Source organism: Pseudonocardia bannensis (assembly GCF_012911875.1).
Taxonomy (GTDB): domain Bacteria; phylum Actinomycetota; class Actinomycetes; order Mycobacteriales; family Pseudonocardiaceae; genus Pseudonocardia; species Pseudonocardia bannensis.
The window spans coordinates 1-41,575 of record NZ_JAAXKZ010000046.1 but is presented as its reverse complement, the minus strand read 5'-3'; the positions used below and the strand labels follow the sequence as shown (position 1 = coordinate 41,575).

The window sequence follows — 41,575 nt, the reverse complement described above, 5'->3', positions numbered from 1 at the left end:
ACCCGGGGCCCCTCCCCTGACCCCCGCGAGTCGCGGTATCGCCGCGGGTGAGTCGGGGTATCTCCGCGGGCGAGCCGTCGGGGGCGGTTGCCGCTCTGCGGGTGTGGCTCGACCCCCTCAGGCGGCCGGCTCGCATCCCTCGGCCCGGGCGTAGCAGGCCAGCTCCGGCTCGGCGGCCACCCGCGGGTAGGTGGCCAGGGTCATCGCCAGCAGCGTGCTGGACCGGGCCGAATCCGCCGGGAACGTCAGCGGGTTCACCCCCGGCATGAGGGGTTGCGTGCACACGGCGGGATCGATGCGGTCCGGGTCCGCCGGACCGTCATGGGTCAGCGCGTCGAGCACCAGCGCCCAGGCCACCGCGTCGTACGTGCCCGTGGCGATGTGGTCGGCGGTACTGCCCGGGCAGACCTGCTGCAGGGCGACATTGGTGACCTCGTCGTCGGCGGCGCCGTCCGCGGCGAGCACCGACCCTGCCGGCTGCGGGGTGACCACCGCGTCGAGGTCCGTGTAGACGACGGTGTAGTCGACGCCGCCGAAGGTCTGCCGCCCGGAGTTCAACGCGGCGAGGAACTTCGAGCCCGTCCGCTGCTGCCAGATCGCCGGGGCGCACAGCGGGGTGCAGGCGGCCGACCCGGTCAGCGTGCCGTTGTTGCTGGGCGCGAGCCCGATGAGGTCGGAGACCAGCTCACGGGTGTCCGGCCAGAAACGCAGCGCCCAGCGCGTGACCATCCCGCCCTGGCTGTGCCCGACCACCGCGACGTCGCGGCCGGCCCGCTCGGCCATCGTGCGTAGCGCGTACACGACGTACTCGCCGCGAACCGCGATGTCGGCCATGTTGCGGCCGGGGGCGGTCGAGGTGCAGTACGGGATGCCGGCCGCGGTGAGCGCGGGCTGATAGTTCCAGTCGAAGTTCTCCGGCGGGTCCACCGTCGTCCCGGAGAGCAGCAGCACCGGGTCGACCGCCGCCTCGTCGATGCCGGGTGAGCAGTCGAGGCTGGCGGCGAGCACATCGGAGGGCACGGTCAACTCCGGTCCCGGGCGATCCACCGGGGCATGACGCACGGTGGTCGCAGGGGTCCCTGGTGCGGCGACGGCCGGGGTGGCGATCATCGCCGTCATGGCGAGCGCCAGCCCCGCGAGCGGGACGAGGGTGAGCCGGTAGTGCATGGGTCCTCCGAGATGATCCCGCGCGCGGCAGTGCGCGCGGACGACATCGCACCGTAGCGAGGAGGACACGCAGCGTGGCGGCGACCCGCCGGTCACGACGGCGCCGCCGGTGCCCTCGCGGGATGAACCGCGCCGGCGTGACCAGGACACCGGTGCGTCGTCTGCACTCGCTGGGACGAATCGCCGCTCCTCGCCTCGATCCGTTGGCACCAAGAGGTTTTCGCCCGCTACGAATCTGGTCTGCGGGGTTGCGTTCGGCCGGGCTGAGGCCGATCCTTGTCCGGATGTCGTCCCGGGTCGATCCCGCTCTGCGGCTGGAGTCGGGGAGCCGAACTGGACTCGCGGAATCTTCCGGAGCAAGGGAGCAACTGTCCTCGCTACGCGCCCTCGTCGTCGTGGGCATGATGATGTTTCGTGGAGCCGGGCTGGAGGAGATCCTGCGGATCGCCACGTTCTCCGTCCCGTCGCTGTCGTCCGCCCGCGCCGAGGCGGTCCACCTCGTCGAGAACGACGAACTGCAGTTCTCGCTGATCGGGACGCCCCGGCCGCCGAGCCCGGAGCTGACGGCGTTGGGTGCCCGCGAGGGCGCGGTCCCGGTCCCCGGTGCCGAGTGGGGCTGGGCGTTGCCGCTGTCGGGCCTGGGCCGGTTCCGGGGTTACCTGGTGCTCGGTGCGGACGCCGAACCGGGAGAGGAGGAACTCTTCCTGCTGCGGGTGCTCGCCGAGCAGGCCGGGTCCGCGCTGACCACCGCGATGCTCGTGGAGGAGCAGCGGGAACAGGCCGACGAGCTGCGCCGGATGGGTGACCGGCTGGCCGGCGTCAACGCCCGGTTGAACGAGACCGTCGAGGACTTCGAACGCCGGACCGCTGTGCACGAGACGCTCAACCGGGTGCCCGCGACCGGCGACCGGGCCGAAGGGATCGTGCGCGCCGTGCACGATCTGACAAGATTGCCGGTCGTGGCCGAGGACCGTTTCGGCAACGTGCTGGCCTGGGCCGGCCCCGGCCGTCCGAAGGCCACGCGCAAGGTTCCGGCCCGGCAGCGCGCCGACGTCCTCGGGCGGGCCCAACGCGACGGGTGCCCGGTCCGCGACCGGGACCGGCTGACCGCGCTGGCCCAGCCGCGCGACGAGGTGCTCGGGGTGCTCAGCCTCGTCGACCCGGGGCGGACCGCGGGGCCCCACGAGGTTCTCGCCCTGGAGCAGGGAGCCACGATGCTGGCGATGGAGCTGGCCCACCGGCACGGGCTGGCCGAGGTCGAGCTGCGGCTGCGCCGCGACCTGGTGGAGGATCTCATCACCGGCACCGACGAGGACGGCGCCGTCACCCGGGCCCGAACGCTGGGCGTCGACCTGCACCGGCCGCACCGGGTGATCGTGGCCCGGGGCCGTGGCGGGGTGAGTGACGAGGCGGTCGCCCAGGCCGTCGGACAGGCCGCCCGCGGCCTCGACGCGGGGTCGTTGCTGACCCGACGGTCCGGGTCGGTGATCCTGCTGGCCAACCGCCCGGCCGGCTGGGGCGAGGAGCCCCGGTGGGCCGAGATCCACGCCGCGGTCAGCCGGCACCTGCGCTCGACCGCGGTGGCGATGGGGGTCGGCGGGGAGTGCGAGCGCCCTGCCGACTACCCGCGTTCCTGGCAGCAGGCCGAGCGCGCGGTGGCCATCCGGGAGCGCTCCCGCAATCCCGGAGGCATCACCGCCTACGAGGACCTCGGCCTCTACCGCGTCCTCAGCGACAGCGACGGGGACGCCGAGGTCGACCGGTTCGTCCGGGAATGGCTGGGAGCCCTGCTCGACTACGACGCCCAGCACCACTCGGAGATGGTGCGGACGTTGTCGACCTACCTGGATTGCGGCGGCAACTACGACGAGACGGCGGCCGGGATGTCCATCCACCGCAGCACGCTGCGGTACCGGCTCCAGCGAATCCGCGAGGTGAGCGGTTTCGATCTCGGCGATGTCGATCACCGGCTCAACCTGCACGTCGCCACGCGCGCCTGGAACCTGATCGCGGCCCCGCACTAGGCCCCGGAGGGCGAAGGCCGGCCGAGGCCTTCGAAGTCCGTCCTGACGGATCGACCACGCCGACCGTGCTTGGCGCCGCCGTGACCAGGACGGGTCCCGGCCCGCGATCGCACCATGCGGCGATGACCGAGTGGATCGATCGGGCGGCATGCCGCCGGTTCGACGCTGAATTGTTCTTCCCGGTGGGTTCCGGCACCCCTGCCGCGGGCCAGACGGCGCGGGCGCAGGCCGTGTGCGAGTGCTGTCCGGTGACCCAGGAATGCCTCGGCTGGGCGATGCGCAACGGCGAGGTCGAAGGCGTCTGGGGTGGCCTCGACGCTGCTGAGCGGCGGGCTCTGCGCAGTGGTCGGCCTGGGGGGACGAACTCCGTCGACGAGGTTCCATCCCCGGGACCGATACCCCGTTGCGGCGGCGCTGCGACGGTTGCCTGACTGCTCGGTCGTGCCCGAGCCGGCCGCCGAGTACCACCGATACTGCTGGAGGCCCGCTGTGACACTCATGCGATTCGATCCCTTCCGTGAGCTCGACCGGCTTGCCGAACAGGCTCTGTCCGTCGGAACCCGGGCCGTCCGCAGCATGCCGATGGAGGCGCTGCGCCGCGGGGACCAGTTCCTGGTCTTCCTCGACCTGCCCGGTGTGTCCCCCGACGACGTCGATGTGACGGTCGAGCGCAACGTCGTGACCATCCGGGCCCGGCGGTACCCGCAACGGCAGGAGGGCGACGAGGTCATCGTCGACGAGCGGCCCTACGGCGAGTTCATGCGACAGCTGTTCCTCGGCGAGAACCTCGACCCCGGTGGACTGTCGGCGGACATGGACAACGGCGTGCTGACCATGACCATCCCGGTCAGCGAGACGAGCAAGCCACGCCGGATCCCACTCGGTGCCCAGGGCACGTCCCCGTCGACCGAGGCAACAGCGTCCGACACGGCAGGCCGGCCGGCGACCGCAGAGTCGTCGGTGCAGGCCTGAACCAGGAGGGTCACCATGACTGATCAGCCGAGCTCCACCGCGGGCCGGCCGGGCACCCCGGCGAGCAGTGCCGCGGACCCCGGCGCCCGCGCGCCCGCAGGGCGCGGGGTGAGACGGGCGATCGCGTCCTTCGCCACCTACGCCGACGCCGAACGGGCCGTCGACCGGCTGGCCGACCTCGACTTCCCGGTCGACCGCGTGGCCATCGTCGGCCGTGACCTGGAGCTGGTCGAACAGGTCACCGGAAAGATGAACCTGCCCCGGGCGCTCTGGCGCGGCGCCATCAGCGGCGCCGTCCCCGGTGCGCTCATCGGCTGGATCTTCGGACTTTTCAACTGGATCAACCCGCTGATCGCGGGCCTGTTGCTGGCGCTCTACGGCCTGGTGTTCGGCGCCATCATCGGCGCGATCATCAACGGGATCATCTACGTCGCGCAGCGCGGCCGGCGGGACTTCGCCTCGGTCACGATGATGCTGCCCCAGCGCTACGAGGTGATGGTCGACGATGAGGTCGCCGACGAGGCGGCCCGACTGCTCGGGGTGGGGGTCTGACATGGCCAGGGCCGCAGGCATCGACCTGGGTACGACGAACTCGGTGATCGCCGCCTGGGAGGGCGGTGAGGCGCAGGTGATCCCGAACGCCGAGGGATCCCGCACCACCCCGTCGGTGGTCGCCTTCACCGAGACCGGGGAGCGGCTGGTAGGTCAATTGGCCCGCCGGCAGGCCATCCTCAACCCGAAGGGCACGATCTACTCGGTCAAGCGCTTCATCGGTCGTAAGTACGACGAGATCGAGGAGGAGGCCAAGCAGGTCACCTTCGACGTGGTGCCCGACGAGCACGGGAACGCGCGGATCAAGGTCCGGGACAAGCTGTACGCCCCGGAGGAGATCAGCGCGCTGATCCTGCGCAAGCTCGCCGACGACGCATCGCGCAGCCTCGGCGAGAAGGTGACCGAGGCCGTCATCACCGTCCCGGCCTACTTCAACGACGCGCAGCGCACCGCCACCCGCGATGCCGGCAAGATCGCGGGCCTCGAGGTCCTGCGGATCATCAACGAGCCGACGGCCGCGGCGCTGGCCTACGGGATGGACAAGCGCGAGCACGAGACGGTCCTGGTGTTCGACCTCGGTGGCGGCACGTTCGACGTGAGCATTCTCGACGTCGGCGACGGCGTCGTGGAGGTGCGGGCCACCGCGGGCGACACCCACCTCGGTGGGGACGACTTCGACCGCCGGATCGTCGACTACCTGGCCGACCAGTTCCAGAAGGAGAACGGGATCGACCTGCGCCAGGACCCGCAGGCGCTGCAACGGCTGTACGAGGCCGCCGAGCGGGCGAAGATCGAGCTCAGTTCAGTCACCCAGACCCAGGTCAGCCTGCCGTTCATCACCGCGGACGCCACCGGGCCCAAGCACCTGACGGCGACGCTGAACCGCTCGACGTTCGAGCAGATCACCGGCGACCTGATCGAGCGCACGATGGGCCCGGTCAAGCAGGCCATGTCGGACGCCAAGATCAGCGCCGACGACATCGACGAGGTCATCCTCGTCGGCGGGTCGACCCGGATCCCGGCCGTGCAGAACCTGGTCCGCCGTCTCACCGGCGGCAAGGATCCGAACATGACGGTGAATCCCGACGAGGTCGTCGCCGTCGGTGCGGGGATCCAGGCCGGGGTACTCAAGGGCGAGGTCTCCGACGTCCTGCTGCTCGACGTCACCCCGCTTTCGCTGGGCGTGGAGACCCAGGGTGGCGTGATGACCCGGATCGTCGAGCGCAACACGACGATCCCGGCCCGGCGCAGCGAGATCTTCTCCACCGCGGCGGACAACCAGCCCGCGGTGGACGTGGTGGTGCTGCAGGGCGAGCGCGAGCGCGCGGCGGACAACCGGGTGCTGGGCCGGTTCCAGCTCACCGACATCCGGCCCGCGCCGCGCGGCGAGCCGCAGGTCGAGGTCACCCTCGACATCGACGCCAACGGCATCCTGAACGTGACCGCACGGGACAAGGACACAGGCGCTGAACAGGGCATCACGATCTCCGAGAGCTCCAACCTGGACACGAGCGAGATCGACCGGATGGTGCAGGAGGCCGAGCGCAACCGAGCCGCCGACCAGGCGCTGCGCCAGGAGGTCGACGCCCGCAACGAGCTCGACCAGATCGCCTACCAGGTACAGCGGCGGCTGGAGGAACTCGGCGACGCCGCGCCCGCCCACGAGCGCGCCCGGGCCGAGATGCTCGTGACCGACGCCCGGCAGGCGGTGGCCGACCAGGCTCCGCTGGACCGGGTGCGCGAGCTGACCTCCGAGCTGCAGCAGGTGGCGGCCGGGTTGCAGGCGGCGGCCACCGCGGGAGCCGGCGGTGCACCCGGCGGCGGCTCGGGCGGTGCGACGGCCGGTGCCACGACCGGCGGGGGCGCTGCCCAGGACGACGACGTGATCGACGCCGAGTTCGACCGCAGCTGAGGTATTTCGATGTCGGAGAAGTCGACGGAGCAGAGCCCAGGAACCACCCCGCGTCACCCGGCCCAGTCGGAGTCTGACCGGCCTGAATCGGTCCGACAGGCGCCGGAGCAGCGGGGTCCTGGGCAGCAGGAGGAGCCGCCCGCCGGGGTGGCCGCCGATCCGGGGGCTGCGGCCGCCCCGGCGGATCGGGCCGGGGAACCGGTCATCCCGGCCGACCGAACCGGCCCCGAACAGAGCGAGATCGCCGAACTCGAGGACCGGTGGCGGCGCGCCGTCGCCGATCTGGACAACTTCCGCAAGCGCTACACCAGGGAGGTGAGTCGCGAGCGTGCTGCGGAGCGGGCGCTGGTGGCCGGCGCGTTCCTCCCGGTGCTCGACACGATCGACCTGGCGCTGGAGCACGCCGGCGCCGACCCCAAGTCCATCATCGAGGGCATCCGGGGCGTCCGTCAGCAGGCGCTCACGATCCTGGAGAACCTCGGCTTCGCCCGCCAGGACGAGGCCGGGGTCCCGTTCGACCCCACCCGGCACGAGGTCGTCGGCGTCGTGGAGCCCGACGACTCGGGCACCCCACCCGGCGCCGTCGCGTCGGTGGTCCGGCCCGGCTACGGCGCGCCTGACCGGCAGCTGCGCCCGGCCGCCGTGACCGTCACCCAGTCGTCGTCGGGGTGAGCGCGGATGGCGCGTGACTACTACGAGGTTCTCGGGGTGTCCCGGGACGCCGATGCGTCGGAGCTGCAGCAGGCCTTCCGCCGGCTGGCGCGCCAGAACCACCCGGACGTCAACAAGGACCCGGCCGCCGAGGAGCGGTTCAAGGAGATCAACGAGGCCTACAGCGTGCTGGAGGATCCGGAGACCCGGCGCAAGTACGACCGTTTCGGCGAGAACTTCCGCCAGGTCCCGGACGACTGGGAGGAGCGGGTCGGCGCGGGCGCGCGGGCCGGCGGCGGGTTCGGTGGCGGTTACGGTGGCTACGGGGGCGGCTTCCGCCGTGGCGGCGGGGTCCGCAGCGGCGGGTACGGCGCCGGGTTCGGCGGGGACCGGGGCTACGAGTCCTACGGTGGCTTCGAGGGTGTCGACCTCGAGGACCTCCTGGGCGGGATGTTCGGCCGCCGTGGCCGGACCGGGCCGGTGGCGGGTGCCGACCAGGAGGCGGAACTCCCGCTGAGCGTCGAGGAGGCCTACCGCGGTGGACGCCGCCAGATCACCCTCGAGGGCACGAGCGGTCCCCGCAACTACACCGTCAACATCCCCCCGGGGGTGACCGAGGGCCGGCGCATCCGGCTCGCCGGCGAGGGCGGCCGCGGGCTGAACGGTGGCGAACCGGGAGACCTGTACCTGATCGTCAAGCTGCAGGGCCACCCGAAGTTCAAGGTCAAGGGCCGCGACATCACCGTCGACCTGCTGCTCGCGCCCTGGGAGGCGGCGCTGGGAGCCACCGTCCCCGTCAGAACACCTGGTGGCGAGACCAAGGTGACGGTCCCGGCGGGTTCGTCGACGGGGCGGCGGCTGCGGCTGCGCGGAGAGGGCATGCCCGACCAGCGCGGCCGTCCGGGAGACCTCTACGCCGAGGTCAAGATCGTGGTGCCGCCGCGGCCGCCCACCGATCGCGAGCGGGAGCTGTGGTCCGAGCTGGCAGCCACCGCCAACTTCGACCCCCGTCGCGGGGACACGACCCGCGGTGAGACCACGAGCACCGAGGACCGGCCCACCGGCGACGGCCGCGGTGGCGGGAAACGCCGGGGCGGCCACCGGGGCGGCGGGCGGCGCACCACGTCGGACGCCGGCGACAGCGACGACACGACATGAAGGGTCCGCACCGATGACGGTCCAATACCTGCCCGTCGCTCAGCAACAGGGTCTGACCCAGGAGGACTTCGCCCGCCGCAGCGGTGTCCATCCCGAGTTGCTCCGGCGCTTCGTGGCGCTCGGCCTCATCCGCGCCACCCGGGACACCAACGGCGATCTGCGGTTCCCCCGCGAACAGCTCACCACCATGGCCCGCATCCAGCGGTTGCGGGCCGGGCTGCCCCTGAACTACGCGGCGCTCGGACTGGTGATCGACCTGCTCGACCGGATCCAAGACCTGGAGACGGTCGCGCGCCGGAGCCGCATCGACGACCGACGGAGTGTGACATGGACCTGAACCGCCTGACCCAGATGTCCCAGCAGGCCCTCCAGGCCGCACAGAACCTGGCGGTCCGGGCCGGCCACACCGAGGTCGACGGCGAGCACCTGCTGCTCGCTCTGCTCGAACAGCCCGAGGGGCTCGTCCCGCGGCTGCTGACGGCGATGGGGACCGACATCGACGGCCTGAGCTCGGCCCTGGAGGCCGAGCTCGCGCGTAAGCCGCGGACCACCCGCCCGGCCGCCCAACCCGGGCAGGTCTCGATCACCCAGCGGCTGGCCCAGGTCCTCGAGGCGGCCGAGCGCGAGGCCAGGCGGCTGAAGGACGAGTACGTCTCCGTCGAGCACCTGCTCGTCGCGCTCGCCGACGAGGGCCAGCGCAGCGCCGCCGGGCGATTGCTGGCCCAGTACGGCGTGACCAGGGACAAGTTCCTCGCCGAGCTGACCAGGGTGCGTGGTAACCAGCGCGTCACCTCGGCCACCCCGGAGGGGACCTACGAGGCGCTGGCCAAGTACGGCCAGGACCTCGTGGAGGCGGCCAGGACCGGGCGGATGGACCCGGTGATCGGCCGTGACACCGAGATCCGCCGGGTGATCCAGATCCTGAGCCGCAAGACCAAGAACAACCCGGTGCTGATCGGTGACCCGGGCGTCGGCAAGACCGCGATCGTGGAGGGCCTGGCCCAGCGCATCGCCCACGGCGACGTGCCGGAGGGGCTGCGCGACCGGACCATCTTCGCCCTGGATATGGGCCTGCTGGTGGCCGGTGCGAAGTACCGCGGCGAGTTCGAGGAGCGCCTGCAGGCGGTGCTCGCCGAGGTCAAGGCCGCCGAGGGGCGCATCCTGTTGTTCGTCGACGAGATGCACAACGTCGTCGGCGCGGGGGCGGCCGAGGGCGCGATGGACGCCGGCAACATGCTCAAGCCGATGCTGGCCCGCGGCGAGCTGCACATGATCGGCGCGACCACGCTGGACGAGTACCGCCGCCACATCGAGAAGGACGCGGCGCTCGAGCGCCGGTTCCAGCCCGTCTACGTCGACGAGCCCAGCGTCGAGGACACCATCTCCATCCTGCGCGGACTGCGGGAGCGCCTGGAGGTGTTCCACGGCGTACGGATCCAGGACAACGCGCTCATCGCCGCGGCCACGCTGAGCCACCGCTACCTGACCGACCGGTTCCTGCCCGACAAGGCCATCGACCTGGTCGACGAGGCGTGCGCCCGGCTGCGCACCGAGATCGACTCGATGCCGGCCGAGCTCGACGAGATCACCCGCAAGGTGATGCGGCTGGAGATCGAGGAGGCCGCGCTGGCCAAGGAGGACGACGCGGCGAGCCTCGCGCGGCTCGACCAGCTCCGCAAGGAGCTCGCCGACCTGCGTGCGCAGGCCGACGCGATGCGCGCCCAGTGGGAGGCCGAACGCCATGCGATCAAGCGGGTCCAGGAGCTGCGCGCCGAGCTCGAGCAGGTCCGCCGCGACATCGAGGAGGCCGAGCGGCGCTACGACCTGAACCGGGCGGCGGAGCTGCGCTACGGCCGGCTCGCCGAGCTGGAGCGCAAGCTCGAGGCCGAGGAACAGCGACTCCTCGCCAAGCAGGGCGAACACCGGCTGCTGCGTGAGGTGGTGACCGCCGAGGAGATCGCGGAGATCGTCTCGGCGTGGACCGGGATCCCGGTGAGCAGGCTGACCGAGGGGGAGCGGGAGAAGCTGCTCCGCCTGGACGAGATCCTGCACGAGCGGGTGATCGGCCAGGACGAGGCGGTCCAGGCGGTGACCGACGCGATCATCCGCGCCCGTTCCGGCGTCAAGGATCCGCGACGGCCCACCGGGTCGTTCATCTTCCTGGGCCCGACCGGCGTCGGGAAGACCGAGCTGGCCAAGGCGCTGGCCGAGGCGCTGTTCGACTCCGAGGACAACATCGTCCGGATCGACATGAGCGAGTACCAGGAGCGGCACACCGTGAGCCGCCTGGTCGGGGCCCCGCCCGGCTACGTCGGCTACGAGGAGGGCGGCCAGCTCACGGAGGCGGTCCGCCGCCGGCCGTACTCGGTGGTGCTCTTCGACGAGATCGAGAAGGCCCACGCCGACGTGTTCAACACGTTGCTGCAGGTCCTCGACGACGGCCGGCTGACCGACGCGCAGGGCCGCACCGTCAACTTCCGCAACACCGTGATCATCATGACGTCCAACATCGGGTCCCAGTACCTGATCGACGGCGTCACCCCCGAGGGCCAGCTGCGGGAGGAGGCCCGGGAGCTGGTGCTGGCCGAGCTGCGGGGACACTTCCGGCCCGAGTTCCTCAACCGGGTGGACGACACGGTGCTGTTCAAGCCGCTCACCCCGGTCGAGATCGAGCGCATCGTCGAGCTGATGCTGGGCGATCTGCGCAAGCGGCTCTCCGAGCGCCAGCTCGTCCTCGAGGTGACCGACGACGCGCGGCGGTTCATCGCCGAACAGGGTTACGACCCGGTGTACGGGGCGCGGCCGCTACGCCGCTTCATCGCGCGCGAGGTGGAGACCCGCATCGCCCGGGCGCTGCTGCGCGACGTGATCCCCGACGGCTCGATCATCCGGATCGAGCTCAAGGGTGACGAGCTCGTGATCAGCCACGCCGAGCAGACCGTGGAGGCCACGGCATGAGCAGCGGCGCGAGCACGCAGGCGACCCAGCGCAGCAGCGTCGTCACCTGCCCGCACTGCGGACGCAAGAACCGGGTGCCGGCCGCAGCCGAGGGCGTCCCGAAGTGCGGCAACTGCCACAACCCGCTGCCGTGGATCGTCGACGCCGGTGACGACGACTTCGCCGAGGTGGTCGAGCGGTCCTCGATCCCCGTCGTGGTCGACCTGTGGGCGACCTGGTGCGGGCCGTGCCGGATGGTCAGCCCCGCGCTGGAGCAGTTGGCCACCGAGCGGGCCGGTCAGATCAAGCTCGTGAAGGTGGACGTCGACACCGCCCCGCGGCTCTCCCAGCGCTTCGAAGTGCGTGCGGTGCCCACCCTCATGGTGGTGCGTGACGGCCAGGTGATCGCCCGGCAGCCCGGTGCCGCGCCGGTCCCGGTGCTGCGCGCCTGGCTCGACGAGGCTCTCGGAACGGGGTCCGGCGGATCCGGCGCCGCGGCGTCCCGGCAGGACTCAGCGGACTCGAGCCAGAGGTCGTCATGACCCTGCGCGAGCGAGCCTGGCAGTGGCCGTTGCGGCTGAGCAGCGGCACCTACGTCCTGGACTCCGGCCTCTCCAAGAGGAACGCCGACGAGGAGACCGCGAAGCACCTGCACGGGTTCGCCGCCGGCACCTACCCCTTCGTCAGCACGATCGAGCCCGGACAGTTCGTGAAACTGGTGTCCGCCGGTGAGATCGCGCTCGGTGGCGCGCTGCTCGCCCCCTTCGTGCCCGCGAAGCTGGCCGGCCTCGGGCTGCTGGGTTTCGGCGCGGGCCTGCTGGGCCTGTACTGGAAGACCCCGGGGATGCGCCGGCCCGGCAGCGTGTTCCCGAGCCAGGAAGGTGTCCCGCTGGCCAAGGACGTGTGGCTGGTCGGGATGGGAGCCGCGCTGGTCCTGGGCGATCGTGGCACGTCCCGCACCCCGGCCGCCCCAGCGGTACCGGACGTGGTGACATGACCTTCGGGATTCCGATCGGTGGCACCGTCGCGGATCCGCACGTCAGCTGGATCCGCGACGTCACGCCCGGAACGCCGGAGGGCTGCCAGGAGTGTCTGCAGATCGGTTCCCCGTGGGTGCACCTGCGGTTGTGCCTGACCTGCGGACACGTGGGCTGTTGCGACTCGTCCCCGATGCGTCACGCCCGCGGGCACGCCGGGGTGGTGGGCCACCCCATCGTGCAGTCGTTCCAGCCGGGCGAGGACTGGCGCTGGTGCTTCGTGGACGAGGCCTTCGTATGACCGCCGGCAGGGGCGGCCGATCGGAGGTCATGACGGCGACACGCGCAGAGGGGCCGGACCTCGAGCAGTTGCTGGCGGCGGTACCCCCGGGGGAGACCCCGGACCTGCACGGCGCGTTCCCGCGGCTGGACGAGGCCCGGATCCAGGAGCTGTCCGCGCTGGGTGAGCGGCGCCCGACCCGTCGCGGGGAGGTGCTCATCGCCGAGGGCGAGCCGGACGAGATGTTCTACGTCGTGCTCTCCGGGCGCGTCGCGGCCGTGGAGGCCCTCGGCACGCCCGAGCAGCGGGTCATCAGGGTGCACGGGCCGGGGAGGTTCCTCGGTGAGCTGGGCCTGCTCACCGGGCAGGTGGCATTCCTGACGTGGCTGGTGGCCGACCCGGGCGAGGTGATCGCGATCCCGGCCGAGCGGCTCAGACAGATCACCCTGTCCGATCCCGCGTTCGGCGACGAGGTCCTGCGCGCCTTCCTGATCCGCCGGTGGCTCGTCCTCGACCAGGGCCTGGGCTTCCGCATCGTCGGCTCCCGCTACTCCCCGGACACCCGCCGGCTGCGCGAGTTCGCCGCTCGCAACCGGCTGCCGCACCGGTTCGTCGACCTGGAGTCCGACACCGCGGCCGATGCGCTGCTGCGCCATCTGGGACTTGGCCCGGAGGAGACGCCGGTGGTGATCTGGCGGGACCGGGTGCTGCACAACCCCAGCAATGCCGAGCTGGCCGGACTGATCGGGCTGCGCAGCGACCGGTCGAGATCGGAGATCTGCGACCTGGTGGTCGTGGGCGGCGGGCCGGCCGGCCTCGCGGCCGCGGTGTACGGGGCCTCGGAGGGCCTGGACACCTCGTTGCTCGACGGGGTGGCCGTCGGCGGCCAGGCCGGGCGGACCTCGCGGATCGAGAACTACCTCGGGTTCCCGGCCGGAATCTCCGGGGGCGAGCTCGCCGAGCGCGCGATCATCCAGGCCGAGAAGTTCGGCGCGCGCGCCACGGTGCCGGCCGAGGTGATCGGGATGGAGGCCGGCGAGGGAGAGCACGTGCTGCGGCTCGCTGACGGCGACAGCGTGGCGGCCCGCGCGGTGATCATCGCGACCGGTGCCCGTTACCGGAGGTTGCCGGTTCCCCGGCTCGAGGAGTACGAGGAGAGCAGCGTCTACTACGCCGCCACACCCATGGAGGCGCAGGTGTGCGCCGGCGATCCGGTGGTCGTCGTCGGCGGCGGGAACTCCGGCGGGCAGGCCGCGCTGTTCCTCGCCGATCATGCGGCGCAGGTCCGCCTGGTGATCCGGGAACGCGAACTGGGCGAGTACATGTCGCGCTACCTGGCCGACCGGATCGAGCGCGACCCCCGCGTCGAGGTGCTGGTGCACACCGAGGTGCGGGAACTGCAGGGCGAGCGCGGTGTCCTGGAGTCGGTCGTCGTGGAGGACCTCGACACGCACGAACGCCGGGTGCTGCCCGCGCACGAGCTGATGGTGTTCATCGGGGCCGACCCGTGCACCGAGTGGCTGCCGGACACCGTCGCGGTGGACTCCGGCGGATACGTCCTGACCGGACCGGCCGCGGTCCAGGACGGGTCGGGGCTCGACGGTGGGCAGGCCCGGCAGCCGCTCCTGCTGGAGACCAGCACGCCGGGCGTGTTCGCGGCCGGTGACGTGCGGAGCGGCTCCACCAAGCGGGTCGCCTCGGCGGTGGGTGAGGGATCGATGGCGGTGCGCCTGGTGCACGAGTACCTGGCGACGGTGCGGTGAGGAGAGGGAGCACGCATGGCGGTCTCGGGCACGGCCCAGTTCGAACGGTTCTTCCGATCGGTGGCGGGCATCGACGTCGACAAGGAGGACCTCAGACGCTTCCACGAGTTCATCGACGAGAAGGTCGACGACATGGCACTGGCCGGTTCGATCACGGCCAAGTGGAACGGCCGGGACGTGGTCCAGCCGCCCGACCTGCCGATCACCAAGGGTGTGCAGGAGCGCATCCGCGAGTTCGACAGGCTCGAGGAGGCCGAGGAGATCCTGCCGTTGCTGCGCCAGATGAGCCGGCGCCCGCCGGACGTGACGTTCGCGGACGAGACCGAGGAACGGCTGGTGCACCTCTACGGCGGACTGTCGGTCGGACTGGCCCGGACCTTCCGTGTGATCGACCCCGAGATGGGCAACCCGTCGACCGAGGACTGGGACCGCGCGTTCCAGCTGTTCCGCCTGCTGACCTGAGGGGTGCCGCCCGTCATGGCTGATCCGCAGTACTTCACCTTCCGCGAGGTCGACCCGGATGTCGCCGAGTCGGTGATCCGGGACGGCGACGTCATCACGTCCCTGGATCTGCTGCACCGGCCCACACCGGACTTCTCCTACGACGCCCACGGCGTGGCGCGCGGGCCGCTGAGCGTCGAGGAGGCCTGGTACACCGACGGCACCCGGCTCGGCCTGCCCGCCGACGACGACGTCGGCTATTCCATCGGCTTCCCGGTCCACGGGATCATGCACTCCGAGCACCGGGGCGTCGAGGCAGACGTCGCGCCCGGCCGGGCCGCCGTCTACCAGCCCGTGGGAGAGATCGACATCACCACCGATCCCGACTACGACCTGTTCGTCGTCCGGATCGACGCCGGTGCCCTCGAGGACGCGCTGGAGGGCCGGCTGGGTCACGACGTGCAGCGGCCCCTGCGCCTCGCGCCGACGATGGACCTCAACACCGCGGCCGGCCGGGTGTGGGCGGGGCTGGTGCGGCTCATCCTGGACGGGGGCGGCCCCGGCGGTGGGCTGGACAACCCGACGATCGCCGAGCCGATGCAGGAGTCGCTGCTCGCGAGCCTGTTGGAGGCCATCGACCACCCGTACCGCGAGGAGCTCGAGGCGCCCGTCCGCTCCTGGGCCCCGGGCCCGGTCCGGCGGACCGTGGACACCATCGAGGCCTTCCCGGAGCGCCCCCTCACCGTCGCCGACCTCGCGCGCGATGCGGGACTCAGCGTTCGGGCGCTGCAGGAGAGCTGGCTGCGGCACCTGGGCGTGCGGCCGGGCCACTACCTCCGGCAGGTCCGGCTGGCACGAGCCCATCTGGATCTGCAGGACCACGCTCCCGGGGAGACCACGGTCGTCACCACCGCCTACCGGTGGGGGTTCGCCGACCCCGTGCGGTTCGTCGGCGCCTACGGCACCCGGTACGGGCTGCCGCCCTCGCAGACACTGCGCGGCCCGGCGTACGCCTGAGGGCTCGCAGGGCGGCTCACAGGCTGGTCGCGTCCGCCCGCACCAGGTGCCGGACCCGCGGTTCGGTGCCCCGGACGATGAACCGGCGGGCCCGCACCTCCAGGTCGCGGTCGGCGGCGGTGCCACGCTCCAGGTGCTGGCGCAGGTGCTCGGACCAGTCAGCCACGGTGAACACCTCCAGGAACGCCTCCGGGTCCTCGAGGTCCTCGAACAGTCCCCACAGCTGCGCGCCGGTGCGCTTGCGCGCCCGCCCCACCGGCAGCATCGCCGCGATGAACGCGGCGGCCTCCTCCTGGGGCACCCGCCACTCCAGTGTCACCAGCACCGGGCCGGCGTCGAGGTGGGCGACGGGCGGATCGGGCAGGTGTCGCACCGCGCTGACGTCCACGGTCTCGGCCTGCAGCCGCAGCCGCCACCGGACGATCGGCACGCTCAGTGCCATCCCGGCCGCGGCCACGACGAGTGCCGTCACGGAAGTGAACTCCTGGGCCACCGCCCCCCACAGCACGCCGCCCAGTGCCTGCCCGCCCATGAAGACGAGCTGGAAGTAGGCCAGCGCGCGGGCGCGGGTCCATCCCGGGAGCACGACCTGGGCGGCCGCGTTGAACGTGGACAGCACCGCGACCCAGGCCAGACCGGTCACGATCAGCGCGCAGCCGACCGCCAGCGCGGACCGGGCCAAGCCGGTGATCAGCATCGACCCCGCGTAGACCAGCGAGCCCACGGCCACCAGCGAGTCGGCGTCGACGTGGGCGCGCACGGTGGGCACCACGATCGCGCCGAGGATCCCCCCGAGGCCCACGCCGCCGAGCAGCAGCCCGTAGTCCCCGGCGTCGAGTCCGAGACGCCCGCGGGCGATCACCGGCAGCAACGCCCACAACGCGCTGGCGAACAGCATGAACACCGCGGAGCGGGCGAGCACGGTCGCGAACAGCGGCTCGCTGCGGACATAGCGCGCGCCGGCCCGGACCGCGCGGCGCAGCTGCTCGTGGCCGAGCGGGCGCGGCTCCGGCGGGCGGCGCCAGAGGGCGATCACCAGCAGCACGCCGACGAAGGACAGCGCGTTGAGCGTGAAGTTGGCCACCGGACCGAACACGGAGATGAGCACGCCGCCCACCGCGGGCCCGAGGGCCTGCCCGATGTTGGCGTTCGCCCCGTTGAGCAGCGCGGCCTGCGGGAGCTCGTCGGATTCGACGAGGTCGGGCTGCACCGCCTGGAGCGTCGGCATCGAGATCGCCTGCCCGATGCCCATCGCCGCGATCAGCCCGAGCAGCAGGCCGGGTGTCATCGTCCCCAGCGCGGTGAACAGCGCCAGGGAGCCGGCGGCCGCCGCCATCAGCAGCTGGCCGCACAGCAGCAGCCGGCGCCGGTCGAACATGTCGCCGAGCGCCCCGGCCGGGACGACCAGCAGGAAGACCGGCAGCGTGGCGGCGGTCTGGATGAGCGCGACCATGAAGTCGCGGCCGTCGAGATCGCCCATCAGCCACTGCGCACCCACGAGCTGGGCCCAGGTCCCGATGTTCGCGACGAACTGGGCGATCCACAGCGCCCGGTACCAGCGGTGCCGCAGCGGCGACCATGCCGCTGGAACGGGGCGGACGGGGCCGGGCGGTTCGGGGGCGACCGCGCCGGTCGAGGTGAGTACCGAACCGGAAGTCATAGGCCGCGTTCAGGTGCCGGCGGTCAGGGCTCGGCGCAAGCGGGTGAGCGTCGCCGTGAGCAGCCTGGACACGTGCATCTGCGAGATCCCGATCTCCCGTGCGATCTGGGTCTGGGTCATCTCCCCGAAGAAGCGCAGCAGCACGATCGTGCGTTCGCGGTCGGGCAGCGCCTCGAGCAGCGGGCCGAGCGCCTGCCGGTTCTCCACCAGGGCCACCCCCGGATCGGGACGGCCGAGCGCGGCACCGAAACGGGTCACACCACCGGCCCCGGGGTCGGTCCCCGCCGGTTCGTCGAGGGAGAAGCAGTGGTAGGCGTGGTGCACCTGCAGGCCGTCGACGACGTCCTGGACGTCGATGCCCAGCCGGGCGGCGATCTCGCTGGGCCGCGGCGAGCGGCTCAGCTCCTGGCCCATCGGACCCACCACACCGTAGATGGCCACCTGCAGGTCCTTGAGCCGTCGCGGCACCCGGATGACCCACGCGCGGTCGCGGAAGTACCGCAGCACCTCGCCGCTGATGGTAGGCACCGCGAACGACAGGAAGTCGGGACCGCGGTCGGGTTCGAACCGGTCGACGGCCTGGATGAGGCCGAGCGTGGCGACCTGCTCGAGATCCTGCAGCGCCTCACCCCGATGTGCGTAGCGGCGCGCCACGTGGCGCGCCACGGGCAGATGCCCGGTGATGAGCTGCTCGCGCAGGGCGGCGCGGCGCGGATCGTCACGGGCCAGCCCGGCCAACTCGGCGAACAGGGGCGCGAGGTGGGCGTATCCGTCGGTGCGCCGACGTGGCCCTGCCGTCCCCGTCCGGGGCGCGCCGGGCCGCTCGGGGACGCAGGGGCCGGATTCGCCGACCGCATCGTCCACCCGGCGGGGGGGAGGCGCGTCCGAGCGCAACTCCGGTGGTGCGCAGAGGCGTTGCTGGGTCATGTGGAGGGTCCCCTCTCCTCGGCGGATGTCCGCCTGGACCGCGATCGTGTCCGCAGGGGGCCCTTCCGCACCTCGGCATCGGGAGGCCAAGACGCGCGGAACTATTGGCCACCGGGGGCCGGGAGACCGTCCGGCCGCTATCGGGCGTCGTCGAAGGTGAGGACGGCCTGGCCGACGTGCCGGCGCCGGGCCGCGAGGTCGGCCAGGAGGGAGGGGCCCTCGGCCAGCGGCAGCACGTCGGTGACCAGGTGCTTTCGCAGAGCGGAGCCGTCGGTACGCAGCAACCCGACGGTCTCGGCCGACAGCCGCTCCCGATCCCAGCGGTGGGCGGTCCCCCGAGGGACCCGGCCGATCTGCGCGCACCGCAGGGCCAGCCCGTTGTGGTGGAACTCCTCACCGAGGCGCAGCGCGGCCCCGGCATCGGTGTAGAAGGCCAGATCGACGACGGTGCCCTGTGGCCGGCACAGGCGCAGCGCGCACGCGAGCGCGGCGGTCCGGCCGCGGCACTGCAGCACCACGTCGGCGCCCCGGTCGCCCGGACCTCGGCGCCACCGGGTCTTGAGCACCACCGCCGGGTCACCGGCGTCGGGGTCCAGACCCTCGAGCCCGAGCCCCTCGGCGGCGGCCCGGCGCGCCGGGTCGGGGTCGAGCACGACGACCTCGTCCGCGCCGTGCCGGCGGGCGAACAACCCGCTGAGCAGCCCGACGACCCCGGCACCCATGACCGCCACCCGGCGCCCGCGCACACCGTCGCCGAGGGTGCGGACGTCGGTGCCGCACTCCTCGGCGGCGGCGTAGAGCAGGCCGTTGGCGCAGATCGGGCCCATGTGTGCGACGTAGATCCCGAGCAGCGGGTCGAGGTCGCGCGGCAGCACGATGATCCGGTCGCGCAGCGGGTCGGCGGCGTAACCGGCGCGATGGCCGTAGGTCATCGCCACGAGCGCTCCCGGCTCCGCTCCGGGGACCACCCCGGAGCGGAGCCGGGCGACCTCCATGTACCCGAGCCGGGTCACCGGGTAGCCCGCTGCGGCCCGGTCGCGCTGGAACAGCCCCAGTTCCGGGTCGAAGCATGCGGACAGGGCGGGGTGCGTGCCGGTGTAGAAGCTCAGCTCGGTGCCGGCGGACAGACCGCTGTACACCGTCTCGACGGCGACCGGGCCAGGTTCCCGCGGCAGGTCCTGCACGGTCGCGGAGCCCGGGCCGTCGATCACGAGCGCGCGGTCCGTGCAGGCCGGTGCCGGTCCGCTCGTCGCGCTCCCGCGCTTCGCGCCGTCGGCGCCGCGCACGGGCGCGGTGCGGGTGATCCGCTCGCGCGCTCGCCCGTCGCCGTCCCCCGCTGCGCCCGGCCGGCCTGCTCGCCGCACCGGTTCCGGCTGCCGCGAAGCCGCCGAACGGGCCAGCGCACACGCGAGCCGATGGCTGCGCAACGCCTCGGAATAGTCGGGGAGGTCGGGTTCGGGGGGCGGCGAGACGCCCAGGACCGCGTCCACGAACGCCCGGTCGGCCGCCTCTCGCGCGATCGCCGGATCGGCGCTGTGCCGGTGGGTCCCGTCCGCGTCGCGGACCTCCAGCCCGTACTCGCCGACCTGCAGCACGAGATCGTCGGTGACGATCTCCAGCCCCGCGCCGTCCTTCCACCCGAGCGCGCACGTCGTGCCCAGGGTGCCGACGGCGCCACCGTCGAACCGCAGGATCGCGGCGGTCGCGGCGTCCACCACCGGGTCCCCGTTCGGGCCGGGCGGGCTGCCGGCGGGCAGCGCGTGCACCTCGGTGACCTCGCCGACCAGCACCCGGGCCAGGTCCAGCACGTGCACGGCCTGCTCCACCACCTGCCCGCCGGACCGTTCCGGGTGCGCCCACCAGGACACCGGCGGCACCCGGTCCACCCACCGCCCGTGCACCAGCCGGACCGTCCGCCCGGCCAGCACCTCGAGCGCCTGCCGGACCGGGCGGCCGAGGCGCCAGTGGTGGCCGACCCGGGCCAGCGTCCCGGCGTCGGCGAGCCGGCCACCGATCCGTTCCGCCGTCGCCTCGTCCCGGGCGGGCGGCTTCTCCACGAACAGCGCGACCCCCGCGTCGGCGAGCTGTTCCTCCGGGGTGCCGTGTGCGAACGGGGGCACGCACACGTACACGGCGTCGAGGTCGTGGCGCAGCAGGGCCTCGACGTCGCGCTCCGGGCGCCCGCCGTAGCCGCGGCAGAACGCGGCCGTCCGGTCCGGGTCGACGTCGGTGGCGGCGACCAGCACGACGTCGTCGAATCCGGAGAGGATCCGGGCGTGCCGATGCGCGACGCTGCCCGTTCCGACGAAGCCGATACGGCACTTGGCCGACCCGTTCGCCGCTGCGCGCACCATCCTTTCCAAGTACCTGGATTGAGACCCGTTGAAACGGGCACGGTCGAGTCATGACGATGACAGTCCTGGTCAACGCCGGACCATGGCTTGCGGTCCCGCCCGCCGGCTACGGCGGCATCGAGAACGTGGTGGCCGCATTGGTCCCGGAACTGCGTCGCCGGGGGATCCGGGTGCTGCTGGCCACCGTCGGGAGCAGCACGCTGCCGGTGGAACAGCGGATATCGGTGTTCCCCGACGGTCAGTTCGCCGAGCTGCAGCGGCCCTACAACCAGGTCATGGGGGTGGCCGCCGCGCACCTGCACCGGGTGGTGCGGGAGGTGCGCCGCGCGGGCGGCGCGATCGACCTCGTACACGATCATCAGGAGGCGTTCGGTCCCACCGTGCTCTCCGCGCTCGGGCCGCCCGCCCCGCCGGTGCTGCACACCCTGCACTGGGACCTGAGCAAGCACCCCGCCCTGTACAGCAACATCGACGGGGGCGGCGGGCTCTGGGTCAACGGGGTCTCGTTCGCCCAGCTGTCCACCGCCCCGCGGGCGCTGCGCGCGCTGAGCGTCGGTCATGTGCACCTGGCCACCCCGCTGGCCGTGCAGGCCCACCGACGCCCGCAGCACGCCAAGCGCGGCCACCTGATCGTGCTGGGCCGGATCACCCGGTACAAGGGCCAGCACGTCGCGGCCCGGCTGGCCCACCGCACCGGCCGCGACCTCGTGCTCGCCGGTCCGGTGGGGCCGTTCCACAGCCCCGGCCGGCTGGCCGCCGCGGAGCGCGGGGAGGCCAACCCGGACGTGCGCTACTGGCGTGAGGAGGTCGCCCCGCTGGTGGACGGCGGGCGCGTGCGGTGGGTGGGAACGGTCTGCGGCGAGGACCGCGACGAGCTCGTCGGCTCGGCCCGTGCGTCGCTGTTCCCGATCGACTGGGAGGAACCCGGCGGCACGGCGGTCGTGGAGTCGCTGGCTCTGGGCACCCCGGTGGTGGGCTTCCGCCGCGGCTGCCTGCCGGAACTGGTCGAGGACGGCCGCACCGGGCTGCTCGTCGACCCCGGGGACGAGGACGCGCTGGCCGACGCGACCGGGCGGGTGGCTGCCCTGGACCCCGGCGTGTGCCGCCAGGAGGCCGCCCGCCGGTTCACCCCGGCCAGGATGGCCGAGCGCTACATCCGGCTCTACGAGCGGGTGCTGGCCCGGCGTGGCCGCCGGGTGGACCTGCTGCGGGCGGTCCCCGGCTGAGCTGCCGGGCCGGCCGACCCGCGGGCGGCGCGATCTCCGTGCGGATCGTGTACAGCTCCGGGAAGAAGCTGACGTCCAGCGCGGCCCGCGGGTACGACGCGCCGGCGGCTCAGCCGGTGGACCGCAGCGGTGTGAGCCGGACCGGGATGCCGCCCACCGGCACCGGCAACGACGTGTTGTCCCAGCGCAGCCGGTAGCCCGGATCGATGGTCCAGCGGCGGGTCCGCAGCATCTCGTGCAGGATCGCGGTGACCTCGAGGGTGCCGAAGTGCAGGCCGATGCACTTGTGCACGCCCCCGCCGAAGGGGATCCAGGCGTCGCGGTCGGACTTGTCCTCGCGGCGGGGCTCGGCGAAGCGTTCGGGGTCGAACCGGTCGGGCTCGGTCCAGCAGCCGGGATCGAAGTGGTTGACGGCCTGTGCGACGAGGATGCGGGTGCCGGCGGGGATGTGGTGCCCGACGATCGTCGTGTCGCGCACGGCGGTGCGCATGACCACCGGCACCGGGGCGTTGAGCCGCAGCGCCTCCTTGATGACCAGTTCCAGGGTGCGCAGCCCGCGCAGCGCGGGGACGTCCGGGGGGGCGTCGCCGAGGGCCAGCGACTCGGCGCGGGCCCGCTCCTGCCACTCCGGGTTGCGGGCCAGGTGGTACGCCGCCGCCGCGGCGGTGGTGGTCGAGGTGTCGTGCGCGGCCATCATCAGGAAGATCATGTGGTTGACGATGTCGGCGTCGCTGAAGCGCTCGCCGTCTCCGGTGACGGCGTGGCAGAGCGCGGAGAACAGGTCCTCCCCGTCACCTGCGCGCTTGGCGGCGATGTTGTCGGAGAACCACTTCTCCAGGACCTTGCGGCCCGTCAGACCCTTCTGCCAGCGTGTCCCGGGGACGGGCCAGCGGACGAACGCGTTGGCGGCGCGCACGCAGTTGACGAAGGCGGTGTTGATCCGGTCGGCCTCCGGTCCGCTCCGCCCGTTCATGAACACCCGGGTCGCGACGTCGAGGGTGAGGCTCTTGAGCGCCGGGTAGATCCGGACCGGGCGGTCGGTCGCCCAGCTCGGCACGATCTCGCGCACGACGGGCAGGGTCTGGTCGACGTAGCGGGCGATCCGGTCGGCGGTGAACGCCTCCTGCATGATCCGCCGGTGGGCCTTGTGCTCGTCGAAGTCGAGCAGCATCAGGCCGCGGTGGAAGAAGCGGTCGACGGTGAACCGCCACGCCTCCTGGGAGAACGCCTTGTCGGCGTTCGCGAGCACCTCGCGGCTCGCCTGCGGGCCCGCCGCGATCGCGAACGGCCCGCCCGGGGTGCCCATCCAGGAGACCGGCCCGTACCGCTCGAACCGGTGGCGGGTGAAGTCGCTGCCGTACCGGATGTAGCGCGGCGTGTGGCCGAGGAACGGCATCCCCCGGTCGCCGGGTACCGGGAGCAGGCCGGACCCGGCGGGCGGCGGCGCGAGGGGCTCGCCGGGTCCGGCCGTGGATCGCAGCAGTGCGTCGTCCACCCGCTGGGGGACGGGGAGCAGGAGCACCGAGGAGAACCGCTCGCGGGCGGTCCGGACCACTCGCTCTGCCGTGGACATGGCGCCTCCAGTGGCGTGTGGACACCGACGAGGTTGACGACCTGACGTTAGACAGAATCGGTCACTGTGTCTAGAGACTTGACGAAGTCGAGAATCTGGTCCACGGTGGGGGAATGGTGGCGCGATCGATGGCGGAGCGGGCCCGTGCCCTGCTGCGCGACGAGGCGCTCGACGCGGCCGAGGAACTGCTGGTCGACCGCGGCTTCCGCGGCTTCCACATGCGCGATCTCGCGCTGCGGCTCGGGATCAGCCGCCAGACGCTCTACAACGAGTTCCCGGGCAAGCAGGGGCTGGCCTCGGCGCTGGTGCTGCGCTTGACCAGCCGGTTCCTCGACGAGATCGAACGGGCCCTCGCCCGCGAGGACGACCTGCACGCCGCGTGGGTCGCCGCGGTCCGTACCGCGATCGACGCGGCCTCCGGCGACCCGCTCCTCAAGGCGCTGCTCACCGGCGACGGGAGCGACGGCGTGCTGCCGCTGCTCACCACGGAGAGCGAGCCGGTCGTCCAGGCCGCCAGCGAGCGCGCCGGCGCCTACCTGTTGCGCCGGTGGTCCCACTTCGACCCGGCCGACGTCGCCGTCGCCGCCGAGGTCGCCACCCGGCTCACGATCAGCCACATCGTGCTGCCGCTGCATCCCGCCGACGTGGTGGCCGAGCAGATCGCCACCGTGGTCGAGCGCTTCCTCATCCACCCCTGACGCGGGCGCTCGCGGGCGACCCCCGCGCCCGTCGCGGACCCGACGGCCCGCGCCCCTGGTGGCCCCGATGACCCGCCTCGTCGCCCGCCGGACCAACCGCAGGCGGGCCCGGAGACCTTGACAGAACGCCCCGAACTGCTGGTATACCGAGATACCAACAGCAGCGGATGTGTCGGACGGTCATCGACGACCGGGCGGGAGCGGCGCGTGACCCCACAGGCGGCCCCGGCGGCCGGCACGATCGACTGCGACGTGCACAACGCCGTCCCCGACATCGCGGAGCTCTTCCCGTTCCTGCCCGATCGCTGGCGCGACTACTGCGTCGAGCACGGCGTCACCAGCCTCGCGCCGGCGTCCTACCCGTCGAAGGTCCCGCTGTCGGCGACCCCGGAGAGCCGCGGTGGCCCCGGGCCCGCCGGATCGGATCCCGATCTGGTCCGTGCGCAGGTCCTCGACCGCGGCGCCGATCTGGCGATCCTCAACTGCCTGTACGCCGTGCAGCCCATCCACAACGAGGACTGGGCGGCCGCGATGGCGAGCGCGCTCAACGACTGGCAGGCACAACGGTGGCTCGCGGCCGACCCGCGGTTCCGGGCGTCGATCGTCGTCGCGCAGCAGTTCCCGCAGCGTGCGGTCGCCGAGATCGAACGGTTCGCCGGGCACCCGGGGTTCGTGCAGGTGTTGCTGCTCGCCGGTTCGCAGGCCCCGCTCGGCACCCGGGCGCACTGGCCGATCCACGCCGCCGCGGCGCGGGCCGGGTTGCCGGTCGGCATCCATCCCGGGGTCGCGGGCGGCAACCCGCCGTCACCGGTGGGCTGGCCGTCCACCTACATCGAGGAGTACGCGGGGGCGACCCTGGCCATGCAGTCCCAGCTCACCAGCCTGGTCTGCGAAGGGGTGTTCGCCCGGTTCCCGGAGCTCACGGTGGTGCTGCTGGAGAGCGGGGTGACCTGGCTGCCGTCGCTGATGTGGCGGCTGGACAAGAACTGGAAGGGCTTGCGCCGGGAGATCCCGTGGGTCGGCGACGCGCCGTCGGCGGTCATCCGCCGGCACGTGCGGCTGGCCACCGCACCCTTCGACGGCCCGCACGACGCCGCCACCGCGCGGCGGTTCCTGCCGCGGTTCCTCGACCAGATCGGGTCGGTCGACATGCTGCTGCACGCCAGCGACCACCCGCACTGGCACCACCGCGACCCGGAGCAGGCGCTGCTGGGGTTCCTGTCCGCCGACGAGCGGCGGAAGGTGCTGCGCGACAACGCCCTGGCCACCTACCCGGCGATCCGAGAGAGGGCGGCGGCATGACCAGGCTCGTCGACTGCGACGTACACAACGCCGTCCCGGACGACGCCGCGCTGCGGCCCTACCTGCCGGCGCGCTGGCTCGACCACATGGACCACGTCGGGTCGCGGACGTTCTCGCCGTACGAGGCCGGCTTCGTCTACCCGAAGGTCAGCCCCGGCGGGGGCGCCCGCACCGACGCCTGGCCGCCCGGTGGCGGGCTGCCCGGCTCAGATCTGGACTTCATGCGCGAGCAGTTGCTCGACCGCTACGACATCGACCTCGCGATCCTCAACTGCCTGTACCGCGCCGCCGAGCAGCGCAACGAGGACTACGGCGCCGCCCTGGCCACAGCGGTCAACCAGTGGCAGGTCGAGCACTGGCTGGACCGCGACCCGCGGTTGCGCGCCTCGATCAGCGTGACGTTCGAGTCGCCGGAGCTGGCCGCCGCGGAGATCCGCCGCGCCGCCGCGAGCCACCGCGGGTTCGTGCAGGTGCTGCTGTTCCCGCGGACCCTGGCGCCGCTGGGCCGGCGCCGGTACTGGCCGATCTACGACGCCGCGCAGGAGTGCGGCCTGCCGGTCGGCATCCACTTCGCCTCGACGACCGGCGCGCCGATCACCTCCGCGGGCTGGCCGTCGTTCTACATCGAGGACCACACCTCGATGTCGGTGGCCTTCCAGGCCCAGGTCACCAGCCTGATCCTGGACGGGGTCCTCGACCGGTTCCCGCGCTTGAAGGTCGTGCTCATCGAGGGCGGCTTCGCCTGGGTCCCGCCGCTGATGTGGCGCCTCGACGGCCTCTACCACCGGCTCGGCGCGGAGGTCCCGGACCTCGCGCGGCTGCCCTCGGAGTACCTGCGCGACCGGGTGCGGATCACCACGCAGCCGATGGAGGAGCCGGAGCGCCCGGGCGATCTGCTCGAGCTCATCGAGGAGGTCGGGCAGCACATCCTGATGTTCTCCACCGACTACCCGCACTGGGACTTCGACCACCCGAAGCGCGCGTTCCAGACCAAGCTGCCGCCGGACGTGCACGATCGGATCATGCGCGGCAACGCGCTCGACTACTACGACCTCGGCGCATGAGCGCCCCGGCGCGACGGCAGGTCGTGGTGGCCGAGGACGGGGAGATCCCACCGGGCGGCAGCAGGATCGTCGAGGTCGAGGGCCGGTCGATCGGGGTGTTCAACCTCGGCGGCGAGTACTTCGCGGTGCGCAACGCCTGCCCGCACGCCGGCGGCCCGCTGTGCGAGGGCGTCCGCTCGGGGTTCGTCCGCTCCGAGGGGCCGGGCCACTACGACTACGTGCGGCGCGGGGAGTTCCTGCGCTGCCCGTGGCACCAGTGGGAGTTCGACATCCGCACCGGGCGGTCGTGGTTCGACCCGGACAGGGTCCGGGTCCGGCGTTACGACACGCGGCTGGTCACCGGCTCCGAGCTGCTCGACGGCGAGGCCGATCTGGTGGACGCGGGTCTGCAGCCGGGTCCCTACACGGCCGAGACGTACCCGGTCCGGTCCACCGGCCGCTACGTCGTCCTCGAGCTGTGAGCGCTGTGCCGAGCATCGACGGCCCCGCGCTCGCCCTCGGCAGGGTGGCCACCCGCTCCGACCTGGTCGCCGAGTCGCTGCGCGCGGCCATCCTGGCCGGCCGGCTCCGCCCGGGCCAGACCCTGGTGGAGCGGCACCTGGCCGCCATGCTGGGCGTGTCGAAGACCCCGGTGCGGGAGGCGCTCATCGCGCTGACGGCGTCGGGCCTGATCGTCATGTCCCGCCACGCCGGGGCCGTGGTCCGGACGCTGTCCGCGCCCGAGGTGCGCACGATCTACGAGCTGCGGCTGCTGCTCGAGCCGTGGGCCGTGGGGCGGGCGGCCCGGCGGCACGGCCCGGCCGCGGCGGCCGAGGCTCGCGCGGCCCTCGACGAGGCGGAGGCCGGGGCCGCGGCCGGGGACCCGGTGGCGGTCAACCTCGCCAACCGCCGGTTCCATCGCGCGCTGTACTCCCGGGCCGACAACGAGCTCGTCACCGCCCAGCTCGACCGGGTACAGGACCTCGTGGCGCTGGCCCTGCAGGTGGCGCAGGTGTGGCGCGGCGGAGCGCGCCCCTTCGGGCAGGCCGAACGCGCGGAGCACGCCGGGATCGTCGCCGCCGTGGCGGCGGGGGAGTCCGAGCGGGCCGAGGCGCTGGCCCGCGCCCACGTCGAGCACGCCGCGGCGGCCCTGGAGCTCCCCCCGGACGGGAGCGGCCCGGACGTCGCGGGTCCGGTTGCCGCGGGCCCGCCGGGTGGGCCCGGCCCGGCGTAGTCGGGCCGGGTGCGCTCATGCGGGTCCTCCCTCGTCGGCCTGCTCGGCCCGGTCCTCCGGGCGCAGCGGCAGCCGCACCTGGAACCGGGTGTCACCCGGGACCGACTCCACCCGCAGGTCCCCGTGGTGGCGGTTGACGACGATCCGCCAGGAGATGTCCAGGCCGAGCCCGGTGCCGTCGCCGACCGGTTTGGTGGTGAAGAACGGCTCGAAGATCCGGTCGCGGATCCCGTCCGGGATCCCGGGCCCGGTGTCGCCGATCTCGACGAGCAGCCGGTCGCCGTCGGCCGCGGTGCGCACGGTCAGGGTCCCGGTGCCGGCCATCGCGGCCACGGCGTTGTCGATCAGGTTCGTCCAGACCTGGTTGAGCTCGGCCGCGTAGACCGGGACGGGAGGCAGCGTGCGGTCGTAGTCCTTGACCACGCGCACCCCGTCACCGATCTTGCGGCCGAGCATGACCAAGGTGCTGTCCAGCAACTCGTGCACGTCGCACGTGCGGTGCGGCGCCCGGTCCATCTGCGAGTACTGCGTGGCCGCGCCGACCAGCGTGGAGATCCGGGTGGTCGAGTCCTCGATCTCGCTCATCAGCATCTCGGTCTCGACGGTGTAGTTGAGCCAGCGCACCGCGCCCTCCAGGACCTCGTCGTCCACGGTCTGCGCGACGCGGTCCAGCCACTCGACGTCCAGCCCGGCCTGCACGAAGGTGGGCGCGAGGTTCCAGCCGCCGGTGATGCGGTGATCGTCGAGCCAGTCGGCGACGGCGTCCTCCCCGTCGCCGGCCTCGATCGGGGACAGCGCCGGCGCCTTCGCGACCCGCTCCACGGCGTCGTTCTGCAGCCGGATGAGCGTCTCCAGCGTGGCCCGGTCGAAGGGCCCGGCCGCGATCAGCCCCAGCTTCTGGCGCATCCCCGCCACCCGCTCGCGCAGCGCCGCGGTCGCCCGCACGGCCGCCGCCGCCGGGTTGTTGAGCTCGTGGGTGAGCCCGGCCGACAGCGAGCCCAGCGCCAGCAGCCGTTCCCGCTGGCCCACGGCCTCATTGATGTTCCGCATGCCGAAGAACAGGCCCTCCAGCAGGTGCAGCGCCATCGGGAACCACTCGCGCATCATGCGGGTGAGCACCTCGGCGTCGAGCACGAAGAACCGCGACGGCGCGGTGACCCGCATCGAGTTGTTGTAGACCTGCGGCGCCCGATCGCCGACGAAGGCCTGCAGGGCACCGGCGTAGACCCCGGGCCGCGAGGTGCGCTCCACCTCGACGTCGTCCTCGCCCGCCCGCCGCGACAGCACGACGGCGCCCTCCATGAGCACGTAGAAGCACGTCGCGGGTGCGCCCTCGCGGTAGACCGGTCCGGGCTCGACGACCTCGACGTGCCCCTCGCGGCACAGCCAGGCCAGCTGGTCGTCGGACAGGTGCTCGAACAGGAACAGCGCGCGGAGCTCGTCCGCGGAGCAGGGGGCGCTCATGGCTTCTCCAGGTAGCGGTGCACGAGGGACACGGCCATCGCCCCGTCCCCGACGGCGGAGGCCACCCGTTTCATCGACGAGGCCCGCGCGTCGCCGGCCACGAACACCCCCGGCAGGCTGGTCTCGAGGTAGTACGGGTCGCGGTCGAGCGGCCAGCCGGGCGGCCGCCTCCCGTCGACGACGAGGTCGGGCCCGGCGAGGACGAATCCGGCCCGGTCGCGGGCCACCCGGCCGTCGAGCCACTCGGTGCGCGGGGCCGCGCCGTTGAACACGAACAGCCACGACGCGTCCACCGTCTCGGTCGTCCCGGCGGCGCTGTCGCGCAGGTCGAGCCGCTCCAGGTGCTCGTCACCGTGCGCGGCGAGCACCTCGGTGCAGGTGCGCACGGCGACGGTCGGGATGCCCGCGAGCTGCTCGATGAGGTAGTGCGACATCGAGGTGGTCAACGACGGCCCGCGGACCAGCAGCGTCACCGACCGCGCGTACCGGGCGAAGTAGGCCGCTGCCTGCCCGGCGGAGTTCGCCCCGCCCACGATGTAGACGTCCTGCCCGGCGCACCCGGCGGCCTGGGTGAGCGCGGAGCCGTAGTAGACCCCGCGCCCGACCAGCGCGTCGACGCCCGGCGCGGTGAGGGCGCGGTAGGACACCCCGGTGGCGAGGACGACGGCGTGCGCCCGGATCTCGCTGCCGTCGGCGAAGTGCACGGCTCGCGCGGACCCGGCCGGCTCCAGGGCGACGACGTCGCGGGTGGTCAGCAGCTCGGCGCCGAACCTCGTCGCCTGCCGGCGGGCCCGGTCGGTCAGCTGGGCGCCGGAGACGCCGTCGGGAAAGCCGAGGTAGTTCTCGATCCGGGAGCTCTGCCCGGCCTGCCCGCCGGTCGCGGTGCGCTCGACCAGCACCGTGCGCAGCCCCTCCGAGGCGCCGTAGACCGCGGCGCCCAGCCCGGCCGGCCCGCCGCCGACGACCACGAGGTCGTAGAAGTCCGTCGCCGGGACGGTGGACAGCCCGACCCGGCCGGCCAGCTCCGCGTCACCTGGCGCGACCAGTGCCTCCCCGGCCGGGGTGATCACCACCGGCAGGTCCCGCCCGTCGGCCCCGGCGGCCGCGAGCAGCCGCTCGCCCTCCGGCTCGTCGGACGGGTACCACCGGTAGGGCACCTGGTTGCGGGCCAGGAAGTCGCGGACCTCGTGCGAGCGTGCCGACCAGCGGTGCCCGACGACGCGGGTCTCGCAGACCGGCCGGTGGTCGGTGGCCCGCCACGCGTCGAGCAGCTCGTCGACGACCGGGTAGAGCTTCTCCTCCGGTGGGTCCCACGGTTTGAGCAGGTAGTGGTCCAGGTCCACGACGTTGATCGCGGTGATCGCGGCCTCGGTGTCCGCGTAGGCCGTGAGCAGCACCCGGCGTGCGGCCGGGTAGAGGTCCATCGCCTGCTCCAGGAATTCCAGACCGTCCATCCCGGGCATCCGGAAATCGGCGAGCAGGACCGCGACGTCGTCGCCGCGAAGCCGCATCGCGCGCAGCGCGTCGAGGGCCTGGGCGCCGGACTCGGCCCGGACGATCCTGTGCTCCTCGCCGTAGCGGCGGCGCAGGTCCCGGGCGACCGCGCGGGAGACGCTGGGATCGTCGTCGACGGTCAGGATCGCGGGCCGGGCCACGACCAGGGACGACGGGGTGTCCGTCATGAGGGGATCCGTTCGGCAGGGACCGGGTCAGGACGGACGAGCACGACGCGCCCGCCGTCGGGGTGCCGCGATCCAGGGCGCGCAACTGCGCGGGGCCGTCCACAGGCCGTGCACGAGGACGACGGCGGGGGTGCTGTCTGTGGCCATCGAGGGCCTCCTCCGGGTTCGCGACAGCCACCCAGTCTGGTGAGCCCGCGCACCCGTGCCTATCCGGCATCCGACGGCAGCCGACCGGCCGGCCGAGGGACCCGCCCGCGGCGACCCGCCGTTCGGGGCGGGCCGGACCAGTGGTGGACCTGGTGTTCGTCGAGGCCCGTGAGGGTGCTCACCAGGACGGCAGCGTCTCCTCGACCGGCACACCGCCGAGGTGGGCGATCATATGGTGTCGCCGCTCTTCGAGGAGGCGGGCCGCGGTCGGGCCGGCGGTGTCCCGGTCGTCCTTGTCACGTGCGCCGGCGTCCGGGGCCTCGGCGGGTCCGGGCCGATCACCCCTGCGCCGGCTCGGCGTCTGGGCGAGGGGGCGATCTGATCGGCCACCAGAGAGCAACCGCGGCACGCGGGCAGGCCGTATATCTGCTCCGCCCGGGCGCAGGTCGATCGTCGCCTGGTCGCCGAACCAGCTGCCCAGACCCTCGGCCGTGGTGAGCGACGCCCACACCTTGGCCGGCAGGTGGGCGATCTCGACGACCCGCTCGATGCGATCGGGGAATCCCATGGCAGCCTCCAACAAGCAGCAGCCGCCCTGAAAGATCAACCAGCGAGCAGCACCGGGGTCCAGAAGACCCCGCCCCAGGTCGGCGAGCTGACGGCCGGGCCCTAGGAGCCCGTTACGGTCGTCGAGCCCAGCCCCCGGCGCAGCGCGTCGATCGTCTCCGCAGCCTGCCGCCGCGACACCGCCGCACCCGTGATGATCGCCGAGCGGTGGAAGGTGCCGGGGAACAGGTGCAGCTCGACCGGCACCCCGGCCCGCAGCAGCCCGGACGCGTAGGCCATCCCCTCGTCGCGCAGCGGGTCGTTCTCGTAGACCGAGACGTAGGCGGGAGGCAGGCCGGAGAGGTCGGCGGCGCGGGCCGGCGCGGCGTACGGCGGGATGTCGCTGTCGCAGCCGGACAGGTAGTGGCTCCAGCTGAGCTCGGCGTCCGGGCGGCTCCACAGGGGGGTGTCGACGAACGTGCGCATCGAGAACGTCTCCAGGCGGTCGTCGACCTCGGGTGCGTCGAGCAGCTGGAAGCAGATCGGGGGGCCGCCCTGGTCGCGGACGAGCAGCGTGAGCCCGGCGGCGAGACCGCCACCCGCGCTCATGCCGTACACCCCGATGCGCGCCGGGTCCACGCCGAGCTCACCGGCCCCGGCGGCGATCCGGTACAGCGCGGCCGCGCAGTCCTGCAGGGCGGCCGGGTACGGATGCTCTGGTGCCAGCCGGTAGCCGACCGCGACCACGACCGCGCCGAGCCGCGCACACAGGTCCACGACCTGCGGCGCGGTCGCTTCGAGGTCGCCCATGACGAACCCGCCGCCGTGCAGAAGCAGCAGCGCGGGTGCCGGTCGTGCCGCGTCCGGCGCCGGTGTGGCCATCAGGACCGGGACGGCGGGGCCGTCCTCGATCCCGGGAACCTCGTCCTCGGTGAGCGCGACCTCGCCGAGCTCGGGCCGGGGCGCCCGGGCGGCGAGCTCACGCATCCTGGCCCGCGCCCCGGCGAGGTCGTGGATGTGCAGGTCGGGCAGGGTGGGCAGCGCCGCTGCCAGCTCGGGATCCAGGCGCACACCGGACCTCCCATCATCGGCGCTCGGGACTGTGCCACCGCAGGGCCGGCCACCGCCACCGTCCGGGACCAGAAGCGGCGCGACCATCGTCTTCGCAGCGGCTGAGTTCAGGCCCGCACGCCACGGCGGCCCACGGCCCCCCGGAGGCCCACACAGCCGACGCAGCCGACGCAATCCACGCAATCGATACAGGCGACGCAGCCCACGCACCGGCGACACCCGACGCATGCCAGGGACCCGATGCACGCTCGGATGCTCGCGCTGATCAGGGTCGCGACGCTGCCGGCCACGGCGACACTGCCGGCGGTCGCCACGCTCCCGGCCACGGCCACGCTGCCGGCGGTCGCCACGCTCCCGGCCACGGCCACGCTGCCGGCCGTCGCCACGCTCCCGGCGACCGCCACGCTGTCCGCGGTCGCCACGCTGCCGGCGACGGCGACGCTGCCGGCGGTCGCCACGCTGCCGGCCACGGCGACGCTGCCGGCCGTCGCCACGCTCCCGGCGACCGCCACGCTGCCCGCGGTCGCCACGCTGCCGGCCACGGTCATCGGGTGCTCAGCACCGGTGCGGTCGACGGTCGAACCGGATCGAGCGTCGTCGCTGCGGGTGGCCGGTCTGCCGCGATCGCCGTGCGACAGGCGCAAGGAGGCGGCGCGGACGACGGGCGACAGCTTCATCGGCACAGGACGAGCCTCCCGGAGAAGGCGGCGTCCTGGCCAGTCCGCCCCGAGGTCCGAGGCCCGGGAGGTCCCGGGACGCAGGTCGGCACGCGGGCGGCTAACCGCCCAGCCGGCCCCGCAGTCCGCTCGCCCGGCTGACCGGCCGCCCCACCGCGATCCGCACCGCCTGTTCGGTGCCGATCACCCGCACCGCGGAACGCGCGCGGGTGACCGCTGTGTACAGCAGCTCCCGGGTCAGCAGCGGCGACTCGGCGGGCGGCAGCACGACGGTGACCCGGGTGAACTGGCTGCCCTGGCTGCGGTGCACGGTCATCGCGTGCACGCTCTGCACCCCGGCGAGCCGGCCCGTCGGGATCAGTTCCGGCGTGCCGCCCCGGGCGAACGCCGCCCGCACCCCGGTCCCGTCGCGGATGACGACGCCGGTATCGCCGTTGTAGAGCGCGAGGTCGTAGTCGTTCGCCGTGACCAGCAGCGCCCGGCCCGGGTACCACTCGGCGTCGTCGGTCTCGCCGGGACCGAGCCCGGCGTCCGCCAGCCAGCGTTCGATCTCGGCGCTCCACCTGCTCACCCCGTACGGCCCGCGGCGGTGCCCGCAGAGCAGGCGGTGCTCGTCCAGCGCCCGCAGCGCCGCCTCGATCTCGCCGGCCCGGGCCGCCTCGCTCAGCGCCCGAGCGGCGGCGACGACGTCGGCCCGCAGCTCCTCCAGCCCGGCCGGGTCCCGGCTGTCCAGGGCGGTCGCGTCGGCGGGCTCGACGAAGACCAGGTCGTCGGCGCCGCCCCGCAGGTACCCGAGCGCGGCATCGGCGTCGCCGCTCTGCACCGCCCGGGCCAGCGCCGCGATGGTGCCGCCGAAGCGCCAGGTCCGGTCCAGGGTGACCACTCCGCGCACGATCGGGGCCTCGCCCGGACCGAGCGCGCGGATCTCGCGCAGCGTCGAGTCGAGGGCGGGTTCGGGGGTGCCCGGGGCCCGGGCGAGGTCGCCGAGGACCGCGCCCGCCTCGACGGACGCGAGCTGGTCGGGGTCGCCCACCAGCACCAGCCGGGCGTCGGGCCGGACGGCCTCCAACAGCCGCGCCATCAGGGTCAGCGAGACCATCGACGTCTCGTCGACCACGATCACGTCGTAGGGCAGCCGGTTGAGCCGGTCGTGCAGGAAGCGGCTCGACGAACCGGGCTTGCGGCCGAGCAGCCGGTGCAGCGTGGACGCGGACAGCGTGCCCAGCCGGGCCCGGTCGGGGGCCGGCAGGTCGGCGGTGTGCTCCCGGACGGCCTCGGCCAGCCGGGCGGCCGCCTTGCCGGTCGGCGCGGCGAGCGCGATCCGCGGGGGCGGCCCCGGCTGGTCGTGCAGCAGCGCGAGCAGCCGGGCGACCGTCGTCGTCTTGCCGGTGCCGGGCCCGCCGGCCAGCACCGTGACCCGCCGCAGCGCGCTGACCGCGGCGGCCAGCCGCTGCCGGTCGGGGCCCTGCTGCCCGGCCGGCTCGCCGAACAGCCGGGCCAGACCCGCGCGCAACCGATCGAGGTCGACCGCGGGGGGCTCGGCCCGGGCCCGGGCCCTCAACTCGATCCGGACCTGCTCCTCCTGGCGCCAGTACCGGTCGAGGTAGAGCAGCCCGTCGGCCATCCGCAGCGGGCGCCCGGCCGGCGCGTCCACCGCACCCACCGCGACCAGCGGGCTGCGTTCGCACGCCGCCCGCCACGCACCGGGTTCGGGCCAGGGCAGCGCGGAGACGTCGAGCAGTTCGTCGCCCTCACCGAGCACCGTGCGGCTGACCGCGGCCAGGTCCACGCACACCGACCCGTGGCGGATGCCGCGCACCACCAGCGCGACGGCGAGCAGCACCGTGTCGTCCCGCTCCCCGCCGAGCCGGCCGAGCCGGACCGCGACGTGCACGTCGGCCGCGGTGAGCACGCCGGCCACGTTGAACGTGTGCAGCAACCCGGACGCCGACCGGGCGAACCGCGGATCGTGGGGGTCGGTCTCGGCGGGGGGCCTCACGGTCGTCACGGCGGTGGTCACGGGGCCCCCTCGTCGAGCAGCCGGGACAGGTCCTCGACGAGCGCCGCGGGCGGCGCCCAGCTGAACACCCCGCACGGCACGCCGTCGACGACCGGGGTGTCCGGACCGCACATGCCGCGCAGGAACAGGTAGAGCACGCCGCCGAGGTGCCGTTGCGGGTCGTAGCCGGGCCGGCGCCAGCGGAGGAAGCGGTGCAGCGCGACCGCGTAGATCAGGGCCTGCAGCGGGTAGTGCGCGGCCGCCATCGCGTCGGCCAGCAGCGCCGGGGCGTAGTGCGCCGCCGTGAGCGGCTCGCGGCCGGCGGGCCCGATCGGGCCCAGCCAGTTGGTCTTGTAGTCGACGACGAGGAAGCGGTCCTTCACCCGCAGTACCGCGTCGATGCTCCCGCTCAGGTAGCCGCGCAGCGGCTGGCGCGCGAGCGCAGGGGTGTCGAGCAGGTCCGGGTAGGACCGCAGCGGGTCGCCGGCGGGCAGGTGGTGGCGCAGCAGCGGGGCCACCGCGCCGAGCGTGAGCCCGCCGATCGGTCGGTCGCCGCCGGCGAGCGGGAACTCGAAGTCCAGCTCGGCCAGCCGGTCCGCGGGCGCGATGTCGCGCAACCGGCGCCCGGCGGCCAGCGGCCCCAGCGGGGTCTGCACCACCGGGACCAGCGCGGCGGCCAGCAGTGCCGGGTCGAGGGCGGCCGGGCGCCGGCCCAGCTCGTCGCGGGCCCGGTCGGCGAGTTCGGAGAGCAGATCGGGCGCGGTGGTGTCGGCGCTCTCGAGGACCGCGTGCACCAGGGTGCCGAACCCGGTCCCGACGGGCAGATCGGCCATCGGGGAGGGCACGTCGGCGCCGACGGCGGTGGGCGGGGGAACCGGGACACCGGACTGGCCCTCGGCCGGTTCGTCGCTGATGCCCTGGTCCTCGGGCTCGCTGCCGACCCCGCCGGCCCCGGCCACGGCCCCGTGCGCCTCGGCGGTCAGCGCGCTGTAGGAGGTTCGCCGCCACGCGGTGTCCAGCACCCGGTCGAAGCGCGCCGCGCGCATCGTCGGCGCCGCCGCGGGCGGGCGGTGCCAGTGCCCGTCGGCGCGGTCGCCGACGGGCTCGACCGCCAGCACCGCCGACTTCAGTTCGCGCAGCCGGGCCAGCATCGAGCCGTCGTCCGGTACCGCGTACGACTCTCCCGGCGTGGTCCCGGGTCCCGGGCGGCCGACCAGCAGCCGGTGCAGCGCGGACGCCTGCGTCGTCGTCGCCGGTGCCCACCACGCGACCACCTGGCTGCGGGCCCGGGTCGTCGCCACGTACACCAGCCGCAGGTCCTCCCCGGCCTCCTCCGCCCGGTGCCGGGCGGCCCGGTCGCGCCAGCCCGGACCCCGGGTGCCGCCGACGTCGAGCACCCGGTTCCCGTGGTCGTCGTGCAGCAGCAGCATGTCCGGTTCGCGGGGGACGAACCGGTCCCAGGCGAACGGCACGTAGACGATCGGGAACTCCAGGCCCTTACTGCGGTGCACGGTGACGATCTGCACGGCGTCGGCGTCGGACTCCAGCCGGCGGCTGCGCTCGGTGCCGGTGTCCCGGGCCGCGTCGGCGATGCGCTGGCGCAGCCACTCGATGAGCGCGGCGGGTCCGAGATGCCCCTGGGTCGCCGCGCCGTGCAGCGCCTGGCCGATGTGGCGCAGGTCGGTCAGCCGGCGCTCGCCGTCGGTGACCGAGAGCAGCCGCTGCGACAGCCGGGTGCGGGTGCTCACCGCCTCGAGCAGGGCGGCGACGCCGCGGGTGCGCAGCAGCGCCGACCACGACCGCAGCGAGGTGCCCAGCTCGTCGACGAGCTGCTCGCCCGTCCCGTCGGCGCACAGCTCGGCGACGGTGTGCCCGATGAAGCAGGTCAGCGCCGCGGCCCGGACCCGGGTGGAGCGCTGCGGCTGCTCCACGGCCTCCAGCAACGTCAGCCACTCGGCGGCGATGGGGGTGGCGAACACGCTGGTCGTGCCGGTGAGCACCGCGGGGACCCCGGCCGCCTCCAGCGCGTCGCGCACCATGGCGCCCTGCGCGTTGGTGCGGACGAGGACCGCGACGTCACCGGGCGCGACGTCGCGACCGTCGAACCGGGCCGGGCTCGCCAGCAGGGCCGCGATGTCGGCGGCGACGTCGGCGGCCACCACCGCGCGGGTCGGTCCGACGACCCCGAGGTTGCGCCCCGTGAGCGCGGGCAGACCGTCCCGGCTCACGATGCGCAGCCGCAGCGGGGTCGTGACCGGGGCGCCGGTGAGCCGCTGCCCGGGATGGGCGGACCCGACGGGCCACACCACGATCCGGTCGTCGCCCAGCGCGGCACCGTTGAACACGGTGTCGAGCGCGGTGAGCAGCCCGGCGTCGCTGCGCCAGTTCTTGGCCAGAGTGGCGCGCGCCGCCGCCTTCTCGGCGGCCTGCAGGTAGCTGACCACGTCGGCGCCGCGGAAGGCGTAGATCGCCTGCTTGGGGTCGCCGATGAGCACGAGGGTGGTGTGGCCGTGGAAGGCGTCGTGCAGGATCTCCCACTGCACCGGATCCGTGTCCTGGAACTCGTCCACCAGCACCACGGCGTAGCGGCCGCGCAGCCGGGCCCGGGCCGCGGGGCCGCGGGCCGGGTCGCGCAGCGCGGCGGCGAGGCGCGTCAGCATGTCGTCGTAGGTGAACAGCCGGCGGGTGCGCTTGCGCCGGTGCACCTCGGCGCGCACCGCCTCGGCGAAGCTGCGGCGCACCCCCGCCGTGCTGCCCGCCGGGGCCTCGACCGGTTCGAGCCGGGCCTGCCCGTCCTCGACGGCCCGCCGGGCGAGGCTCAGCGCGACGTCGCGGCTGAAGTCCGGGTTGCCGGCGCCGGCGGCGGCGTACTTGCGCACGTAGAAGTCGTCGACGACCTCGGTCACCAGGTCGTCGATCGTCTCGACGAACACCGCGTCGGGGTCGGCGTCCCCCACGACGCCGAGCCCGGCCAGCATCTGCTGGCAGAACTGGTGGGTGGTCGCGATGGTGGCCGCGTCGAAGTGCGCGACGGCGTGCGCGAGCCGGCGGCGCCGGCGGTCCACCTCGCGGTCGTCGGCGTCGGCGAGCAGCGCGAGGACCGAGTCGGAGTCCCGGGCCGCGCGGGCCGCGTCCGGGTCGGCGAGCCCGCGCTCGGCGCTGACGAGGCGTTCCCGGACCCGTTCGCGCAGCTCCTGGGTGGCCTCCCGGCCGAAGGTGACCAGCATCAGCTCGGGCAGCGTGGCCCGGCCCTCGGCGACGTAGCGGGCCGCGAGGGCGGCGATGGTGAACGTCTTGCCGGTCCCGGCGCTGGCCTCCAGGACCGTCGTGCCGGTGGGCAGCGGCCCGCAGACGTCGAACGCCGCCGGGGCGAGGGTGTGGGTCGCGTGCCGCCTCACGGGTGGTCCACCTCCTCGGCGGCCAGCAGCGGCCCCCACAACCGCACGGCCAACGCGCCGAACCGGCTGGGCTCGCCCGGCGCGCGCTGCGCGGAGGCAGGGTCCGGCGGCGGGTCGAGCAGCACCGACGCGGGCGCCCCCGCCCCCCATACCAGCTCGTGCACCGGGTCCTCCCGCTCCGGGCCCGGAGGGTCGCACCACGCCGCGACGGCCGCCGCCACGGCCCGGGTCACCGACCCACCGTCGACCCGGGCCCGCGCGTAGGCGCAGCCGGCGAGGGTGGTCAGCGGCAGCGGTTCGCACAGCCCGAGCCGGTGCAGCGCGACGAGATCCGCCAGGACCGCGGCGGCGCGGCCCGGGTCCACCGGGCCGAGCGTGGAGCGGGTGGGCCCGGACCGTCCCCGGCCCAGGGTCACCGCACGCCAGGCCACGTCGGGGTGGGTGGCGGTCAGCGCGAGCAGTTGCACCCAGGCCCGCAGCCGGTGTTTGGGCGCGAGCCGGGAGTACTCGACCCGCACGATCGCGGACCCGTACAGCCCGCCGACCGTGCCCACCACACGGGTGCGCCCGCCCACCGGCCCGGCGGCGACGTCGCGCGCCGCCACCTCGCCCACCCGCAGCGGCCGGCTCGCCGCCACCAGGGGCTCCACCTCCGCGAGGACGTTCTCCAGCACCCGGTGCCCGAGCGCGCCCGGCGGCACCTCGCCGCGCCGCCACTCGGCCTGCCGGCAGCGGTCGAGTTCGTGCCCGGCCAGCCGGTCGCGCAGCAGCCGGCTGCCCACCGCCCAGCTCTGCAGCCCGTCGAGGTGGACGGGCAGCGCATCGGCGGGGTCGCTGTCCTCGGTGTACAGGCTCACCCCGACCCGCTGCCGCAGGAACGCCTTGGCCGGATGCTCCAGGAAACGGATCAGGGCGTCGAGCTCGACGGTCTCGGTCTCGGCCGGCGGGGCCAGCGGAGCGTCCAGGAAGGCCGGCGGACCGCTGCGGGCGCCCGCGGCGGCCACCGCACCGGCGAGGCCGGCCCGGTCGAAGCTGAACGGGCCGTCGCCGCCCAGCGCGCCCGCGGTGAAGTTGCGCGGATCGAAGGGCTGCAACGGGTGGCGCACCACCACCTGCTCATGGGCGGGGCCCCCGTCGGCGGCGCGCACGGTCGCGTCGAGGGTGTCGAGCAGCTCGCCGAGCGGGACGGCCGGCGGGCGGCGGGCGTTGGTGCGCTCGTCGGCGCCGGAGTGCAGCACGACCAGGTGCTCGGTCGCCGCGCAGATCGCGTCCAGGAGCAGCTGACGGTCCTCGCTGCGCGGGTCACGCTCGCCGACCCGGGGATCGCGGGTCAGCACGTCGTCGCCGTCCCCCTCGCCGGCGCGGGGGAAGACGCCGTCGTCGAGGCCGAGCAGGCACACGACCCGGTGCGGCACCGAGCGCATCGGCACCAGCGTCGCGACGGTCAGCGTGCCGGTGCGGAAGTTGGCCCGCGTCGGCCGGCCGCGCAGCCGGTCGGCGAGCAGCCCGCGGACGTCGGCGAGGGCCAGCGGCACCGAGTCGGCGTGCGGGCCCGCGGCGCGGACGACGTCGGCGAGCTCGGCGCGGGCCTGGGCGGCCTGCCACGCGTCGGCGGGCGTGGTCGAGGTCAGCGCGTCCAGCGCGCCGACCAGGGCGGCGCTCCACCCGGCCAGGGTCCGCCGGCCGGTGAGACCGGTCAGCACCGCGCCCAGCCGGTCGACGAGTTCGGCGACCCGGCCGACCAGGTCCACATCGGAGCTGTCGACGTCGTCGAGCGGCAGCGCGGTGCCCAGCCAGTGCTGGTCGTCGGCCGACATCGCGACGCCGAGCAGCATCCGGTCCAGCCCAGCCGACCAGGTGTTCTGCGCGAACCCCTCCAACCGGTAGGGCCTGCGGTGCTCGCCGTCCAGGCCCCAGCGCACCCCCGAGTCCGTGACCAGCTGGCGCAGCCGGTCGAGATCGTCGTCGTCGAGGCGGAACCGGCGGCGCACCGGAGCGGACGCCATCACGTCGAGCACCTGCGACGCGGTCAGCCGGGCGTCGGCGAGCTCGAGCAGCGCGGCCAGGGTGCCGAGCAACGGATTGACCTGGCGCAGCGCCCGGTCGGCCAGGCGGACCTGCAGCCGGTGCCCGGGATGGACGAGGTCGGCGCCGGGCGCCCCGGCGCCCTCGGCCGGCCCGAGCCCGAACGACGCGGAGATCAGCGGCGCGAAGCTCTCGATGTCCGGGCACATGACGAGCACGTCGCGCGGCTCCAGGGTGGGATCGGCGGCGAGCAGCCCGAGGACCACCTCACGCAGCACCTCGACCTGCCGGTCGGCTCCGTGGCACGAGTGCACCTGGATGCTGCGGTCGCCGGCATCGAGCAGCGGGCGCGCGTCGGACATGCCGGGCCGCGGCGGTCCCGCCGGCGCGCGGTCCTCGCACAGGTCGCGTTGCAGCCGGCCGAGCAGCGTGGCGGGCCCCTCCGGTGAGGGGTGGTGGTGGTCGTGGACGTCGGCGGGCAGCCGTAGCTGCAGTTCGCGGACGTCGCGGCCCAGGGAGGCGAGTAGCGGGTGCCGGATCGCGTCTGCCGTCCGGTCGTCCCGGCGCCGCCGCGGCCCGCCGGTACGCGGTGCGACCTGTTCCCACAGCGCCGGGGAGGGGTGCGGCAGCCACAGATGGACGTCGCGGTGCTCGGCCAGCGCGTCGAGGACGGCGAGGTGGTCGGCGGGCAGCCGGGT

The 41,575-nt window shown here is 73.8% G+C and carries 34 protein-coding genes; 21 read left to right on the top strand and 13 right to left on the bottom strand.

Translation table 11 applies throughout. From position 1 onward, the window contains the following. Window positions 1-117: 117 nt before the first annotated feature. Window positions 118-1,167, bottom strand: a complete 1,050-nt coding sequence (locus HF519_RS14365; protein WP_169413437.1) for an esterase/lipase family protein — start codon at window positions 1,165-1,167, stop codon at window positions 118-120. A 284-nt stretch (window positions 1,168-1,451) separates the two neighbouring features. Here HF519_RS14365 and HF519_RS14360 point away from each other — a divergent pair, with 284 nt between their 5' ends. The 15 genes from HF519_RS14360 to HF519_RS14290 all read left to right on the top strand — a co-directional run bounded on the left by HF519_RS14360 (window position 1,452) and on the right by HF519_RS14290 (window position 15,851). After that, the gene (locus tag HF519_RS14360; RefSeq protein ID WP_169413436.1) at window positions 1,452-3,191 is read left to right on the top strand and encodes a PucR family transcriptional regulator; all 1,740 of its coding nucleotides are present in this window, start codon (window positions 1,452-1,454) and stop codon (window positions 3,189-3,191) included. Window positions 3,192-3,313: 122 nt separating this feature from the next. After that, a complete protein-coding gene (locus HF519_RS14355) occupies window positions 3,314-3,622 on the top strand; it encodes a WhiB family transcriptional regulator (protein ID WP_169413435.1) in 309 nt (102 codons plus the stop codon). Window positions 3,623-3,680: 58 nt separating this feature from the next. Next, on the top strand, window positions 3,681-4,163 hold the full coding sequence (locus tag HF519_RS14350) for an Hsp20/alpha crystallin family protein (protein ID WP_169413434.1): 483 nt from the start codon (window positions 3,681-3,683) through the stop codon (window positions 4,161-4,163). Between the two features lie 15 nt (window positions 4,164-4,178). Then, window positions 4,179-4,715, top strand: a complete 537-nt coding sequence (locus HF519_RS14345; protein WP_211170020.1) for a YflT domain-containing protein — start codon at window positions 4,179-4,181, stop codon at window positions 4,713-4,715. Between the two features lies 1 nt (window position 4,716). Further along, a complete protein-coding gene (gene dnaK / locus HF519_RS14340; protein ID WP_169413433.1) occupies window positions 4,717-6,627 on the top strand; it encodes a molecular chaperone DnaK in 1,911 nt (636 codons plus the stop codon). A gap of 147 nt (window positions 6,628-6,774) precedes the next feature. Continuing rightward, a complete protein-coding gene (locus HF519_RS14335; protein WP_312860107.1) occupies window positions 6,775-7,299 on the top strand; it encodes a nucleotide exchange factor GrpE in 525 nt (174 codons plus the stop codon). 6 nt (window positions 7,300-7,305) lie between these two features. Beyond that, complete coding sequence (locus HF519_RS14330) at window positions 7,306-8,436, top strand: DnaJ C-terminal domain-containing protein (protein ID WP_169413431.1); 1,131 nt, start codon at window positions 7,306-7,308, stop codon at window positions 8,434-8,436. 13 nt (window positions 8,437-8,449) lie between these two features. Next, window positions 8,450-8,773: a chaperone modulator CbpM gene (locus tag HF519_RS14325; protein WP_169413430.1), complete on the top strand. Its 324-nt coding sequence runs from the start codon at window positions 8,450-8,452 to the stop codon at window positions 8,771-8,773. Then, on the top strand, window positions 8,764-11,394 hold the full coding sequence (gene clpB / locus HF519_RS14320) for an ATP-dependent chaperone ClpB (protein WP_169413429.1): 2,631 nt from the start codon (window positions 8,764-8,766) through the stop codon (window positions 11,392-11,394). Before HF519_RS14325 ends, clpB begins: the two co-directional genes overlap by 10 nt. Continuing rightward, window positions 11,391-11,915, top strand: coding sequence for a thioredoxin (gene trxA, locus HF519_RS14315; protein WP_169413428.1), 525 nt, complete (start codon window positions 11,391-11,393; stop codon window positions 11,913-11,915). The genes clpB and trxA overlap by 4 nt, the downstream gene beginning before the upstream one ends. After that, entirely contained in the window at window positions 11,912-12,370 is a 459-nt protein-coding gene (locus tag HF519_RS14310; RefSeq protein ID WP_169413427.1) for a hypothetical protein, read from the top strand. The genes trxA and HF519_RS14310 overlap by 4 nt, the downstream gene beginning before the upstream one ends. Continuing rightward, window positions 12,367-12,651 (top strand): UBP-type zinc finger domain-containing protein, encoded by a 285-nt coding sequence (locus tag HF519_RS14305; protein WP_169413426.1) that lies wholly within the window; start codon window positions 12,367-12,369, stop codon window positions 12,649-12,651. Before HF519_RS14310 ends, HF519_RS14305 begins: the two co-directional genes overlap by 4 nt. Before the next feature lie 29 nt (window positions 12,652-12,680). Continuing rightward, window positions 12,681-14,393, top strand: coding sequence for an FAD-dependent oxidoreductase (locus tag HF519_RS14300; protein WP_169413425.1), 1,713 nt, complete (start codon window positions 12,681-12,683; stop codon window positions 14,391-14,393). A gap of 15 nt (window positions 14,394-14,408) precedes the next feature. Next, window positions 14,409-14,855, top strand: a complete 447-nt coding sequence (locus HF519_RS14295) for a DUF1931 family protein (RefSeq protein ID WP_169413424.1) — start codon at window positions 14,409-14,411, stop codon at window positions 14,853-14,855. Window positions 14,856-14,870: 15 nt separating this feature from the next. Continuing rightward, window positions 14,871-15,851 (top strand): AraC family transcriptional regulator, encoded by a 981-nt coding sequence (locus tag HF519_RS14290; RefSeq protein ID WP_169413423.1) that lies wholly within the window; start codon window positions 14,871-14,873, stop codon window positions 15,849-15,851. Window positions 15,852-15,867: 16 nt separating this feature from the next. Here the strand turns inward: HF519_RS14290 and HF519_RS14285 are convergent, their stop codons facing one another. The 3 genes from HF519_RS14285 to HF519_RS14275 form a co-directional block, all read right to left on the bottom strand. Then, window positions 15,868-17,511 carry an MFS transporter gene (locus tag HF519_RS14285; RefSeq protein WP_169413422.1) on the bottom strand — a complete coding sequence of 548 codons (1,644 nt, stop codon included), beginning with the start codon at window positions 17,509-17,511 and terminating at the stop codon, window positions 15,868-15,870. Window positions 17,512-17,520: 9 nt separating this feature from the next. Further along, a complete protein-coding gene (locus HF519_RS14280; RefSeq protein ID WP_169413421.1) occupies window positions 17,521-18,438 on the bottom strand; it encodes a SigB/SigF/SigG family RNA polymerase sigma factor in 918 nt (305 codons plus the stop codon). Window positions 18,439-18,575: 137 nt separating this feature from the next. Next, a complete protein-coding gene (locus HF519_RS14275) occupies window positions 18,576-20,792 on the bottom strand; it encodes a Gfo/Idh/MocA family oxidoreductase (RefSeq protein ID WP_169413420.1) in 2,217 nt (738 codons plus the stop codon). Window positions 20,793-20,842: 50 nt separating this feature from the next. Between HF519_RS14275 and HF519_RS14270 the strand changes: the two genes are divergently transcribed. After that, the gene (locus tag HF519_RS14270) at window positions 20,843-22,018 is read left to right on the top strand and encodes a glycosyltransferase (protein ID WP_169413419.1); all 1,176 of its coding nucleotides are present in this window, start codon (window positions 20,843-20,845) and stop codon (window positions 22,016-22,018) included. Between the two features lie 109 nt (window positions 22,019-22,127). Here HF519_RS14270 and HF519_RS14265 read toward each other — a convergent pair whose 3' ends face one another. Continuing rightward, a complete protein-coding gene (locus tag HF519_RS14265) occupies window positions 22,128-23,591 on the bottom strand; it encodes a cytochrome P450 (protein WP_169413418.1) in 1,464 nt (487 codons plus the stop codon). Between the two features lie 113 nt (window positions 23,592-23,704). Here HF519_RS14265 and HF519_RS14260 point away from each other — a divergent pair, with 113 nt between their 5' ends. The 5 genes from HF519_RS14260 (at window position 23,705) to HF519_RS14240 (ending at window position 27,868) form a co-directional block, all read left to right on the top strand. Beyond that, window positions 23,705-24,289 (top strand): TetR/AcrR family transcriptional regulator, encoded by a 585-nt coding sequence (locus HF519_RS14260; protein ID WP_211170019.1) that lies wholly within the window; start codon window positions 23,705-23,707, stop codon window positions 24,287-24,289. Between the two features lie 207 nt (window positions 24,290-24,496). Then, window positions 24,497-25,591, top strand: coding sequence for an amidohydrolase family protein (locus HF519_RS14255; RefSeq protein WP_169413417.1), 1,095 nt, complete (start codon window positions 24,497-24,499; stop codon window positions 25,589-25,591). Then, the gene (locus HF519_RS14250; protein WP_169413416.1) at window positions 25,588-26,655 is read left to right on the top strand and encodes an amidohydrolase family protein; all 1,068 of its coding nucleotides are present in this window, start codon (window positions 25,588-25,590) and stop codon (window positions 26,653-26,655) included. Before HF519_RS14255 ends, HF519_RS14250 begins: the two co-directional genes overlap by 4 nt. Then, on the top strand, window positions 26,652-27,116 hold the full coding sequence (locus HF519_RS14245) for a Rieske (2Fe-2S) protein (protein WP_169413415.1): 465 nt from the start codon (window positions 26,652-26,654) through the stop codon (window positions 27,114-27,116). The genes HF519_RS14250 and HF519_RS14245 overlap by 4 nt, the downstream gene beginning before the upstream one ends. Beyond that, complete coding sequence (locus HF519_RS14240; RefSeq protein WP_169413414.1) at window positions 27,113-27,868, top strand: GntR family transcriptional regulator; 756 nt, start codon at window positions 27,113-27,115, stop codon at window positions 27,866-27,868. Before HF519_RS14245 ends, HF519_RS14240 begins: the two co-directional genes overlap by 4 nt. A 15-nt stretch (window positions 27,869-27,883) precedes the next feature. On the opposite strand, the gene HF519_RS14235 is transcribed toward HF519_RS14240, so the two are convergent. The 8 genes from HF519_RS14235 to recC form a co-directional block, all read right to left on the bottom strand. Next, on the bottom strand, window positions 27,884-29,332 hold the full coding sequence (locus tag HF519_RS14235) for an ATP-binding protein (RefSeq protein WP_169413413.1): 1,449 nt from the start codon (window positions 29,330-29,332) through the stop codon (window positions 27,884-27,886). Further along, entirely contained in the window at window positions 29,329-31,014 is a 1,686-nt protein-coding gene (locus HF519_RS14230) for an NAD(P)/FAD-dependent oxidoreductase (protein ID WP_169413412.1), read from the bottom strand. The genes HF519_RS14235 and HF519_RS14230 overlap by 4 nt, the downstream gene beginning before the upstream one ends. A 325-nt stretch (window positions 31,015-31,339) precedes the next feature. Further along, window positions 31,340-31,729, bottom strand: a complete 390-nt coding sequence (locus HF519_RS31330; protein WP_246243601.1) for an SRPBCC domain-containing protein — start codon at window positions 31,727-31,729, stop codon at window positions 31,340-31,342. Between the two features lie 101 nt (window positions 31,730-31,830). After that, window positions 31,831-32,778, bottom strand: coding sequence for an alpha/beta hydrolase (locus HF519_RS14220; RefSeq protein WP_169413411.1), 948 nt, complete (start codon window positions 32,776-32,778; stop codon window positions 31,831-31,833). Between the two features lie 107 nt (window positions 32,779-32,885). After that, window positions 32,886-33,455 carry a TrbL/VirB6 family protein gene (locus HF519_RS14215; RefSeq protein WP_246243586.1) on the bottom strand — a complete coding sequence of 190 codons (570 nt, stop codon included), beginning with the start codon at window positions 33,453-33,455 and terminating at the stop codon, window positions 32,886-32,888. A gap of 100 nt (window positions 33,456-33,555) precedes the next feature. Further along, the gene (gene recD / locus HF519_RS14210; RefSeq protein ID WP_312860106.1) at window positions 33,556-35,475 is read right to left on the bottom strand and encodes an exodeoxyribonuclease V subunit alpha; all 1,920 of its coding nucleotides are present in this window, start codon (window positions 35,473-35,475) and stop codon (window positions 33,556-33,558) included. Next, window positions 35,472-38,852 carry a UvrD-helicase domain-containing protein gene (locus tag HF519_RS14205; RefSeq protein ID WP_169413410.1) on the bottom strand — a complete coding sequence of 1,127 codons (3,381 nt, stop codon included), beginning with the start codon at window positions 38,850-38,852 and terminating at the stop codon, window positions 35,472-35,474. The genes recD and HF519_RS14205 overlap by 4 nt, the downstream gene beginning before the upstream one ends. Further along, window positions 38,849-41,575 (bottom strand): exodeoxyribonuclease V subunit gamma (recC, locus tag HF519_RS14200; protein ID WP_169413409.1); only part of this gene is annotated, 2,727 nt, incomplete at its 5' end. The genes HF519_RS14205 and recC, both read right to left, overlap by 4 nt.

Coding starts and splice junctions, on each gene's coding strand:
- HF519_RS31330 (WP_246243601.1), bottom strand. CDS start 31,729: ATGGGATTCCCCGATCGCATCGAGCGGGTCGTCGAGATCGCCCACCTG.
- HF519_RS14310 (WP_169413427.1), top strand. CDS start 11,912: ATGACCCTGCGCGAGCGAGCCTGGCAGTGGCCGTTGCGGCTGAGCAGC.
- HF519_RS14325 (WP_169413430.1), top strand. CDS start 8,450: ATGACGGTCCAATACCTGCCCGTCGCTCAGCAACAGGGTCTGACCCAG.
- trxA (WP_169413428.1), top strand. CDS start 11,391: ATGAGCAGCGGCGCGAGCACGCAGGCGACCCAGCGCAGCAGCGTCGTC.
- HF519_RS14275 (WP_169413420.1), bottom strand. CDS start 20,792: ATGGTGCGCGCAGCGGCGAACGGGTCGGCCAAGTGCCGTATCGGCTTC.
- HF519_RS14330 (WP_169413431.1), top strand. CDS start 7,306: ATGGCGCGTGACTACTACGAGGTTCTCGGGGTGTCCCGGGACGCCGAT.
- HF519_RS14215 (WP_246243586.1), bottom strand. CDS start 33,455: ATGAAGCTGTCGCCCGTCGTCCGCGCCGCCTCCTTGCGCCTGTCGCAC.
- HF519_RS14360 (WP_169413436.1), top strand. CDS start 1,452: ATGTCGTCCCGGGTCGATCCCGCTCTGCGGCTGGAGTCGGGGAGCCGA.
- HF519_RS14245 (WP_169413415.1), top strand. CDS start 26,652: ATGAGCGCCCCGGCGCGACGGCAGGTCGTGGTGGCCGAGGACGGGGAG.
- HF519_RS14280 (WP_169413421.1), bottom strand. CDS start 18,438: ATGACCCAGCAACGCCTCTGCGCACCACCGGAGTTGCGCTCGGACGCG.
- clpB (WP_169413429.1), top strand. CDS start 8,764: ATGGACCTGAACCGCCTGACCCAGATGTCCCAGCAGGCCCTCCAGGCC.
- HF519_RS14295 (WP_169413424.1), top strand. CDS start 14,409: ATGGCGGTCTCGGGCACGGCCCAGTTCGAACGGTTCTTCCGATCGGTG.
- HF519_RS14230 (WP_169413412.1), bottom strand. CDS start 31,014: ATGACGGACACCCCGTCGTCCCTGGTCGTGGCCCGGCCCGCGATCCTG.
- HF519_RS14260 (WP_211170019.1), top strand. CDS start 23,705: ATGGTGGCGCGATCGATGGCGGAGCGGGCCCGTGCCCTGCTGCGCGAC.
- HF519_RS14305 (WP_169413426.1), top strand. CDS start 12,367: ATGACCTTCGGGATTCCGATCGGTGGCACCGTCGCGGATCCGCACGTC.
- HF519_RS14270 (WP_169413419.1), top strand. CDS start 20,843: ATGACGATGACAGTCCTGGTCAACGCCGGACCATGGCTTGCGGTCCCG.
- HF519_RS14285 (WP_169413422.1), bottom strand. CDS start 17,511: ATGACTTCCGGTTCGGTACTCACCTCGACCGGCGCGGTCGCCCCCGAA.
- HF519_RS14365 (WP_169413437.1), bottom strand. CDS start 1,167: ATGCACTACCGGCTCACCCTCGTCCCGCTCGCGGGGCTGGCGCTCGCC.
- HF519_RS14300 (WP_169413425.1), top strand. CDS start 12,681: ATGACGGCGACACGCGCAGAGGGGCCGGACCTCGAGCAGTTGCTGGCG.
- HF519_RS14235 (WP_169413413.1), bottom strand. CDS start 29,332: ATGAGCGCCCCCTGCTCCGCGGACGAGCTCCGCGCGCTGTTCCTGTTC.
- HF519_RS14265 (WP_169413418.1), bottom strand. CDS start 23,591: ATGTCCACGGCAGAGCGAGTGGTCCGGACCGCCCGCGAGCGGTTCTCC.
- dnaK (WP_169413433.1), top strand. CDS start 4,717: ATGGCCAGGGCCGCAGGCATCGACCTGGGTACGACGAACTCGGTGATC.
- HF519_RS14355 (WP_169413435.1), top strand. CDS start 3,314: ATGACCGAGTGGATCGATCGGGCGGCATGCCGCCGGTTCGACGCTGAA.
- HF519_RS14345 (WP_211170020.1), top strand. CDS start 4,179: ATGACTGATCAGCCGAGCTCCACCGCGGGCCGGCCGGGCACCCCGGCG.
- HF519_RS14290 (WP_169413423.1), top strand. CDS start 14,871: ATGGCTGATCCGCAGTACTTCACCTTCCGCGAGGTCGACCCGGATGTC.
- HF519_RS14250 (WP_169413416.1), top strand. CDS start 25,588: ATGACCAGGCTCGTCGACTGCGACGTACACAACGCCGTCCCGGACGAC.